We start from the raw sequence: 51,810 nt of genomic DNA on the forward strand, positions 1-51,810 counted from the left end.
GGGGCGAAGCAATTGTGGGAGCTGTCGAGCCTTGGCGAGGCTGCGATGCAGGCGCTGCGGTCTGGCCGGTACAGCGCGGTGATCCCATCGCAGCCTCGCCGGGGCTCGACAGCTCCCACCTTGATCTGCTTTGTTTGGACGCCGGCGCTCTTTAACTGAACAGTATTAAGGTCAGCCCTGCCTTACCGGCAGGGCTGAATACTGTATGGGGGGGCGAAGCAATTGTGGGAGCTGTCGAGCCTTGGCGAGGCTGCGATGCAGGCGCTGCGGTCTGGCAGGTACAGCGCGGTGATCCCATCGCGGCCTCGTCGGGGCTCGACAGCTCCCACCTTGATCTGCTTTGTTTGGACGCCCGCATTCTTTAACTGAACAGGCAGCCCTGCCTTACCGGCAGGGCTGAACCCGTTTGGCTCAGGCGGTTTTTTCCGTGCCGAGCCATCGATAGGCCAAGCCGCCTACCACTGCACCCAGGATCGGCGCCAGCCAGAACATCCACAACTGCTGCAGCGCCCAACCGCCGACAATCAGCGCCGGGCCGGTACTGCGGGCCGGGTTGACCGAGGTGTTGGTGACCGGGATCGAGATCAGGTGGATCAGCGTCAGCGCCAGGCCAATGGCAATGGGCGCGAAGCCCGCCGGCACACGGCGGTCGGTGGCGCCGAGGATGATCAACACGAACATCGCCGTCATCACCAGCTCGCACACAAACCCCGCTGCCATCGAATAACCACCAGGCGAATGCTCGCCGTAGCCGTTGCTGGCCAGGCCCGAAGCCAGTTCGAACCCCGGCTTGCCGCTGGCTATGAAGTACAACAATGCAGCGGCAACGACGCCGCCGATTACCTGGGACACGATGTACGCCGGTAACTCCCTGGCCGGAAATCTTCCGCCCACTACCAGCCCCACCGACACTGCAGGGTTCAGGTGACAACCGCTGATGTGCCCGATGGCAAATGCCATGGTCAGCACCGTGAGCCCGAACGCCAGGGCCACACCGAGCACACCGATCCCGACCGGGGACGATGCGGCCAGTACCGCACTGCCGCAGCCACCCAACACCAGCCAAAACGTACCCAGTCCTTCCGTAACGGAACGTTTGAACAGTGACATGAACACATCCTTAATAGATTGCTCTATCTGATTAACGGGTCTGTGATGCATCCCTGCTGCCTTAAATCAGGGCCCTCCTGGGGCCTGATTGGAGTACAGCAGGATTGTGTCGCAAGACCAGCGGGATAGAGAAAACTGTCAGAATTGTTCGGAATTGAGGTTGCAGTTAACCAACGGAATCAGTCTATTCCGACGAAGCCACCGGTCTGGTGTTGCCACAATCGCGCATACAAACCGCCGTGTGCGAGCAACTCGGCATGGCTGCCGGTCTCGGCGATCTGGCCTTTTTCCAGCACCACCAGCCTGTCCATTCTGGCAATGGTGGAAAGCCGGTGGGCGATGGCGATCACTGTCTTGCCCTGCATCAGGGTTTCCAGGCTTTCCTGGATCGCCGCTTCGACTTCCGAATCCAGCGCGGAGGTGGCTTCGTCCATGATCAGGATCGGCGCGTCCTTGAGCAGTACCCGGGCGATGGCGATGCGCTGGCGTTGCCCGCCGGAGAGTTTCACCCCGCGTTCGCCTACGTGGGCGTCGAGGCCGGTGCGGCCCTCGGCGTCCGACAGCAATGGGATGAACTCGTCGGCGCGGGCCTTGTGCACGGCGGCCCAAAGCTCTTCGTCGGTGGCGTCCGGCTTGCCATACAGCAAGTTGTCGCGGATCGAGCGGTGCAGCAGCGAGGTGTCCTGGGTGATCATGCCGATCTGTTCGCGCAGGGTTTCCTGGGCGACGTCGGCGATGTTCTGGCCGTCGATCAGGATACGGCCGCCTTGCAGGTCGTACAGGCGCAACAGCAGGTTGACCAGGGTGGATTTGCCCGCGCCGGACGGACCGATCAGGCCGATCTTTTCACCCGGTTTAATCGCCAGGTTCAAGCCGCTGATGATCCCGCTCTTCTTGCCGTAGTGGAAATCCACCTGATCGAACCGCACCTCGCCATGGGGCACTTCCAGGCGCGGGGCATTTTCCCGGTCGGTCACTGCCAGCGGCTGGGCGATGGTTTTCAGGCCGTCCTGGACCATGCCGATGTTTTCGAAAATGCCGTTGACCACCCACATGATCCAGCCGGACATGTTGACGATACGAATCACCAGGCCGGTGGCCAGGGCGATGGCGCCCACCGAAATCAGGGATTGGGTCCACAGCCACAGGGCAAGGCCGGTGGTGGTGACAATCAGCAGGCCGTTCATGGTGGTAATCACGATGTCCATGCTGGTCACGACGCGGCTGGCCAGCTGGGTTTTCTCGGTCTGCTCGACAATGGCTTCCCTGGCGTAGTTCTGCTCGAAATTCGTATGAGCGAACAGCTTCAAGGTGGTGATGTTGGTGTAGCCGTCGACGATCCGCCCCATCAGTTTTGAGCGTGCCTCGGAGGAGATGACCGAGCGCTCCTTGACCCGTGGCACGAAGTACCGCAGGGCCAGGCTGTAGGCGACGATCCAGGTGATCAGCGGGATCATCAGGCGCCAGTCGGCTTCGGCGAACAGCACCAGGGCGCTGATGGCGTAGATCGCCACGTGCCAGATCGCGTCCACGGCGGCCACTGCGGAGTCGCGCAGGGAGTTGCCGGTTTGCATGATGCGCTGGGCAATGCGCCCGGCGAAATCGTTCTGGAAGAAGTTCAGGCTCTGTTTGAGCACATAGCTGTGGTTTTGCCAGCGGATCAGGCTGGTCATGCCGGGGCTGATGGTCTGGTGCACCAGCAGGTCATGCAGGGCGCCGAAGATCGGGCGCAACAGCAGGGCGACCACGGCCATCCAGATCAGCTCGGTGGCGTGGATCTGGAAGAAGTTGGCGGGCGGCGTGCCCTGGGCCAGGTCGATGATGCGGCTCAGGTAGCTGAACAGCGCCACTTCGATCAGCGCGCCGATCAGGCCCACCACCAGCAAGGCGGCAAAGCTTGGCCATACCTGGCGCAGGTAATAGACGTAGAAGGGTAGGACTTTGTCTGGAGGGGCCGCGCTGGGAGGTTCGCGGAAGATGTCGATCAGTTGTTCAAAACGACGATAGAGCATTGGGTCTGACGCCCGCGCGGCGGGCTCTCCTGTTCAAATGCGCGCGACGCCTTGCGGGCCCCGCGCGAAACTCCCTGTAGCCTTCAGTCGATGCGCTTGGCCGACTTGATCAGGACAGGATCGATTGGCACGTTCTGCATGCCCTGTTTGGTGGTGGTCTGCGAGTTGACGATGATGTCGACTACGTCCATGCCCTTGACCACTTTGGCGAACACCGCGTAACCGGCATCACGGCCCGGGTCGAGGAAGGCATTGTCCGCAACGTTGATGAAGAATTGGCTGGTGGCGGAGTTCGGGTCGTTGGTACGCGCCATCGACAGGGTGCCGCGCACGTTATGCAGGCCGTTGCTGGCTTCGTTCTTGATCGGTGCTTCGGTCGGCTTTTGCGACATTTGCTGGGTAACACCACCGCCCTGCACCATGAAGCCCGGGATTACCCGGTGAAAAATGGTGTTGGTGTAGAAGCCCTTGTCGACATAGGCCAGGAAGTTCTTGGTACTGATCGGGGCCTTGACCGGGTCCAGTTCGATCTCGATGTCGCCATTGGTGGTGGTGATCAAGACGTGGGGTGCCTTGGCGGGTTCGGCCGCCATCAGGTTGGCAGCGAACAGTACGGAACCGGCAAAGAAGGCGATTTTTTTCAGCATGGGTCAGTGATCCTGGGTTGTGGTTTCGACTGTCTTGAGAAAATCGAGCAGGGTGTTGTTGAAGCGTTCGGGTTGGTCCAGCGGCGTGGCATGGCGGGAATCCTCGATCACCACCAGCCGCGCATCGGGCAGCAGTTTTACATAGATTTCTTTTTGCGCCACGGGGGTGTAGTCGTGGTCGGCGCTGATGACCAGGGTTGGACAGGATATTTTCGAAAGTTGTTCCTGTACGCCCCAGCCAACAATCGCATCGAAGCTGGCGAGGTAAGCACGTTTGTCGTTTTTTGCCCAGCGTTCGGCCATCTTGCGCCGCAGTTCGGCCTGTTCGGGCTTGGGAAACAGCAGGCTGCCCAGGGCCTTGCCGATAGTGTTCAGGCTGAGGATGCGCGCCAGGCTCCAGCGCTTGGCCCACTGCCAATAGTCGCTGGCGCTGCGAACCTTGACCTGGGGCGCACTGTTGACGATGCACAGGCTCTTGAGCATTTGCGGCTCATCCACTGCCAGTTGAAAGGCGATCATGCCGCCCATGGACAGGCCGACCACGTGGGCCGGCGGCAAATGCAGGTGTTCGATCAAGGCCACCAGGTCGGCGGTGAAGCCGGCGATGCTGTAGCGCTCACGGGGTTTGTCGGAGCGGCCGTGACCGCGCACATCCACCACCACCAGGCGATAGTGTTGGGACAGCACGGGCACTTGCAGTTCCCAGTCCAGGCAACTGGAGCCCAGGCCGTGGATCAGGATCAGCGGCGCGCCGTGGCCATATTCCTCGTAATGCAGGGTGCAACCTTCATGTTCGAAATAGGCCACGTGAACTCCTTGTTCAGGCTTGCTGCGGTGCGGCGAATGGCGCGTCCAGTGGTGCAGTGTCGAAGGTGCGCAGCAACTCGACGAGAATCTGCGTGGCCGGGCCCAGGGGTTTGTCCTTGTTCGAGTAAAGATAGAAGGTCGGGTTGCGGCTGCCACCCCGTTCCAGGGGCAGTAGCTTGAGCAGGCCTTCCTTGAGTTCGCGTTCGATCAGGTGTCGCGGCAGCCAGGCGAAGCCCAGGCCGCTGCTGACGAAGGTGGCGGCGGTGGGCAGGCTGCCGACGGTCCAGCGCTGCTCGGCGCCGAGCCAGCCGACGTCCCGTGGCTGCTGGCGGCCGGAGTCGCGGATCACCACCTGCATGTGGCTTTCCAGATCCTGGAAGCTCAGTTCGCGGTGCAATTGATGCAGCGGATGTTCGGGGTGGGCCACGGCGACAAATTCGACGTCGCTCATTTCCGTACCGAGGTAACCGGGAATGATGAACCCGCTGATGGCGAGGTCGGCCATGCCGTCCATCAACAGCTCTTCGACACCGGACAACACCTCTTCGCGCAAGCGCACCCGGCAGCCACGGCTTTGCGGCATAAAGGCAGTGAGGGCGCGCACCAGGCGGGCGTTGGGGTAGGCCGCGTCGACCACCAGCCGCACCTCGGCTTCCCAGCCTTGTTCCATATGGTGGGCCAGGTCTTCCAGTTGGCTGGCGTTTTTCACCAGTTGCCGGGAGCGGCGCAGCAGCACTTCACCGGCTTCGGTGAGCACGGCTTTGCGCCCGTCAATGCGCAGCAGCGGCACGCCGAGCTGATCCTGCATGCGGGCCACGGTGTAGCTCACCGAGGATTGCGAGCGGTGCAGCGCTTCGGCCGCCTGGGCGAAGCCGCCATGGTCGACCACGGCTTGCAAGGTGCGCCATTGATCAAGGGTAACGCGGGGCGCTTTCAAGATGAGCTCCTCTTGTCCTAAGCTGGCGGTCCTTATTGGAGACTGCCGAATGAGAAAATTCTGTTGTGTGCTGCTGGCGTTGCTGCCGTTGAGTGCGTTTGCATTCAGTACCGATGTGACGAAAGACATTCAGGGCGTGAAGATCGATTACAGCGCGTCAGACGTCGACAGCACTATCAGTTCGATCCAACTCACCAACTACGGCCCCAATGACGCGGAGTGCAAGGTACGCTTTACCAATGGTCCGGAAGCCCCGCGTACGCGCAAGGTCACGGTCGCGGCAGGGAAAACCACCAACACCACGGCCAATTTCAGCCGTGCCATCATCAAGATGCGTATCCAGCTGACCTGCGCACCGAAATAAGGCAAAAGCGGAGCTTGCGTACAGCAATACTCCGCTTATAAACAAATTTCTAGATGGGTTATAGCAGTTTTTTACGCTTTTTAATCGAACGGACCCTGTCTAACCTTCACTCCATCGCCTTACAGCATTCACCGATGGAGCTTACATAATCATGGCCCGTGTTCTGATCATCGAAAGCAGTGCCCGTCAGCAGGATTCAATCTCCCGGCAGCTGACCCAACAATTCATCAGCCAATGGAAAGTCGCCCATCCGGCTGATCAGATCACCGTACGAGACCTCGCCATCAACCCGGTTCCGCACCTGGATGCCAATCTGTTGGGCGGCTGGATGAAACCTGCCGAGCAGCGCAGCACGGTTGAACAGGCCTCCCTGGACCGCTCCAACGAACTGACCGATGAGTTGCTGGCCGCCGATGTGTTGGTGATGGCCGCGCCGATGTACAACTTCGCGATTCCCAGCACCCTCAAAGCCTGGCTCGACCATGTGCTGCGTGCCGGTGTGACCTTCAAGTACACCGCCACCGGCCCCCAGGGCCTGCTGACCGACAAGCGCGCCTTTGTGCTGACCGCCCGCGGCGGCATTCACGCCGGTGGCAGCACCGACCACCAGGAACCGTACCTGCGTCAGGTCATGGGCTTTATCGGCATCCATGACGTCACGTTCATTCATGCCGAAGGGGTGAACCTGGGCGGTGATTTCCAGGAGAAGGGTTTGAACCAGGCCAAGGCGTTGTTGGCCCAAGTGGCGTGAGATGTTAATCGTCAGATAATCGCCCGCTGTTTAGATAGCTCCACGCAACCCTTCAAGTACGCGTATCGAACCTCCCTTTGCACTTTTTGCTCCTGAGTGCTCCCGCCCGACTGACGCTTTTAGCGAGGTCGGGTTTTTTTTGCCTTGAGTTTCGTAACGCGCGGAAAACCGCTAATGTCGCGCCCATTCAAAATGAGGCGAGCATGGGCTATCTACTTGTTGTGACGCTGATCCAGGCGTTTTCCTTCAGCTTGATCGGCGAATACCTGGCCGGTCACGTCGACAGTTATTTCGCGGTGCTGGTGCGTGTACTGTTGGCCGGGCTGGTGTTTATCCCGCTGACCCGCTGGCGTTCGGTGGAGCCGGCGTTCATGCGCGGCATGCTGTTGATCGGCGCACTGCAGTTCGGCGTGACCTACGTGTGCCTGTACCTGAGCTTTCGCGTACTGACGGTGCCGGAGGTGTTGCTGTTCACCATCCTGACACCGTTGCACGTGACCCTGATCGAAGACGCCCTGAACCGCCGCTTCAACCCGTGGGCGCTGGTGGCCGCACTGGTGGCGGTGGCGGGGGCAGCGGTGATTCGCTTCGACCAGATCACCCCGAACTTCTTCATGGGCTTCCTGCTGCTGCAACTGGCCAACTTCACCTACGCCGCCGGGCAGGTGCTTTATAAGCATCTGGTGGCCCGTCATCCGAGCGATCTGCCGCATTACCGGCGCTTTGGCTACTTCTACCTCGGCGCGTTGGCGGTGGCGTTGCCGGCGTTCCTGATGTTCGGCAAGGCCAACTACCTGCCGGAAGCGCCGTTGCAGTGGGGCGTGCTGGTATTCCTCGGGCTGGTCAGCACGGCACTGGGCATGTACTGGTGGAACAAGGGCGCTTGCCTGGTCAACGGTGGCACATTGGCGGTGATGAACAACCTGCATGTGCCGGTGGGGTTGTTGCTGAACTTGCTGATCTGGAATCAGCATGAACCGTTAGGCAGGTTGCTGCTGGGCGGGTTGGTGATTCTCGGGGCGGTGTGGATCAGCCGGCTGGGCCTGCGGTCGTCGGCGCCAATTGCGTCAGCAAAAAATCAATGAATGCGCGGGTCTTTTGCGGCACGCGTCGCGCTGACGAATAAACCGCATTGATGGTGATTGCTGGCGCCTGCCATTCGCAGAGCACCGGCACCAGGCGCCCGGCGCTCAGGGCGTCTTCGACGATAAAGTCCGGCAACAGCGCGATGCCCATCCCGGCCTCTGCCGCCTGGGCCAGCAGGTCGCCGTTGTTGGCGTGCAGAGGGCCGGTAACGTTGACCCGCTGGGTTTCCTGGCCCTTGCTCAGTTGCAGGCTGACGCCGCTTTGCAGATACCCATAATTGAGGCATTGGTGGTGGCGCAGGTCTTGCGGGGTCTGCGGTGTGCCCGCGCGTGCCAGGTAGGCTGGCGCAGCCACCATGATCCGTGGCGCAGGTGCCAACTGGCGGGCGATCATCGTTGAGTCGGGCATGCTGGCGATGCGGATAGTCACGTCGAAACCACCGCGTACCGGGTCGACCTGTTGGTCGCTGAGCACCAGTTGCAGTTCGATATGTGGATGCTGTTCATGGAACAGCGGAATCAATCTTCCCAGGCGATGCAGTCCGAACGACATCGGCGCATTGACCCGCAACACTCCCCGTAACTCCCCGATGCCGTCTCTAGCCCGCTGTTCGGCCTCGTCCAGGGCGGCCAGTACTTCACGCGCCGCTTCAAAATACTCGGCCCCAGCCTCCGTCAAATGCAGGCTGCGGGTGGTGCGCTGAAGCAGTTGCACGCCTATGGCTTCTTCCAGCGCCTGAATCTGTTTGCTGACTTTTGAGCGCGGTACGTCCATGGCTCGCGCGGCGGCCGCGAAGCCGTTCTCGCCGACCGTGACGACAAACGCCCGCATGCATTCGATACGATCCATGATTGTCCCTTTTTTAGAATCAATTATTCTCGATTTTAGGTAATTGTCTCGATTTTATCCATCCCATAAAGTTACTTCCAAGCCGCCAGCAAAGCTTCACAGCGGCGCTGAACGCACCCCTTACCGAATCGAAACCATTAAAAGGAAGTCACCATGTCTATTCGCGAATTGCTCAACCCAGCCAACTCCACCCTGATCCTGATCGACCACCAGCCACAAATGGCCTTTGGCGTGCAGTCGATCGATCGCCAGACCCTGAAGAACAACACGGTGGCGCTGGCCAAGGCCGCCAGGATCTTCAACGTACCGACCATCCTGACCTCGGTTGAGACCAAGAGCTTCAGCGGCTATATCTGGCCGGAGCTGCTGGACGTGTTCCCGGACCAGCAGCCAATTGAGCGCACTTCGATGAACTCCTGGGAAGACAAGGCGCTGGTGGCCGCGGTGAAGGCCACCGGGCGCAAGAAGCTGATCATGGCGGCCCTGTGGACCGAGGTGTGCCTGAACTTCCCGGCCCTGGAAGCCCTGGCTGAAGGCTACGAGGTGTACATCGTCACCGACGCCTCCGGCGGCACCAGCAAAGAAGCGCATGACATGTCGGTGCAACGGATGATTCAGGCGGGCGCGGTACCGGTCACCTGGCAGCAAGTGCTGTTGGAATACCAGCGTGACTGGGCTCACAAGGAAACCTACGACGCGGTGATGGGCCTGGTACAGGAGCACAGCGGCGCTTACGGCATGGGCGTGGATTACGCCTACACCATGGTTCACGGCGCGCCGCAGCGTCAGGTCAAGTAAGGTCCAACGCAAAAAAAACGGCACAACTCGGGTTGTGCCGTTTTTTGTTGTTACATCACTGCCTTTTCCGCCGGGGGCAGGTGACTGGCCCCCAGCACCGCCGGCAACATCCCCGCCCGCAAGTCACCGCCGCTCGGCTGCTGGTACAGGCTCAAACCAAATTCCGGCAGCACCGCCAGCAGGTAGTCGAAGATATCGCCCTGGATCCGCTCGTAGTCGGCCCACGCGGTGGTGCGGGTGAAGCAGTAGATCTCCAGCGGAATGCCCTGGGCGGTGGTCTGCATCTGCCGCACCATGCAGGTCATGTTCGGCTGGATCTCCGGATGGCTTTTCAGATAGGCCAGGGCATACGCGCGGAAGGTGCCGATATTGGTCATGCGTCGGCGGTTGGCGGACATCGCCGCGACATTGCCCTGGGCTTCGTTCCAGGCCTTGAGCTCGGCCTTCTTGCGGCTCATGTAGTCGGTCAGCAGGTGTACCTGGGTGAGCTTCAGCTCTTCGTCGTCGCGGATGAAACGCACGCCGCTGGCGTCGATATACAGGCTGCGCTTGATCCGCCGGCCACCGGAGGCCTGCATGCCGCGCCAGTTCTTGAACGACTCGGACATCAGGCGCCAGGTGGGAATCGAGACGATGGTCTTGTCGAAGTTCTGCACTTTGACGGTGTGCAGGGTGATGTCGACCACGTCACCGTCGGCGCCGACCTGGGGCATTTCGATCCAGTCGCCGACCCGCAGCATGTCGTTGCTGGTCAGTTGCACACTGGCGACGAACGACAGCAGGGTGTCCTTGTAGACCAACAGAATCACCGCCGACATTGCACCCAGACCGGAAAGCAGCAGCAGTGGCGAGCGGTCGATCAACGTGGCGACGATGATGATTGCGCCAAACACGAACAGCACCATCTTCGCCAACTGCACATAGCCCTTGATCGAGCGGGTGCGGGCGTGTTCGGTGCGGGCATAGATGTCCAGCAGGGCGTTGAGCAGTGCACTGATCGCCAGCACCATGAACAGAATGGTGAACGCCAGGGCGACATTGCCGATGAACAGGGTGGCGGTCTTGCTCAGGTCCGGCACCAGGTACAGGCCGAACTGGATCACCAGTGACGGCGTCATCTGTGCCAGGCGATGGAAGACTTTGTTGTGCCGCAGGTCATTGAGCCAGTGCAGCGCGGGTTGCCGGCCCAGCAGCTTGACGGCGTGCAGGATGAGGTAGCGGGCCACTCGTCCGAGCAGCAATGCCACTACCAGCAACACCATCAGCGCGAGGCTGGAATGCAGCAGCGGGTGTTCGTCGAGGGTGCCCCAAAGGTCTTTGACGTTGAGCCAGAGCTGTTTGATATCCATGGGTAAACGCGATTCTTCTGTAAGACGTGACGGGCCGATTAGAGCATTTAAGTACGTCAAAGTTGTGGTTGTGGACAAATCCCCTGACAAAAAAGCGCCTGATTAACCCCGTTCGCGTAAAGAAACTCGGCCTCGGCGCCCGAAACCGTTACCCTATGCAGCTGTTTTTTTGTAATTCTTCGAGGTAGCACCCGTGTTTTCCCAATTCGCCCTGCACGAACGCCTGCTCAAAGCCGTGGCCGAGCTTAAATTTGTCGAGCCAACGCCTGTGCAAGCAGCGGCCATCCCGCTCGCGCTCGAAGGGCGTGACCTGCGGGTGACGGCTCAAACCGGGAGTGGCAAGACTGCCGCTTTCGTCCTGCCGATCCTTAACCGTCTGATCGGCCCGGCGAAAGTCCGTGTCAGCATCAAGACCCTGATCCTGCTGCCGACCCGCGAACTGGCCCAGCAGACCTTGAAGGAAGTGGAGCGCTTCTCGCAGTTCACTTTCATCAAGTCCGGCCTGATCACCGGCGGCGAAGACTTCAAGGTCCAGGCTGCCATGCTGCGCAAGGTGCCGGACATCCTGATCGGCACCCCGGGCCGGATGATCGAACAACTGAACGCCGGCAACCTGGACCTCAAGGAAGTTGAAGTCCTGGTGCTCGACGAAGCCGACCGCATGCTCGACATGGGCTTTGCCGACGACGTGCAGCGCCTGGTGCAAGAGTGCGTCAACCGCCAGCAGACCATGCTGTTCTCGGCCACCACCGGTGGTTCGACCCTGCGCGACATGGTCGCCAAGGTCCTGAACAACCCTGAGCACCTGCAGGTCAACAACGTCAGCGACCTGAACTCGACCACCCGTCAGCAGATCATCACTGCTGACCACAACGTGCACAAAGAGCAGATCCTCAACTGGTTGCTTGCCAACGAGACCTATCAGAAGGCTATCGTGTTCACCAACACCCGGGCCATGGCCGACCGCATCTACGGTCGCCTGGTGGCTCAGGAGTACAAGGCGTTCGTCCTGCACGGTGAGAAAGACCAGAAGGACCGCAAGCTGGCCATCGACCGCCTCAAGCAAGGCGGCGTGAAGATCCTGGTCGCCACCGACGTTGCCGCCCGCGGCCTGGACGTGGATGGCCTGGACATGGTGATCAACTTTGATATGCCCCGCAGCGGCGACGAATACGTGCACCGTATCGGTCGTACCGGGCGTGCCGGCAACGATGGCCTGGCGATCTCGCTGATCTGCCATGGCGACTGGAACCTGATGTCGAGCATCGAGCGCTACTTGAAGCAGTCGTTCGAGCGCCGCACCATCAAGGAAGTCAAAGGCACCTACGGCGGGCCGAAGAAGGTCAAGGCATCGGGCAAGGCTGTTGGCGTGAAGAAGAAAAAGGTCGACGCCAAGGGCGACAAGAAGAAGGCCGGTGCCAAGTCGCCGACCAAGCGCAAGATTGCCAACCGTCCAAAGACCGACAACCTGTCGTTGGTCAGCAAGGACGGCATGGCGCCTCTGAAGCGCCGCAAGCCGGAAGCACCGGCTGCCGAGTAAGGCTTGAGCCATAAAAAAACCGGACAATGTCCGGTTTTTTTTGCCTCAGTTTTTGGCCTTGGCCGCTGCTTCGTCCATTTCCTTGAGGCGCTGGTCGATCAGTTGGCACTTGTCGGGCAGGTCCGCGCTGGCGGTTTCCAACTTCATGTTCTGCAATTCTTCGTTGATCTCCTTGGCCTTCTCCGGGTTCTGTTGGGTGAGCTTGGTCACTTCCTTGGCCAGTTGTTCACGTTTGGCGGTGGCTTCTTCGAGCGTGCAGGCCCAGGCGGGCAGGGCGGCAAGCAGCGTGGCGGCGACGGCCATATTCAGCAGGGTTTTCATGATTCGGACCTCCATGGCGGTAATGAACGGTTGAGGGCCGTGAGCACTGAAAAGTTCAGCGAAATCGCGTCCGTCCGCTAGGCTGAACGGACGACGGGTCCGGCATGTCACACCTTTGAAGGGCCTATTTCGTGTGCCTTCAGGAGGAATCAGGATGACGACTTACGATTGGGATTTGATCGAACGACTGTTGCATGAGGTACAGAACGGTGGCGCCAGCTTCGCCCCACGCAAATACGCCGAGGAAGAAGCGACTAAAAGGGCCGCCGCCGGAGAGCCCATCGGTAATCTCGATGAGTTTAAAAAGCTCGCGGCGGATTACGAGGCGTTGTTGTTCAAGCACGGCTTTATTGAGTCGCGGTCAGAGGAAGAGTGCGGCAATGGTGAGAACTTCAAATTGACCCAGCGCGGCTCACAGTTGCTGAGCCTGATCGACAGCTGTATCCCCGGTGATAATCACCCGCGTCAGGTGCTGGACGAGCAGGCGGATGCGCTGGATCCGGCGACGTTTGATGAACTGGCTTCCAAACCACAGATTGCCTGATGACTATGGGGTGCCAGCCTTCAGGCATTTAAGTGCCTTGAAGTCGCTGCGCACCTTGTCGATCTTTTGTGTCAGCTTCTGGCGTTGTTGCACGGTGCTTTCCGCCATCAGGTCGACGATCAGGCTGCGGGCAGCGGCTTCGGTCTGGGCGTAGGCCTGGCGATATTCTGGCGTCCACAGGCTTTCGCGGTTCACCAGCAGTTGCTCGATCTTCTGTGGGAAATCGCTGCTGTGGCGGTCTTTGACCGCTGCGATAAATAGTGTTTGCCAGTGGGCGCGGTTGCCAATCCATTGTTGGTTCTGCTCACCCAAGGCGATCGACCAGGCGGTGACGCGATTCTGCTGGCTGGCACTTAACGGCCCGAGCCACGCATCGAGGCGCTTGTTCATGCGCTCGGCGCGTTCCTTGATCTGCTGCTCGAGGGGCGGTTTCAGGTATTCGTCCTGACGCTTGCGCAGGTCCTTGGCGAACGCTTGCTCCATATCCTGTACTTGCTGGTCGTCCAGCCCCTGCAGTAGCTCGACGGCGGACGGCGTGATCGCCCGGGCGCTCTCGGCAATAGCTTGTTTGGCTTCGGCGGTACGGGTTTGCAGGGCGGCGTCGGTCACCTGGTTGGTGTCGACCATCTGTTGCAGGCGATCGAGCCAGTCCAGGTAGCCCGGCAACTGGGTGGTGCAATGCCAGGCCAGGTGTTCCTTGAGTGTGTCGTTGAACCAGCTCTTCTGCCCGGCGTTCATTTCCAGGTAGTCGCTGAGGGTCCAGGGGATGATCACATCCAGATTGCGATAGGCCAGGCCCACCCGATTGCAGCCGGCAAGCACCAGGCTGAGGGTCAGCAAGATCACCAGAAATTTTAACCGACGCAGCATGAGCGAGTCCTTGCGCAGACGAGAGTATTGCATCTGAACCCGTCAGGGCAGCGACAGTTCAGCCCATCAATAAAACGCCCGCTCGGCCTTCAGGGTCAACAGCCCGTCGCATTGCGAGTTGTGTCCGGAGTAGGCCGAGCAATCGCCGCCGCTGAGGCTGGAGTCGCTGTAGATCAGGTTCAGGTCGACGCCCATCCATGGCCTGGAAAATTGTACCGACCAGTCGCTGAAGCTGCGGATCGAGCTGCCATCGGCCACCGAGACCGGGGTGCCGAGCTGGTGGGTGGTGTATTTCATGCTGACGCCGATGCCGAACGGCTTGGTGCCGCCGAGGTCGGCGAACAGGGTGCTGTCCTGCCGGTCCGGGTCGTTGCTGAAGGAGGCGCCGAAGCGATTGCCCAGCAAGGTCAGGCCGCCGTAGAACTCCTGGCTGTCGAGGGGGCTCAGCTTGGGATAGCTGTAGTGAATCATCCCCAGTTCATAACCCAGGGTCTGGTCGAAGGGGCGTTTGAAACCCAGGTAGGAGTCGACTTCCAGGTTGCTGGTCGGGGAAATGCCCATGCTCGGTGAGAATTGGCCGAGGTACAGGCCGCTGCCGTGGCTCAGGTCCAGGCCGCCATGGAACGAGTCGCTCCCGGGTGCCGTGGGCTTTACCAGGCCTTGAGCCATGCTTCGGCTGGGTGTCGTGCCCAATTTCAGGTCGAAATCACCCAATTCACGCTGGAAAACCTGCGCTTCGGCGAGGGGGCTGGCCAACAGGGCACCGGCCAGGAATATGCAGGATTTGAGCATGCTTCACTCCATGAAAAGCGAGGAGCAGTAACGGGAAATATCAGGCAAATGCCCGATCTAGACGTGTGCAAGCATACCGGCGATGGTTCGCAGATGAGGCCCGTTCGTCGATTGGCGTAATAAAGGGGTGTATCAGGGGGTAGTGCGGGCTCTAGTCCTAGCGCCTTGAAAGGCAAAGCGCATAGGGACCAGGTGTAATGCGCGAGTCTTACTTTTTACCCAGGGTGATCTGCTTGGACGGGCCGAAAGTCTGGCCGCTTACGCCTTTGGCAATCTGCTGGATTTCGCCGCCCTGCTTGAGGAATGCAGCAATTTGGCTGTTGATCGATTCGCTGGTTTCAACGGCGGGAGCTGGCTTTGCTTTGCTGTTGGATGCTTTTACGCGCATGGCGGCCACTAACCTGTAGAGAATTAACTTGGCCATGCATCGTACATGAAATGCTTGACAATTGCTTGGCAAATATCCCCCTGAAATATACGCAGGGTTTATGATTCGCCTGGATTATTAAGTGAAATACTCACCTAACTTGCTGTTTTAACTCGAATCCCTCGAGGAAATCCGGCCGTGGGTACTGGCCGGATTCAGCCCGATGACCTGACGAGCGGGGCGCTTCTCGGCAAACCCATGATTTTTCAGGCCTGTACGCCGGTACGCGGGACCGCCGTCGTCAACTCGGGTAGAATGCCGCCCACGCAATGAGGGTATTTGAGATGGCTTTAGTCGGGCGCTACAACAGCTTGCAAGTGGTTAAACACACTAACTTTGGTTTGTACCTGGATGGTGATCAAGAGGGCGAAATCCTCTTGCCCAACCGATATATCCCCAAAGATATTCCCAGTGAAGATGAAGACTGGCTCAACGTTTTCATTTATCTGGACAGCGATGACAAACTTATCGCGACCACCGAAAAACCAAAAGTACAGGTGGGTGAATTTGCCAGTCTGAAAGTGGTTGAAGTCAACAGTATCGGTGTATTCCTCGATTGGGGCCTGCCCAAGGACCTGCTGCTGCCTTACTCCGAAGAAAAGCGCCAGCTGACCGCCGGTGAGTATTGCGTGGTACACGTCTACCTCGACAAACACACCAAGCGCATCACCGCCACCGCACGCCTTGACCGCTACCTGGACAAGACCCCGGCCACCTACAAGGTCGGCCAGGAAGTTGACTTGCTGGTGGCCGAAGCCACCGACATGGGCTTCAAGGCCATCATCAACAACAAGCACTGGGGCCTGATCCACAAGAACGAAGTGTTCAAGTTCCTGCGCCCGGGCAAGGAAGAGAAAGGCTTCATCAAGGAAATTCGCGCCGACGGCAATATCAGCCTGAGTCTGCAGCCTGTGGGTGAAGAAGCGGCCTCCAGCCTGAACTCCAAGATCCTCGCCAAGTTGCGCGACAACAACGGCACCTTGCCGGTCAGCGATAAAAGCGACCCGGCACTGATCAGCAGTTTGTTCGGTGTCAGCAAAGGCAACTTCAAGAAGGCCATCGGCGCCCTCTACAAGCAGGGTCACATCGTGATCCACGCGGATCGCATTGAACTAAGCTGATCGCGGTTTGCTCTTCTGTAGGAGCACGCTTGCTCCTGCAGAAGGCCGCCTCAATGTCCAGAAAAACGCTTTTCGCCTACCTCGGTACGTTGCTTGCCTTTCTGATGCTTGATGGCCTGTGGCTCGGTGTCCTCATGGGCCCGACCTACAAAGCGCTGCTCGGCCCGTTGATGCTTGATCAGCCGCGCCTGTTCCCTGCCGTGGCGTTCTATCTCCTCTATGTATTCGGTTGTGTGGTGCTTGTCGTCCTGCCTGCGTTGGCGAGCGGCGGCTGGCAGCGTGCCGCGCGGCTTGGTGCACTCCTGGGATTGGTAGCCTACGGCACCTATGACCTGAGCAATTGGGCAACCCTGCAGGGCTGGTCGGCCGGTTTGGCCTTCATGGACATCGCCTGGGGCACCTTCCTGACTGCCGTTTGCTGCACCGTGGGCTATCAATGTGCGCGCAGGGTGCACAATTGATTGTGTACAGGATTGCCCTGCACCATCCCTGAGCGAATCACCACCGTTCAATCGTCTCTACGCCTCCTGAAGAGCCAAGCTCCACGGGGGATTGTGCCGAGTTTTATTGCATTGGCACGCATTCTGCTCAACAACTCGTATACAAACCATGCCGCCTCCCGTACGCACTCCCGTCGCGGGTGGCAGGCCGGTATTTATGAGGAGCCCTGCGATGACCGAACAATTGCCAAAAGGCTACAGCCCGCGCCTGTACAACCAGGACCTGGGACCGCTGCCGCAAAAATGGAACTGGTACAACATCTTCGCCTTCTGGATGAGCGACGTGCACAGCGTCGGCGGCTACGTATTCGCCGCCAGCCTGTTCGCCCTGGGGCTGGCCAGTTGGCAGGTATTGATCGCCTTGCTCGCCGGGATTTGTATTGTGCAATTGATCGCCAACCTAGTGGCCAAGCCGAGCCAGCAGGCGGCAGTGCCGTACCCGGTAATCTGCCGGTTGGCCTTTGGGGTATTCGGGGCGAATATCCCGGCGGTGATTCGTGGGTTGATCGCAGTGGCCTGGTACGGGATCCAGACATACCTGGCGTCCAGTGCATTGATCATCGTGGTGCTGCGCTTTTTCCCACAGATGGCGGTATACGCAGAGCCGCACTTTGCCGGCCTGTCGTACCTGGGCTGGTTCGGTTTCCTCAGCCTGTGGACGCTCCAGGCGCTGGTGTTCTGGGCGGGCATGGAGTCCATCCGTCGTTTCATCGACTGGGCGGGGCCTGTGGTCTATGCGGTGATGTTTGCCCTGGCAGGCTGGATCGTCTGGAAGGCTGGCTGGGCCAATATCAGCTTCACCCTGGCGGAAAAATCCCTCTCAGGCTGGCAGGCGTTTGGCCAAATCATCGTGGCAACCGCGTTGGTGGTGTCGTACTTTTCCGGGCCGACCTTGAACTTCGGTGATTTCAGCCGCTACTGCCGCACGATGAAAGACGTGCGTCGCGGAAATTTCTGGGGCTTGCCAGTAAATTTCCTGGCGTTCTCCCTGGTCACCGTGGTGATCGTCTCGGGCACCTTGCCGGTGTTCGGCGAAATGCTCCACGACCCGATTGCCACCGTTTCGCGCATCGACAATGACATGGCTGTGTTGCTGGGGGCGTTCGCCTTTGTCACCGCGACTATCGGCATCAACATCGTGGCCAACTTCGTCTCGCCGGCCTTTGACTTCGCCAACGTGGCACCGAGCAAAATCAGCTGGCGTGCCGGTGGAATGATTGCGGCGGTGGCCTCGATCTTCATCACCCCATGGAACCTGTTCAACAACCCGCTGATGATCCACTACACCCTCGATATCCTCGCCGCGTTTATCGGGCCGTTGTTCGGGATTCTGCTGGTGGATTTCTACCTGATCAAAAAACAGAAGATCGACGTGGATGCGCTGTTCGATGACAGCTCGAGCGGGCGCTACTACTTTGACGGCGGCGTGAACTGGACGGCGGTCAAGGCGCTGGTGCCCGCGACGCTGGTGGGCGTCGCGATTACCTTCACCCCGGTGCTGCAGGGCATGGCCAATTTCGCCTGGTTTACCGGCTGCTTCCTGGGTGGGCTGTTTTTCCTGGTGTTGGCGCGGCGTGAACAGGTTCGCGCGCCTGTGTCGATGGTTGCCGGCTGACCAGTACCGATCCGGCCACCAACAAACCGGCGCCTGCTACCACCAGCGCCGGTTGCAGGCCGCCGCTGAGGTGGCTGCTCACCGACGCCAGCAACGGACCGCTCAATTGGCCGATCGCAAAGCTGGCGGTCAGCAACCCGGTGCTGCGCTGGTAGCCGTGGGGGGCGACCTCACGCAAGCGCGCCATCACCAGTTGCATGCACGCCAGGAATGGCCCACCGCACAGCAACACCCCCAGCGCCAGCCCCCAACCGTTGCCCAGCAGGCAGGCAAACACGCCGGCCGCTTGCAGCCAAAGGGTTGTCATCAGCCAGCGACGGGTAGTGTCCGGGTCCTTGCGGCGCAAACTTGCCGCCACCACGCCAATCGCGGCAGCCAGGCCAAAGCAGGGCCAGAACAGGTCTGCTTGCCATGCGCCCTTGAATTGCGCGCTGGCCATCTGTGACAGGAATGTCGCCGGGATGATGTAGCCAAGGCCATACAACACGTAGATCCAGCACAGGTGTGTGATGCTGCCGTTGCTGGCCACGTCGGTGTGGCTGGCAACGGGCGAGTCGGCAGCGGAAGGCTTGGGCAGGAACGGCAGGATTGCCAGCAGCATGACCAGGGCGACTACCCCATACACCAGCCACAAGGTTGCAGAGTCTTGCCCCAACAAGTTGGAGCCCAGCGCCAGCAACCCGGTCAACAGAATCCCCAGCCCCGGCCCGGCAAATACCAGCGCACCCAGGCGTGGGCGCCCGGCCGCAATGGCCAGCGGCTGGCTCAGGCTGGTAATCATCACCAGCGCCCATGCACTGGCTACACCGGTACCAAAGCGCAACAACAGATGCGGCCAGAACCCGTGGGCCCAGTACGACGCCAGGGTCAGCAACACACACAGCCACAGCCCACCGTACAAACGCCCGCGTACATGATGATGGCTGCGGGCAAAGATCGAATCCACCGCACCGACGAAATAACCCAGGTAGTTGGCCGCCGCAATCAGGCCGGCGCCGGTCAGGTCGATCTGCCCTTCACTGAGCAAATGCGGCATTTGCGGGGTGAGCGCGAATCGACCTATGCCCATGGCCATCATCAGGGCGATAAAGCTGGCGAGTAAGCGGATCAGCGGTGACATGGTGGTTTTTCCTGGGAGCAGCGAGTGACCATCAGGCTAAAGCGGATTGACTTTCTTTAAAAATGAATAATAGTGAGTAACTTGTTCAGTTTTGGAGAATGGTGATGGAGTTCAGTCAATTGCGGATTTTCCAGGCCGTGGCCGAGGAAGGCTCCATCACCCGTGCCGCTGAGCGCTTGCACCGGGTGCCGTCCAACCTGTCGACCCGGCTTAAACAGATGGAAGAACAGCTGGGCGTCGAACTGTTCGTGCGCGAGCGCCAGCGCTTGCAGCTTTCTCCTGCAGGCAAAGTGCTGCTGGACTACAGTGCGCGCCTGCTGGCCCTGCATGACGAAGCCCATGGCGCGGTGCAAGGCGGGCAACCGGCTGGAGACTTTGTGCTCGGCAGCATGTACAGCACGGCGGCGATTCATTTGCCCAAGCTGCTGGCGCGTTACCACAAGGCGTATCCGATGGTGAACCTGCAGGTGCAGTCAGCTCCCAGCGGTGAACTGCTGGAAGGCTTGATCACCGGGCGCCTGGACGCCGCATTGGTGGATGGGCCGTTGACCCTGGCCACCCTCGACGGCGTGCCGCTGTGCGAAGAGCGCCTGCTGCTGATCTGCGAGGCGGATCACCCTCCGGTGCGTGGGCCGCAGGATGTTGCCGGCCGTTCGGTGTTCACTTTCCGACGTAGTTGTTCTTATCGGGCGCGCCTGGAAGCCTGGTTTTCCCACGATCGCGTGGCCATGGGCCGGGCCATCGAGATCGAGTCCTACCAGGGCATGCTGGCCTGTGTAATCGCCGGTTCCGGCGTGGCGTTGATGTCGGAATCGATGCTCGACAGCCTGCCGGGCAAGGACAGCGTGTCCATTCATCCGCTGGCCGAGCCTTTTGCCAGCGCCACCACCTGGTTGATGTGGCGCAAGGGCATGCTCGGCGCTAACCTCAACGCGTGGATTGACCTGCAGCAGGAGGGCAAGGTGCTACCGGAAACCGAAACCCGAGCGATTGCTTGAACGATCCGTCAGGATTTTGATCAATTCAGTAATAGTTCGTTGTGGTTTCGTTCAAGCAATACGTAAGACTTAAGACTACTATCTGTAGGAAGCGGCCACAGAATTCCAGCCGCTCGGCATTACCCCAAGGGGGCACCATGAAAGAGAAACTGCAAAACTGGCTGCACGACCTCGGCGTCGCACTCGGCTTGATCGAGCCACCGCTGCAACCGGTGCCAATCCGCACCGATGACGAGCAGCGTCGCCCGCGTCGCAGGTAAGTCCTGGAAAGCGCTCAAGCATGTTTGTTTGGGCGCGGCTAGGTGGTTTGCCTATGTATTGGAGTCATGATTGATCATGACCCGTTGCTGTGTACTTCAATTCTTCGTCTGGCTTTGGCCGGACGTTTTCATTTCCGGGGTTTGGTGATTTTCTCAAGACACCTGCTTTCGGAATAATCCTTCAAATATTTAATTTAACAATGCCACGGTCATACCGATTGGTAGTCCGGACGTGTGCGCGTCAGTCGAGTTTTGCCATTAAGTATCGGAATTGGACTACCTGTTTGTCAGAGTCGACGGGCTTATTTGATTAATAGGATAGGCGTAGGTTGAGTTTCATCACGAAAAGATTTGTAGCGTTTGCAGTTCTTGCAAGCCCCCAACTTCATTGAGTTGCGCTCTCCGGAGTAGGAGCCAGTCAGAACTGTTGGAGACAAAACCATGATGTTCTCTTCCGTTCCGCCAGTCGCCGCGTCACTTATTGCCACCACCGAAAACATCTTGCATATCGCCCCTGCATCGCGTGGCTGGAAAGCTGATGCACCCGGCAACGTGGTGTTTTTCCCGCCGACGTTAACCAAGCAGGCTCTGCTTATACAGATTGCACTGCTGCGCCCATCAACGCTCGTTGTCGCAGACCAGGTTATTGATGCCGACGTCATCAACCAATGGCGTATATCCCACCCATTTGGCGAACTCTATTTGGTCCGCAGAGGTACAAGTCTGGATAAGATCCGATTGGATCTGTGCGAGCGCAACAATGTTCGAGTGATTAACACGCCAGGGGTCAATGCGCCGCATGTTGCTGCCTATATTGCGCACTGGCTGACGCTGGCCGATGGCTCCTTGCCCCATGACATCTGTGTACTGGGATACGGCAATGTAGGGAAAGAGCTTGTTAAGTTGTTGCTTGCTCGAGATCCGGATGTTCGGATTAAGGTGTTGGATCGACGCGATCGAGTGTCGGACAGTTTCGGGAAAGCCTCTTCCGATTGTAGGGTTTCATTGGTTGACGACTGGCTTGAGGCGCTCGAGGGGGCCAATGCAGTCGCCCTATGCTTATCCCTGAATGATGAATCCATTTATCGCATTGATCGGACCCTCATTCAGTGCCTGCACAGAAAGGCTCGCCTTGTCTGTGTCGCCAAGCCGGATGTCTTTAGCGACGATGCGTTGCAGACCCTGGCAGTCTCCGAAGATATCCAGCTCATATTGGACTACGGCCCCAGGACACTGGATGCGTTTCGGGTGCGCACACAAGCGCTCGGCTGCAGTGTCTCCACGTGGTACAAGCCGGCGACGCTGACCACACAGGCGGCCACCACCGAAGCCTGCCATTGCGACCTCGACTATGCGGTCTCGGTGCAACTGAGCTTGATGGCCTTGCGCGGCCTTGTCCGGCGCAAGCTTGCACACTCATTGGCGATCCCCTCTCGGCAAGCCGATGCCGGTGCGCCGCGTGTGTCGATCATCGACAGAGGTATCAACGGGCTGCTCCAAGCCGTGATGTTCCGCCTGGCAAATTATCAGGTCACGGTTTACGGAGGAAATCAGCAGCGCGATGGTGCCAGTCACAAGCAGGTGAACATGCGTCATCTGTCGGCAACGGAGACGACTGCAAAACCGCTGCCTAACGATTACCTGACTCCCGCAAATCAGTACCTGGCCATTGAGTGCAATCGCGCAGGCATCGAGCTGTTTGAAAAATTCCTGGCCGACAACCCATCGCTGGCACGATTTGCACGATCGCGAATTGTACGAGCCTATGTGGACGACTCCAGTGGCACGGAGGCCGCGATCCGCGAGCAACGGGATATTGAAAACAGGCCTTGGCCGAGTGGCAAGCCAGGGCGAGAGCTTGCAGAGATCAGTCAGCTGCAATTTCAGGCAATGTATGGAGTTCCCGAGGTCGGGCGGGCGATTGAGGTGTCGGGCTACGATCTGGAATTTATCCATTTAATGGATGAGATGGTGACGCTTTTGCAGCGCTCAGGGGTTGAGTTCCTGCCACGGCACCTGAGTCCGGTCCAAATTGCCGATCTGAGTAGAGAGCACTTTGTCGTCACAGCCATGGGGGTGGACGAGCCAGAGGTCATCCCGATCATTGGCTGGTTTTTCAAGCTGCGCGCCGTTGATGATGAAGGTGTCGACATGCGCGGACTCAAGCTGCAGTACGACCTGCCAATCGGCGTCATGAATTGCCGCCTGGACGGGAACTGCATCCTTGTCTCCGCCGGGCAGGTGCCGCCCGATTCGACGCCGCAGTACAAGGAACAGATACGGGCGGCGTGCCTGGCTGCCGTTTCTCGACACTTTCCAAAGTCCTGCAGCCGCGCAATCGAACGTGGCGACTTGCAACAAATCGAATGTGCCAGGCCCGGCACCGCAGATGGACTTTCAATCGTGCATTGGTCCGCCTACAACCGCATTGTCGCGGGGGCAACTTATGCCGGGGGCACCACGCAGGGATTGGTATGGGCGTCTTTGGTCCAGGAAGTCATCCAGGCCAGAGCGCCGGCGGTTTCGGCAATGTGGGAATAAAAAAAACGGGTGCGACATCCGACGTCGCACCCGCTGAAGAAAGCTTCTTTCAACTGTTTTTTCAGATCGCCCGAGCCGCAACAGCCTCCGGACGACGGGACAGCAAACTCACCAGCACAAAACTCACCAGGCCCACGCCCAGGCTGTAGTAGATCGGTGTATTGGCGTCCAAACCATCCTTGATCATGAACACCAACGCGGTCACAAAGCCCAGGGTCATGGAGGTGATCGCCCCGGAAGTTGTCGCACGCTTCCAGAAAATCGCCCCGATCAGCGGGATCAACATGCCGCCCACCAACAGGTTATACGCCAGGGTCAGTGCGCTGATCACATCACTCACCACCAGCGCGATACCCAACACAGCGATACCGGTCAGCAAGGTAAACAGACGGTTGATCTTCAAGCTCGACTGCTTGCCACCACGCAGGCGCGGCAGCAGGTCTTCGGTCAATACGGTGGAAGCGGCGAGCAAGCCGGCGCTGGCGGTGGACATCATCGCAGCCAGTGCAGCGGCGATCACCAGGCCGCGGATACCGTCGGGCAGCGAGACTTTGACGATGGCGGCGAACGCATTGTTGACGTTGTCCAGGTCCGGGATCAGTACGTGGGCGGCCATGCCGATCAGCGCACAGGCCAGGCCGTAGAGGATGCAGTAGAAACCGGCGAAGGTGCCTGCGTACTGGGCGACCTTTTCGTCGCGGGCGGTGAACACCCGTTGCCAGATGTCCTGGCCGATCAGGATGCCGAAGAAGTAGATCATGAAGTAGGTGATGATGGTGTCCCAGCCGATTTCAGTGAAGCTGAAATTCGACGCGGGCAGCTTGGCCACCAATTCATCCCAACCGCCGACGCGGTACAGGCAGATTGGCAGCAGGATAAACATCAGGCCGACCGTCTTGATCACGAACTGCACGATGTCGGTCAGGGTCAGCGACCACATGCCGCCAATGGTCGAGTACACCACCACCACGCCACCGCCTACCAATACCGACATCCAGAACGGCAGGTCGAACAACACTTGCAGCACGGTGCCGATGGCCAGGATCGAGGTCACGCCGATCATCAGCGCGTAGGCCAGCATGATCACCGCACTGGCCTGGCGGGCCATGGGGTTGTAGCGTTTCTCCAGGACCTGGGTCACGGTGAAGATTTTCAGTTTCAGCAGCGGCTTGGCCAGGAACAGGTTCAGCGCAATGATCCCCGCGCCCAGCGCGGCGCACAGCCAGAAACCGGAAATACCATGTACATAGCCCAGGCGCACGGTGCCGACGGTGGACGCACCGCCCAGCACCGTGGCGGCCATGGTGCCCATGTACAGCGTCGGGCCGAGGTTGCGGCCGGCCACCAGGTAGTCTTCATGGGTCTTGGCGCGGCGCATGCCGTAGTAGCCGAGCACCAGCATGCCGGCGGCGTAGATGAGGACGACGAATAGATCTAAGGCCATGACGGCGAGTCTCCGATTATCTTTTTTATGTGGGGCTAAAGGGGGCTGTGTGGCGAGGGAGCGTGCTCCCGCTGGGCTGCGCGGCAGCCCCAATCCATTCCATGCAATTCATCAGGCGGCCTCGCGACTGCTGCGCAGTCGAACGGGAGCAGGCTCCCTCGCCACAGTCGGCCCGTAGACGGCAGCCGGTTCAGGGAACACGCGAAGCAGTGTCAGGTACACCAGCGAGGCCAGGCCCAGGGTCACCGGCAAGCTGATGTCGATGCCATCGGCGAGGTTGCCCAGCGGCCCGACAAACTGCCCCGGCAGGTTGACGAAGCACAGGCCCACCAGCGCACTCGGGATCCAGGCCCCCAGGCCGCGCCAGTTCCAGCCATGGCTGAACCAGTAGCGCCCGCCGGTTTCGCCGCGAGTGAACACTTGCAGGTCATCCGGGCAGTAGTAACCCCGGCGCACGATCAGGCCGATGATCATCATCACCATCCACGGCGTGGTGCAGGTGATGATCAGCACGGCGAAGGTCGACACGCTCTGCACCAGGTTGGCGGCGAAACGTCCGATAAAGATGAAGGCAATCGACATCACCCCGATCAGCAGCGTCGCCTTGACCCGGGACAGCAGGCGCGGGAACACGCTGGACATGTCCAGGCCGGTGCCATACAGCGAGGTGGTGCCGGTGGACATGCCGCCGATCACCGCGATCAGGCACACCGGCAGGAAGAACCAGCTCGGTGCCACCGCCAGCAGGCCGCCGACATAGTTGTTGGCCGCGATATAGTCCGGTGCCTTGACTGCCACGATGGTCGCGGTGGCCAGGCCGAACAGGAACGGGATCAACGTGGCGATCTGCGCAAACACCACCGCCAGCATGATCCGCATCTTCGAGGTTTCCCGCGGGATGTAGCGCGACCAGTCACCGAGGAACGCGCCGAAGGAAATCGGGTTGCTCATGGCCACCAGTGCTGCACCGATAAACGCCGCCCAGAAGCCGGTCTGGCCGAGGGCAACGGTGCCGGCGAAGTGGCTGTCGAAGGCCGGCGCGAAGGCGAAGATCCCCAGCAGGAACAGCAGGCTCGCCGCCCACACTGCGATGCGGTTGACCCACAGCATGAAGCGAAAGCCGTAGATGCACACCGTCAGCACGAGAATGGCGAAGACGCCGTAGGCCAGGCCCAGGGTCAGGTCGGTTTCCGGCAAGCCCACCAGACGTTTCGCACCGCCCACCAGCGCATCGCCTGAACTCCACACCGACAGTGAGAAGAACGCAATAGCGGTCAGCAGCGACAGGAACGAGCCGACAATCCGCCCGTGCACACCAAAGTGCGCACCGGAAGACACGGCGTTGTTGGTGCCATTGATCGGACCGAACAGACCCATGGGGGCGAGGATCACCGCACCCACCAGCACGCCCAGCACAATCGCCCAGACGCCGGCCTGGAACGACAAGCCAAACAGCACCGGAAAGCTCCCCAGCACCGCGGTGGCGAAGGTGTTGGCACCGCCGAAAATCAGGCGAAACAAATCCTTCGGCCCGGCGGTACGTTCGTGGTCCGGGATCTGTTCGACGCCGTTGGTTTCTATGTTGCGAATACTGTTTTCGTTGTTTTTATTATTCATGATCTGCTCCGATCACATTGGCTAATGGGGCGGCAGCCCTTCCGGCATAGCGGACAAATGTTCGTGACAGGCCAGCCACAGGCCTTCTTTTTGTTGTGTGCGATCCCCTTGCCGCTTGAAGACAATGGTCTCGCGTTCCTGGCTAAAGAATTGCTCCCCGTTCATGCGCAGCTCGGTGGCCACGTCATGCACAAATACCGCGACGTCACCGTGCAGGCTGACGAAAGCGTTGCTTGAGGTGCAGGACAGCACCTCAAATCCCTCGTCCCGGCGCCAGCTGTCCCACAACACCTGGTAGGCATCGCGACTCAGCAGCGGCTGGGGGAGGGTGTAGAACACGAAGCTGGCGTCGGCACTGAACGCACCGAAGTAGGCGTCGCGATCATTGCGGGCGAAGGCCGACACCAGGTCGGCCGCGGCTTTTAATACCTCGGCCTGGGCGCTCATCAGCGGTGCGCCACGCCCGGCAATACGCAGAGCATTTCGTACAGCAGGTTGGCGCCCAGCAGCGAGGTGTTGCCGGTGGTGTCGTACGGCGGCGAAACTTCTACCAGGTCGCAACCAATCAGATCCAGGCCTTGGCAGCCGCGGATGATTTCAATCGCCTGGATCGTGGTCAAGCCACCGATTTCCGGGGTGCCGGTGCCGGGCGCCCATGCTGGGTCGATGCCGTCGATATCGAAGCTCAAGTACACCGGGCCACCGCCGACTTTCTCGCGCACTTCAGCCATCAGAGGCGCCAGGGAGTGATGCCAGCATTCTTCGGCCTGGACCACACGGAAGCCCTGTTTGCGGCTCCAGTTGAAGTCTTCGGCGGTGTAGCCCTGGGCGCGCAGGCCGATTTGCACCACGCGGTCGCAATCCAGCAAGCCTTCTTCCACCGCGCGGCGGAAGGTGGTGCCGTGGGCGATTTTCTCGCCGAACATGTGGTCGTTGACGTCGGCGTGGGCATCGATGTGCACCAGCCCGACCTTGCCGTGTTTCTTGTGGATCGCCCGCAGGATCGGCAGGGTGATGGTGTGGTCACCGCCCAGGGTCATCGGGATCACGTTGTGTTCGAGGATCTCGTCGTAGGCTTCTTCGATGATGCGCACGGCGTCCAGCAGGTTGAAGGTGTTGATCGCCACGTCGCCGATGTCGGCAACCGACAGCGAGTCAAACGGCGCGGCTCCGGTGGCCATGTTGTAAGGGCGGATCATCACCGATTCGGCGCGAATTTCCCGCGGCCCGAAACGGGTGCCGGCACGCAGGGAGGTGCCGATGTCCAGGGGCACGCCGACGAAGGCGGCATCCAGGCCCTTGGCCGATTGCAGATGGGGAAGACGCATCATGGTGGCGATGCCGGCGAAGCGCGGCATTTCGTTGCCGCCCAGTGGTTGGTGGAAAATCTTGTCCACGGGATTGCCTCATCGTTTTGTTTATTAGAAGCCGATTCTGCGAAATGCATGGGAAGGGAAGAATCGGCAGGGGCAAATACTTAGTTCAGATTTTTCTAAACTAATGCCTGAGGTAAACTCGGTTCAAATGTGGGAGCGGGCTTGCTCGCGAATACGGTGTGTCAGTCACGGAGGGTTCGATTGATCCACCGCATTCGCGAGCAAGCCCGCTCCCACAGGTTTTATGTTCGCCTCTGGAGAGCCCATGGCCAACGCCTTGCCCGACCTGAAACTCCTGCGCATCTTCGTCAGCGTCGTGCGGCACCAGGGTTTCGCCAATGCCCAGCACGAACTCAACCTGTCGACCTCGGCCATCAGCACTTACATGAGCCAGCTGGAAGCCGCGTTGGGCCTGGTGCTGTGCCATCGCGGGCGGGGCGGGTTCAGCCTCACCAGCAAGGGCGAGTTGTTCCATCAGGAAACCCTGCGCCTGCTGGGCGAGCTGGAAGGCTTCGAGCAATACGCCGCCGCGCTCAAAGGCGAACTGCGCGGCACCCTGAAACTCGGCGTACTCGACTCCACCGTCAGCGACAAGGCCTTGCCGTTTGCCGAAGTGATCGGCGCCTACAGTCAGGAACACCCGGCGGTGCATTTGCACCTGTCGGTGATGAGTCCTTACGAGTTGCAACTCGGCGTCCAGGATAATCGCCTGGACCTGGCCATCGGTGCGTTTTCCAACCGGATGAGCGGGCTGATCTATATGCCGCTGTACCGCGAACAGCACTGGCTGTATTGCAGCACCCGTCACCCATTGTTCAACGAGCGGCGCATTCCCGAACAAGTCATCACCCAGCAACGCATGGTCGGTCGTGGTTACTGGAGCCAGGCCGAACTGGCGCGTCACGGCTTCAAGCACAGCGCCGCCACGGTGGAAAGTATGGAGGCGCAATTGATCCTGGTGCTGTCCGGCGCCTATATCGGCTACCTCCCGGAGCACTACGCCCAGGCCTGGGCCGACAAAGGGGATTTGCGGGTACTGCTGCCGGCAACCTTTGGTTACCAGGCGCCGTTCTCGATGATCATGCGCCGGGGCCGCAGCCGCGAACCCCTGATCCAGACCTTCCGCGATTTACTCAAAGCCCAGCTCAACCAGGCCTGAAAACCCATGTCCAGACCCCAATGCTCCCGCTGCCTGCGGCCCACCACTCACTGCCTGTGCGCGCTGATTCCCCGGCTGGATAGCCGAACCCGGGTGTTGCTGTTGCAGCATCCGAGTGAGGTCAATCACGCCTTGAATACCGCGCGGTTGGCGGCGCTGGGCTTGGTGAATGCGCAGTTGGTGGTGGGGGAGGTGTTTGAGGATTTGCAGGCGTTGTTGAATCCGCCGGGTTATCAGGCGCGTCTGTTGTTTCCGGACGAAAATGCCCAACCCTTGCAGGCCTATACGCCATCCGACGAACCGTTGCTGTTGGTGGTGCCGGACGGTACCTGGCGCAAGGCGCGCAAGTTGCTGCACCTCAATCCTTTATTGGCGGCGCTGCCTCGGGTGACGCTGGCGGAAGGCGCCGTGTCCCGTTATCGGCTGCGCAAGGCACCGGGGCCCGGGGCGTTGTCGACGGTGGAGGCCATCGTGCAGGCGTTGCAGGTGCTTGAAGCGCCCACCTCATTTGAGACGCTGCTGAAACCGTTCGAGGCATTGATCGAAGGACAGATTGCCGCGATGGGCGATGAAGTGTTCCAGAGAAACCACGGCCCCGCCTGAGTTATTCCATTAAGCGATAAGCACCACACTTTGCGTGATATGGCCCGCCAGCCTTTCCCGGTATGATAGTCGCCCCCGCAGTCTGGATTGCGAATACGCCATGACCTTGCAGTACCCCACCATCGCCGATTGCGTCGGCAACACCCCGCTGGTCCGCTTGCAGCGCCTGCCGGGCAACACCAGCAATACCTTGTTGCTCAAGCTCGAAGGGAACAACCCGGCCGGCTCGGTCAAGGACCGCCCGGCGTTGTCGATGATCACCCGCGCCGAGTTGCGTGGGCAGATCAAGCCCGGCGACACCCTGATCGAAGCCACCTCCGGTAACACCGGGATTGCCCTGGCCATGGCCGCGGCGATCAAGGGCTACAAGATGGTCCTGATCATGCCCGACAACGGCAGCGCCGAGCGCAAGGCGGCGATGACCGCCTACGGCGCCGAGTTGATCCTGGTCACCCAGGAAGAAGGCATGGAAGGTGCCCGCGACCTCGCCGAGCGTATGGCTGCCGAAGGCCGTGGCCTGGTGCTGGACCAGTTCGCCAACGGCGACAACCCCGAGGCGCACTACACCACCACTGGCCCGGAAATCTGGCGCCAGACCCAGGGCACCATCACTCACTTCGTGAGTTCGATGGGCACCACCGGCACCATCATGGGCAATTCGCGCTACCTCAAGGAGCAGAATCCCGAGATCCAGATCGTCGGCCTGCAACCGATGGAAGGCGCAGCGATCCCGGGGATCCGTCGTTGGCCCGAAGAGTACTTGCCGAAGATCTACAACGCGGCTCGCGTCGATCGCATCATCGACATGGCCCAGCGTGAGGCCGAAGACACCACCCGCCGCCTGGCCCGTGAAGAAGGCATCTTCTGCGGCGTGTCGTCCGGTGGCGCCGTGGCCGGGATGTTGCGCTTGTCCCAGGAGTTGGAAAACGCGGTGATCGTCGCGATCATCTGTGACCGTGGCGACCGTTACCTGTCGACCGGCATTTTCGACGCGCCCAACTGATGGCCAAGCACGAGAGAGGCCTGCGCTTCCAACCGACGGGCGGTAGCCGGGCCCCACAGATTCCCGTAGGCAAGAAGCAGCGCCTGACCATCGAGCGCCTGGCCAACGACGGCCGTGGCATTGTGTTCTTTGAAGGCCGCACCTGGTTTGTCGTGGGTGCGCTGGCCGGTGAAGAGGTGGAAGCGCGGGTGTTGGGCGCCCACGGCAAAGTGGTCGAGGCGCGCACCGAGCGCGTATTTACCGCCAGCGAACTGCGCCGTCCGGCACCCTGTGTCCACGCCGGCCGTTGCGGCGGTTGCAGCCTGCAACACTTGCCCCATGACGAACAACTCGCCCTGAAACAGCGCATGCTCGCCGAGCAATTATCCCGTGTGGCCGGTGTCGAACCCCAGGAGTGGGCCGCGCCTTTGAGCGGGCCGGAATTCGGCTATCGTCGCCGCGCCCGCGTGGCCGTGCGCTGGGATGCCAAGGCGAAGAAACTTGAAGTCGGGTTTCGTGCCGTGGCCAGCCAGGACATCGTCGCCATCGACGATTGCCCGGTGCTGGTACAGGCCTTGCAACCGATCATGCAGCGTTTGCCCAACATGCTGCGGCGCTTGAGCAAGCCTCAGGCATTGGGGCATGTGGAATTATTCAGTGGTTCGTCGATTGCCGTGTTGTTGCGACACATGGCGCCCTTGTCCGAAGCGGACCTGACGATCCTGCAGGAATTTTGCACGTTCCATGAAGCCCAACTGTGGCTGCATGGCGAGGGCCAGCCGCAACCGGTCGAACCAGACCAGGCCTTGGGCTATCGTCTGGAACCGTGGGATTTGCAGTTGGCGTACCGCCCGGGAGACTTTGTGCAGGTCAACGCCGGGGTCAACCAGGCGATGGTCGCCCAGGCGCTGGATTGGCTGGCGCCGGAGCCCGACGAGCGGGTGCTGGATTTGTTTTGTGGCTTGGGCAACTTCGCCTTGCCGCTGGCCCGCCAAGTGCGGGAAGTGGTGGCGGTGGAAGGCGTGCAGGCCATGGTGGACCGGGCGGCACAGAATGCCGTCAGCAATAATTTGCATAATGTTCAGTTTTTTCAGGCCGATTTGTCCCAGCCTTTGACCGACGCGGAATGGGCCAAACAGGGCTTTTCTGCGGTACTCTTGGACCCACCCCGCGATGGTGCCCTGGAGGTTGTGCGCAAGCTCGCTACCCTGGGGGCTGATCGCCTGGTGTATGTGTCCTGCAATCCGGCAACGCTGGCGCGGGACACGGTCGAGTTGGTCAAGCAAGGCTACCGGCTAAAACGTGCCGGGATCCTCGACATGTTTCCCCAGACGGCCCATGTCGAGGCCATGGCGTTATTTGAAGCGGGCTAGGATGCCCGTTTAATCCGACTGGCCTGCATCTCCTGGGCCTGTGACCTGCCAGGGAGCGTGCACAAGCTTTTTTTGTAAAGCAGGTCAGCGATGATTTTGACGCACTAAAAGGTGCGTCGTAGGGAAGGTAAGCAAGATGGTACAGGTGAGAGCACACCAGCCGATCAACACCGACGGCAGTATCAATCTCGAGGCATGGCTGGATCATGCCATCAGTGTCGACCCGGCACTGGACCGTGAAGCCTTGAAAGCAGCCTGCGAGTTCGCTCGTGAGTCTGAACAGCAAGACAATGCGGCGAAGAACCTGTGGGCCGAAGGCACTTCAAGCTTTCGCACCGGGTTGGAAATCGCCGAGATCCTCGCCGATCTCAAGCTCGATCAGGATTCGCTGATCGCGGCGGTGCTGTATCGCGGCGTGCGTGAAGGGCATATTCAACTGCCCACCGTCAGCCAGCGTTTCGGCACCGTGGTGGCCAAGCTGATCGACGGCGTGCTGCGCATGGCGGCGATCAGTGCCAGCCTCAGCCCGCGCCAGTCGATGGTGCTGGGCACCCAGGGCCAGGTGGAAAACCTGCGCAAGATGCTGGTGGCGATGGTCGACGACGTGCGCGTCGCCTTGATCAAGCTGGCCGAGCGTACCTGCGCGATTCGGGCGGTGAAAACCGCCGACGACGAAAAGCGCAACCGCGTCGCCCGCGAGGTGTTCGACATCTACGCGCCGCTCGCCCACCGCCTGGGCATCGGCCATATCAAGTGGGAACTGGAGGACTTGTCCTTCCGTTACCTCGAACCCGATCAATACAAACAGATTGCCACGCTGCTCCATGAGCGGCGGCTGGACCGTGAGCGCTTTATCGCCGACGTGATGAGCCAGTTACGCACGGAATTGCAGGCCACCGGCGTTGAAGCCGACATCAGCGGCCGGGCCAAACACATCTATTCCATCTGGCGCAAAATGCAGCGCAAGGGCCTGGCCTTCAGCCAGATCTACGACGTGCGCGCCGTGCGTGTGCTGGTGCCGGAAATGCGCGACTGCTACACCGCGCTGGGTATCGTGCACACGCTGTGGCGGCACATCCCCAAGGAATTCGACGACTACATCGCCAATCCCAAGGAAAACGGTTACCGCTCATTGCACACGGCAGTGATCGGCCCCGAGGGCAAGGTGCTGGAAGTACAGATCCGCACCCACGCGATGCACGAAGAGGCGGAGCTGGGCGTATGCGCTCACTGGCGCTACAAGGGCACCGACGTCAAGGCCGGGTCGAACCAGTACGAAGAGAAAATCTCCTGGTTGCGCCAGGTGCTGGAGTGGCACGAAGAGCTGGGCGACATCGGCGGTTTGGCCGACCAGCTGCGGGTAGATATCGAACCTGACCGGGTCTACATCTTCACCCCCGACGGCCACGCGATCGACCTGCCCAAGGGCGCCACACCGCTGGATTTTGCGTACCGGGTGCACACCGAGATCGGCCACAACTGCCGTGGCGCCAAGATCAACGGGCGCATCGTGCCGCTCAACTACAGCCTGCAGACCGGTGAACAGGTCGAGATCATTACCAGCAAGCACGGTACGCCGAGCCGCGACTGGCTGAACCCGAACCTGGGCTACATCACCACGTCCAGGGCGCGGGCGAAGATCGTCCATTGGTTCAAGTTGCAGGCGCGCGACCAGAACGTCGCCGCCGGCAAGACCTTGCTCGAGCGCGAATTGGCACGCCTGGGCCTGCCGCAGGTGGACTTCGACAAGCTGGCCGAAAAGGCCAACATGAAGATCGCCGAAGACATGTTCGCCGCCCTCGGTGCCGGCGATCTGCGCCTGGCGCAGTTGGTCAACCTGGCCCAGCAACTGGTTGAGCCGGAGCGGGGCAGCGAGCAGCTGGAACTGATTCCACGCAAGGCCACCGGCTACAAGCCGGGCAAGCGCGGCGATATCCAGATCCAGGGCGTCGGCAACCTGATGACGCAAATGGCCGGCTGCTGCCAGCCATTGCCGGGCGACGCCATCGTCGGTTACATCACTCAGGGCCGCGGGGTGAGCATTCACCGCCAGGACTGTGCCTCGGTGTTGCAACTGGGCGGGCGCGAGCCGGAGCGGATCATCCAGGTCAGTTGGGGCCCGGTGCCGGTGTTGACCTATCCGGTGGACATCATCATTCGTGCCTACGACCGTTCCGGGCTGCTGCGTGATGTGTCGCAGGTGCTGCTCAATGAGCGGATCAACGTGCTGGCGGTCAACACCCGCTCGAACAAAGAGGACAACACGGCGCTGATGTCCCTGACCATCGAGATTCCGGGGCTGGACGCGTTGGGTCGGTTGCTGGGGCGTATTTCCCAGTTGCCGAACATTATTGAGACCCGGCGTAATCGCACGCCATGAGTAGCTGGACGAGCGCGGACTGAAATGTGGGAGCGGGCTTGCTCGCGAAGGCGATGTGTCTGTCAAATATCAGGCAACTGACACGACGCCTTCGCGAGCAAGCCCGCTCCCACATTTGATCCTCAGCGTTCCCACTTCTGCGGAAAGAGACTGATGTATTCACTTGAAGACCTGTTGCACCTGATGAACCGCCTGCGCGACCCGCAATACGGTTGCCCGTGGGACATCAAGCAAACCTACGCCACCATCGTCCCCCACACCCTGGAAGAAGCCTACGAAGTCGCCGATGCGATCGAGCGCGGGGATTTTGATCACCTGCAAGGTGAGCTGGGCGACCTGTTGTTCCAGGTGGTGTATTACAGCCAGCTGGCGCGGGAAGAAGGGCGCTTCGAATTCGCCGGGGTGATCGACAGCATTACCCGCAAGTTGATTCGCCGTCACCCGCATGTGTTTCCCACGGGAGACTTGTACGCGCCGCTGGATATTCCGCAGCTGAGCGAAGAGCAGGTCAAGCAGCGTTGGGAAGAAATAAAGGCCGAGGAGCGTGCGGAAAAGTCCGACGTCCCACAGCAGTTATCCCTGCTGGATGATGTGCCCACAGCCTTGCCGGCGCTTTCCCGCGCCGCCAAATTGCAAAAGCGTGCCGGGCAGGTGGGTTTCGACTGGCCGGCCGCGTTGCCCGTGGTGGATAACGTGCGCGAAGAGCTGGATGAAGTGCTCGAAGCCATGGCCGATAACGACCCGGCAGCCATCGCCGATGAAGTAGGTGACCTGCTGTTTGCGGCGGTCAACCTGGCCCGTCACCTCCAGGTCGACCCGGAAGCAGCCTTGCGTTTAGCCAACGCTAAATTCGAACGACGTTTCCGATTTATCGAACAGGCATTGCGCGAGACCCACCGTCCCATAGAAGATTGCACCCTCGAAGAGTTGGACGCCCTGTGGGGCGAAGCCAAACGCCAGGAAAAGAATCTGTCCAGCTGCGGCTGAGCCGTTGCCCAAGTGAGTAAGCACCATGAGCATTTCCCTTCGCGACCAGTTGCTCAAAGCAGGCCTGGTCAACCAAAAGCAGGCCAAGCAGGTCGGCAAAGAGAAACAGAAACAGCAGCGCCTGGTGCATAAAGGCCAGGCCGAAGCGGACGACAGCCAGGCGCGCCTGGCCATCCAGGCGCATGCCGAAAAGGTCAAGCGCGACCAGGAGCTGAACCGTCAGCAGCAGGAAAAAGCCGAGGCCAAGGCCCGCGTTGCGCAGGTCAAGCAATTGATCGAAACCTCGCGCCTGCCCAAGCTGACCACCGAGGACTACTACAACTTCGTGGATGACAAGAAGGTCAAGCGCCTGTCGGTCAACACGCTGATGCGTAACAAGCTGAGCAACGGCTCCCTGGCGATCGTGCATCACGGTGGCGGTTACGAGGTGATCCCGCGCGAAGCCGCGCTGAAGATCCAGGAGCGGGCGCCAGAGCGCATCGTCCAGATGAACGTCCTGACCGAAAGCCAGGTGCCGGATGAGGATGATCCGTACGCCGCCTACCAGATCCCTGATGACCTGATGTGGTAATGCGTTAGAAACTCCATTGTGGCAAGGGAGCTTATTGTGGTGAGTGAGCTTGTTGTGGCGAGGCAGCTCGCTGTGGCGAGGGAGCTTGCTCCCGCTGGGGCGCGAAGCGCCCCCAAAATCCCAAACCCAAACCCAAATAAACACAAACCCCGCTCAAAAGGCGGGGTTTGTGTTTATAGACACTCCAGCTGCGTGGGGCTGGTTATCTACAGGATTTCAGAGTTTCAGGAGCTTTGCGCCTGGCGTTTCATCTCAAGGGTCTCGAGCTCGTTTTTATAATTATGAGCTTCGGCCTCGTCGTGAAACATGCCGACCAGCAGGTCTTGCTGGTGTACATCCCAGATGTGAATCCCGTGGGCTACTGCTTCATGGGACATATGTTCATCGTCGCGTTCAGTTACTTTTACAGTCATCTGCTTGCTCCAATCTCTGGTTGATCTGCGGCAAGGCGTCGCAGGCCTTTGTTATATGATTTGTTAGCTTGCTAAGTAAATAACCAGGAATTGCAACACACCTTTACAGAAACTGGAGTAATCCCGCGAGCCCACGGAAACCGCGACATTGCGTCGCAGGGCGCTGAGTTTTATGACAAAAGTTTCATGTTGGCGTCAGGCGACAGGCGAAAAAAAGCCCCGCGTACGCGAGGCTCTTTCATTGCGCAGAGGATCAGCTGCCTTTGACAGCCTTGCCGTCAACGGTACCGTCTTGCAGCATGATGTTGTATTCCTTGCCGTCAGTCTCGACCTGGCGCAGGGCAACCAGGATGCCGCCCCAGTCCTTGGCAAACCACATTTGGGTAATGCGCTTGCTTTGAGTCGGGTCACGCACGCGCTCGACCTTGATCGCATCGATGGAGCCGGCTTTGGTCTGGACCTTTTCCGGGCCGATCACGCGGAAGTCGTAGGTATCGACATCAGTGCCTTCGACGACGTTGTAGCTCATGCTTTTCTTGCCGGCTGCCACATCGCGCTGCAATGCCAACTGGTAGGTCGACTTGTCGAGCATGCCGCTTTGAAGGGCCACGTTGACCGGGTCCTTGTTTTCAAAGCCGGTGACTTTCTTGGCCGTCTGATCGAAGTCGAGGTTGATCTTCTTCGTCTTGCCCAGGCCACCGCGTTCGAAGGTGTAGCTCACCGGTTGCAGGGCGTCTTTGTCGAAGCGGATCACGCTGGTTTCAGTCAGGCTGGCGATCATCATGGAAGCCTTGAAATTCAAGGTCCAGCTGCCGTTGTCATTCTTGGTCAGGCTGCGTTCTGCCGAACCACTCATGGGCAACTGTTTCCAGTCGGCGGTGTAGCTGGCGGAGAAAGGGTGAAGGTCTGCCGCTTGCACGGCAGGCAAGGCGAACAGCGCAAAAGCGAAGAGCAGGGCGCGACGCATAAAGTCTCCTAGGTTCGAATCAAGTGGCCGCTGGCCGCAAGTAACTGACCGTCCAATAATGCACCGTGGTCGCCAAGAATCAACCGTCCCTCAGCGAACCAGCGAACAGCCAGCGGGTAAATCCTGTGTTCCTGGGCGTGAACCCGTTGCGCAAGCGTCTGCGCAGAGTCCGCAGACTCTACCGGAACTACTGCCTGTACGACCAGAGGCCCGCCATCGAGTTCCTCGGTGACAAAGTGCACGCTGCAGCCGTGCTCGGTGTCGCCGGCCTCCAGGGCACGCTGGTGGGTGTGTAACCCTTTGTATTTTGGCAGCAGGGACGGGTGGATATTCAGCAGACGCCCGTTGTAGTGACGCACGAAGTCAGCGCTGAGAATGCGCATGAAGCCGGCCAGTACCACGAGTTTGGGGTTGAAGGCGTCGATCAGTTCGATCAAGGCGCTGTCGAAGGCCTCGCGGCCTTCGAAAGCCTTGTGATCCAGGGAGCGGGTGTCGATACCTGCGTCCCTGGCGCGTTGCAGGCCGTAGGCGTCGCTGCGGTTGGAAATCACCGCAGCGATGCGCACCGGGCTGTCGCCGGCGCGCGTGCTGTCGATCAGGGCCTGCAAGTTACTGCCGGTGCCGGAGAGCAGCACCACGACATCACAGGTTGCAGGCATCAGTGCGCCTTAAGGTTCTTCAGTTCAACCTGAGCCGCGCCTTCAGGGGCGGTAGCGATCTGGCCGATGACCCAAGGCTGTTCGCCGGCTTCACGCAATACGTTCAGCGCGCTTTCAACGTGCTCTTGAGCCACGCAGATGACCATGCCCACGCCGCAGTTCAGCACGCGGTGCATCTCGGTTTCGTTGACGTTGCCTTTCTCTTGCAGCCAGTCGAAGACTGCCGGGCGCTGCCAGCTGGCCACGTCGACAATCGCCTGGGCGCCTTTAGGCAGTACGCGCGGGATGTTGTCCAGCAGGCCGCCACCGGTGATGTGGGCCATGGCCTTGACCGCGCCGGTGTCCTTGATCAGCTTGAGCAACGGCTTCACGTAGATGCGGGTCGGGGCCATCAGCAGGTCGGTCAAGGGCTTGCCGTCGAGCTGGATGGTTTCGATGTCGGCGCCGGACACTTCGATGATCTTGCGGATCAGCGAGTAGCCGTTGGAGTGCGGGCCGGACGATGGCAGGGCCAGCAGGGCGTCACCGGCAGCCACCTTGGAACCGTCGATGATTTCGGATTTTTCGACAACACCGACGCAGAAACCGGCCAGGTCGTAGTCTTCGCCTTCGTACATGCCTGGCATTTCAGCGGTTTCGCCGCCGACCAGGGAGCAGCCGGACAGTTCGCAGCCAGCGCCAATGCCGGTGACCACCTGGGTAGCGGTCTCGACGTTGAGCTTGCCGGTGGCGTAGTAGTCAAGGAAGAACAGCGGCTCGGCGCCGCACACCACCAGGTCGTTCACGCACATGGCAACCAGGTCGATGCCGATGCTGTCGTGCTTGTTCAGGTTCAGTGCCAGGCGCAGCTTGGTGCCTACACCGTCGGTGCCGGAGACCAATACAGGCTGCTTGTAGCCGGCCGGGATCTCGCAGAGGGCGCCAAAACCGCCCAGGCCGCCCATGACTTCGGGGCGCGCAGTGCGCTTGGCGACGCTCTTGATGCGTTCGACCAATGCTTCACCGGCGTCGATGTCTACACCGGCGTCCTTGTAGCTCAGGGAGGGTTGCTTGCTCATGATCCAGGCCTTTAGGGGGGATTCAGGGGTAACGACCGAATGCGGCGGGTGTACCGAAACCTGAAGTTTCAGCACGGCCTGCCATTGACGGTCTGCGAAGGCGCGCGATTTTATCAGGCTTGAGGGGCAGCGGCCATCCTCGGGCCGACGGGCAGGGGCAATAGCTGTTAAAAAAATCGCTAATCGAGTCGGTCACAGGCCCTATTAAGGTATAGCCTTTAACTCGCTATCGTTATGACAGTACAAAAACTTGCCGAGACCCTGTGAATGTTTTGCCGGTCGCTGTGGTCACAGCCTTGCTCAACAGTGTTCACGCGGTCTGTTCCAACCGCTTATTTGCCGTTCGGGAATCTTCTTTCATGGGTCTGAGTAAATATTTTTTTGTGGGCTGCTTGTCGTTGGTCAGCCTGGCGAGTCATGCCGAAACCCTCAATGGTCTCTATCAAGTGCTGGAGCCGGTCAGCAGTCAGTCTCCCCAGGAGCGCGACCAGGCGACCCAGCGTGCCCTGCAAACCCTGGTGATCCGCCTGACCGGCGACGCCAAGGCCGCCGATGGCCCGGGCCTGGCGGCGATCCGCAAAGACCCGCAACAAATCATCAGTCAGTATGGCTACGACGCCGGCCCGCCGGAAAGCCTGCAGGTGGATTTCGACCCGGTCAGCACCGACCGCGCGTTGCGTGGCGCGGGCCTGGCGCTGTGGGGCAGCAATCGGCCATCGATCCTCGGTTGGTGGCTGAACGACTCCGTGGAAGGCAGCAGCCTGGTCGGTGATGGCCAGGCCGTCGCCCAGCCGCTGCGCCGCGCGGCCCAGCACCGTGGTTTGCCGCTGCGTCTGCCATTGGGTGACCTGGACGAACAGATCGTCGCCACCGCCCCGAATCTTGAAAGCCCTGACGCCACACCGCTGCGCGCCGCGTCCGAGCGTTATGGTGCCGATGCCTTGCTGGCGGTGCATGCTCGCGAAGACGGCGGCCAATGGTCGGCCAAATGGCGCCTGTGGCTGGGGGATAAAAGCGAGCAGGGCACCGCCACCGGCACTGATACTGCCGCATTGGCTGACGCCGTGCTGCTGGCCGTCAGCGAACGCCTGGCACCACGCTTTGCGGTCAAGGCGGGCGCTGCCACCAGTGATCAGTTGCTGGAAGTGCAGGGCATGAATCTCGAGCATTACGCCGCCCTCGGCCATCTGCTGGAACCGTTCGGTGCCCAGCCAGTGCGCGTGGACGGCACTCGCATCGTTTATCGGGTGAATGGCAGCGCCGAGCAGCTGCGCACCCAGTTGAGCCTGGCCAAGTTGCAGGAAATCCCGGCAGGTGAAGCTCCGGCTCCGCAGCCGGTGGTAGAAGGCGCGCAACCGGCACCGGTCGAGCCGACGCCGCAGCTACGTTTTCATTGGTAAGTGTTCTTCCTTCTTATATAGAAGCAGGAAGCAAATAACAGAGGGAGTGGTTTATGGCGGATACGCGTCGTTGGGTGTGGCTTGGCGGGATTGTCCTGCTGTGCGTTTTTGTGTTCCTGCTGCATTCGATCCTGACGCCGTTCCTGGTCGCGTTACTGCTGGCCTACCTGTTCGATCCGGTGGTGGATCGCCTGGAAAAGATCGGCCTGTCACGTACCTGGGGCGTGGTGGCGGTGTTTGCGTTGTTCACCTTGATCATCACGGCGCTGGTCCTGGTGCTGGTGCCGATGTTGGCCAAGCAGTTGTTCAAGCTCTATGAGCTGGCGCCGCAGATGCTCGACTGGCTGCAACACACGGCCATGCCGTGGGCGCAGGCCAAGCTGGGGTTGGCAGACGGCTTCTGGAAGTTCGACAAGGTCAAGGCGGCCATCAGCGAGCACATGGGCCAGACCACCGACATTGTCGGCGTGGTGCTGAGCCAGGCGACGGCGTCGAGCCTGGCGCTGATTGGCTGGCTGACCAACCTGGTGCTGATCCCGGTCGTGGCGTTCTACCTGCTGCGGGACTGGGACATCATGATGGCCAAGATCCGCGGCCTGCTGCCGCGCGACCGTGAGGAGCGCATTGTCTCCCTGGCCGAGGAGTGTCATGAGGTGCTCGGCGCCTTCGTCCGTGGCCAGTTGCTGGTGATGCTGGCGCTGGGGATCATCTACGCGGCGGGGTTGATGGCGATCGGCCTGGAACTGGGGCTGTTGATCGGCCTGATCGCCGGCCTGGCAGCCATCGTGCCTTATATGGGCTTCGTGATTGGTATCGGTGCGGCGCTGGTGGCCGGGTTGTTCCAGTTCCACGGCGACCTGTACCCGATGCTCGGGATCGTCGCGGTGTTCATGGTCGGCCAGGCCCTGGAAGGCATGGTGCTGACGCCGTTGCTGGTGGGCGACCGGATCGGCCTGCATCCGGTGGCGGTGATCTTTGCGATCCTGGCGGGCGGCGAGCTGTTCGGCTTTACCGGCATCCTGCTGGCGCTGCCGGTGGCGGCGGTGATCATGGTGCTGGTGCGCCATGTGCACGACTTGTACAAGGACTCGGACATGTACGCCGGAACCGACGAACCGGAGTTATAACCGCAGCATCACAAACCCGGCTCAAGGCCGGGTTTGTCATTTATCGGCTCTGGCGTTTCGCCATTGCGTCAAACATTCCTCACCAAATCCAACAAGTTAACGCAAACCTTTGATTTTGCTTGTGGTCTGCTGCATTGTGCGCCCGGCGTCACGGGTATAAACTTTGCAAACTTTACACAGAGGTCACTAACGGTTCGATTGGAACCGTTCAGTCAGCATGAAACCGATTCAGCTGCCCCTAGGTGTGCGTCTGCGTGACGACGCCACCTTTATCAATTACTACCCAGGCGCCAATGCCGCTGCACTCGGCTATGTCGAGCGGCTCTGCGAAGCCGACGCCGGGTGGACCGAAAGCTTGATCTACCTCTGGGGCAAGCACGGCGTGGGGCGTACCCACTTGTTACAGGCCGCTTGCCTGCGCTTCGAACAGATGGGTGAACCGGCGGTGTACCTGCCGCTGGCGGAGCTGCTGGACCGCGGTATCGAGATCCTCGACAACCTTGAACAATACGAACTGGTCTGCCTGGACGATTTGCAGGCAGTGGCGGGGCGGGCAGATTGGGAAGAGGCACTGTTCCATCTGTTCAACCGCTTGCGTGACAGCGGCCGGCGCTTGTTGATTGCCGCCTCCACCTCGCCACGTGAGCTGCCGGTGAAGCTGGCGGACTTGAAGTCGCGGCTGACCCTGGCGCTGATTTTCCAGATGCGCCCGTTGTCCGACGAAGACAAACTGCGGGCCCTGCAACTGCGTGCTTCGCGCCGCGGGTTGCACCTGACCGATGAAGTCGGGCATTTTATTCTCACCCGCGGTACACGCAGCATGAGCGCACTGTTCGACTTGCTCGAACAGCTCGACCAGGCTTCCTTGCAAGCCCAGCGCAAGCTGACTATTCCCTTCCTCAAAGAAACCCTGGGCTGGTAGCCAGCCCTTTAAAACCGGGGCTTTCGGCAAATTACAGGCGCCAGAAAACTTGCGTTTGGGCCGTTTTGGCCACGCAAATGGCTGGCATAGGGTGTTAAGGGCTTAGATGTCATAGTCCAAACAAGAAGTCACATAGATCACGATTGAATTTGCAAATCGATGTGATAGAAGGCATAGTCTCGGCTTCTTTACACATCAGCCACGGTCGTGCCCATGCTAAATCGCTTCGCACCCCTCGTGCCTCTCGCACTCGTTACCCTGTTGTTTGGTTGCGCCACCCACACTCAAAACGTGGCTGAGCAGCAAAAACCAGTACAGCAGTCCCAGGCAAAATTCGTTGCGTCGCAGTCTTCCACTGTTTATCAGGAAGAGATCGCAACTGAAAAAGAACTCGCCGACTTCGCCGGCGCCAAGCCTTACCAGCTTCCCGTTCTGGCCGACAGCATTCTCGAACGCGGCATGTCCCTGATCGGTACCCGTTACCGTTTCGGCGGTACCTCTGAAGCCGGTTTCGACTGCAGCGGTTTCATCGGCTACCTGTTCCGCGAAGAAGCCGGCATGAACCTGCCGCGTTCCACCCGCGAAATGATCAACGTGGATGCACCGTTGGTCGCGCGGAACAACCTCAAGCCCGGTGATCTGCTTTTCTTTAGTACGGCTGGCCGTGGTCGTGTCAGCCACGCCGGTATCTACCTGGGCGACAACCAGTTTATCCACTCCAGCAGCCGCCGCAGCGGTGGTGTGCGAGTCGACAACCTGGGTGACAGCTACTGGAGCAAAACCTTCATCGAAGCCAAGCGCGCCCTGGCGATGGCCCCGACTACCGTTACCGCCAGCAAGTAAAGTTAAAGTGATACTTGAAGTTTGACGTGTAAGCGCTAGAATCCCTGGACATTGTTGTAAATTGATCGCGCGAGCTTTGCTTGCGCGTTCTGTTTTTCAACGTTCGGCAGCGAAAGCCGCATCCAGATCAGGATTGTTCTGCCCATGTCGACCTCGGCCCGCCTAATTCTTCTCGTTTGCGCCGCGCTGCTCAGCGCCTGCGCAAGCCGTCCACCGCCTGCTCCCGTGGCCGTCAAGCCCAAGCCGGTGTTCAACACCTATGCCACCCAAAGTTTCTCGCCTGCGGCCGAAGACGTGCTTTTTCGTGCACTGGGCCTGGTCGGCACGCCTTATCGTTGGGGCGGCAACACGCCGGACTCGGGGTTTGATTGCAGTGGCTTGATCGGTTTCGTCTACCGTGACGCGGCGGGCATCTCCTTGCCACGTACCACTCGCGAGCTGATCGTGATGCGCGCCCAGGACGTGAGCGAAAACAACCTGCAGACCGGTGACCTGATCTTCTTCGCCACGGGTGGCGGCTCGCAGGTCAGCCACGCCGGGATCTACGTGGGAGAAGGGCGCTTTGTGCATGCGCCGCAAACCGGCGGTACGGTGAAGCTGGACACGCTGTCCAAAGCCTACTGGCAAAACGCCTACCTGAGCGCCAAGCGTGTGTTGCCAGCCGAGCACCTGGCACGAAACCCCTAGGAAAACACGAAACCAAATGTGGGAGCGGGCTTGCTCGCGAATGCGGTGGATCAGTCGATAACAAGCTGACTGACACACTGCATTCGCGAGCAAGCCCGCTCCCACATTTGTTTTGCGGTGTTTGCGAAGCTGGCTATTTAGCCGCCGACACTCGCCACACCTTGTTCCCCACGTCATCCGCCACCAGCAAATCCCCCTGCTTGTCGATCACCACGCCGACCGGGCGGCCCATGGCTTTCTCATCGCTATTGAGGAACCCGGTCAGCACATCCACCGGCTGGCCTTTGGGTTTGCCGCCTTCAAACGGCACGAAGATCACCTTGTAGCCACTGTGGGGCTTGCGGTTCCAAGAACCATGCTGGCCGATAAACGCGCCATTGCTGAATTGCGCCGGTAGCTTGCTGCCGTCGGCAAAGGTCAGTCCCAAGGAGGCTGTGTGCGGGCCCACCGCGTAGTCCGGGGCAATCGCCTTGGCTACCAGTTCCGGGTTCTGCGGACTCACCCGCACATCCACGTGCTGGCCGTAATAACTGAAGGGCCAGCCATAGAACGCGCCATCCTTGACCGAGGTGATGTAGTCCGGCACCAGGTCGCTGCCGATTTCATCGCGCTCATTGACCGCCGTCCACAGCTTGCCGCTTTGCGGTTCCCAAGCCATGCCGTTGGGGTTGCGCAGGCCGGAGGCGAAGATGCGGTGCTGGCCGGTAGCACGGTCCACTTCCCAGATCGCGGCGCGGCCTTGTTCGGCTTCCAGGCCGTTTTCCGCGACGTTGCTGTTGGAGCCCACGCTGACGTACAACTTGCTGCCGTCCTGGCTGGCGACCACGTTCTTGGTCCAGTGATGGTTGATGCTGCCGCCCGGCAAGTCGGTCACCGTGGTGCCGGCTTCCTTGATCGAGGTTTCGCCTGGCTGATAGGGGAAGCGCAGCAGCTTGTCCGAATCGGCCACATACAGGTCGCTGCCCACCAGTGTCATGCCGAACGGCGAGTTCAGGTTCTCCAGGAACACCGTGCGGGTTTCGGCTATGCCGTCGTGGTCGGCGTCCCGCAGCAGGGTGATGCGGTTGGGGCTCGGCACGGCGGCCCCGGCGCGGCCCATGACTTTCTCCATCACCCAGCCACGAATACCCTTGGAATCGTCCGGTTTGGGCGGCGCATTGGTTTCTGCCACCAGCACATCGCCATTGGGCAGCACATACAGCCAGCGCGGATGGTCCAGGCCTTCGGCAAACGCCGCTACTTGAGTGCCTGCCGCCGCCGTTGGCTTGGTGCCTTCGGGCCAGCCGATGGCCGGGGCGATATTCACCGTGGGGATCAGGGTTTTATTCGGTTCCGGCAGTTTGGGCGAGGGCCCGGTGCCGTCGGACACTTGCAGGGTAGAGCTTTCGCCGCAGGCGGCGAGGGTGCCGGCGAGCATGATCAGTAGGGCAAGTCGGGTCTTGTGCATGGTTTTCTCCTTAATACCTGTAGCGGTAGAGGCACGCAGCGGCCCGATGGTTCACGCGCATGTCCGGCTTTAATTGACGCTCCACCCCCAACCCACTAACCTTCGCGGCTTGTTTCAGGTGCTCTGTGGCGTACGCGCCGACTGAGTGAAACAGGGAAGCCGGTGAGTGAGCGCATTTTTCTACAGTGCTGCCACGATCCCGGCGCTGCCCCCGCAACGGTAAATGAGTCAAGACGGTGCCTTAAGCCACTGTATCGCCCGCGATATGGGAAGGCGCACCTTCGGCATCCAATGCCACTCATGAGCCCGGAGACCGGCCTGATCCATCCAACAGCATCACGGTGGGCGATGCTTGGCTGTCTGTATGTGTCTTTTTTCCTGCCCGCCGTTTTTGTCCAGCCCCAACGGAGAGCTGCCATGACTGAATCCCCCGATCGTGACGAACGCCACCTGGCGCGCATGCTGCGCAAAAAAGCCGTGATTGACGAGCGCATTGCCAATTCACCGAACGAGTGCGGGTTGCTGCTGGTGCTTACCGGCAATGGCAAAGGCAAGAGCAGCTCGGCCTTTGGCATGCTCGCCCGGGCCATGGGCCACGGCATGCAGTGTGGCGTGGTGCAGTTCATCAAGGGCCGCAACAGCACTGGCGAAGAACTGTTCTTCCGCCGTTTCCCCGAGCAGGTGCGCTTCCACGTGATGGGCGAAGGTTTTACCTGGGAAACCCAGGACCGTGCCCGCGACATCGTGGCCGCCGAAGCCGCCTGGGCGGTCTCCCGGGAAATGCTGCAGAACCCGGCCATCGGCCTGGTGGTGCTGGATGAACTGAACATCGCCCTCAAGCACGGCTACCTCGACCTGGACCAGGTACTCAGCGACCTGCAGGCCCGCCCGCCGATGCAACACGTGCTGGTCACCGGCCGTGGCGCGAAACCCGAATTGATCGAAATGGCCGACACCGTGACTGAAATGGGCATGCTCAAGCATGCGTTCCAGGCGGGTATCAAGGCGCAGAAAGGCATCGAACTTTGAATCAGCCCCGTCACTGTCCTGCTGTGCTGATCGCCGCACCGGCGTCCGGCCAGGGCAAAACCACCGTCACCGCCGCGCTCGCCCGTTTGCACCGCAACCTGGGGCGCAAGGTGCGAGTGTTCAAATGCGGCCCGGACTTTCTCGACCCGATGATCCACGAGCGCGCCAGTGGTGCGCCGGTCTATCAATTGGACATGTGGATGGTCGGCGAGCAGGAAAGTCGCCGATTGCTGTGGGAAGCGGCGGGGGAAGCCGACCTGATCCTGATCGAAGGCGTGATGGGCCTGTTCGACGGCACGCCGTCCAGCGCCGACCTGGCGCGGCATTTTGGCGTGCCGGTACTGGCGGTCATCGATGGCACGGCCATGGCCCAGACCTTCGGTGCCCTGGCATTGGGCCTGGCGCGTTACCAGCCGGACCTGCCGTTTGCCGGCGTGCTGGCCAACCGCGTCGGCACGCTGCGCCATGCGCAACTGCTTGAAGGCAGCCTGACCGAAGGCCTGCGCTGGTACGGCGCACTGTCCCGGGAAACCGGGATCGAATTGCCCAGCCGCCACCTTGGCCTGGTGCAGGCCAGCGAATTGAACGACCTCGACCTGCGCCTCGACGCCGCCGCCCAGGCCCTGGGCAGCAGCTGTGAGGTAGCGCTGCCACCGCCGGTGGAATTCGCTGCGCCCGAGGTGATCGAGGCCCAACCGTTGCTGGCCGGCGTGCGCATCGCCGTGGCCCGCGACGAAGCCTTCGCGTTTACCTACGGCGCCAGCCTCGATCTGTTGCGAGCGATGGGCGCCGAGCTGCGCTTCTTTTCGCCGATTCGTGACCGTGCATTGCCCGAAGCTGACAGCCTCTACCTGCCCGGCGGTTATCCGGAATTGCATCACCAGGCGCTGTCGGAAAATACCGCGATGCTCGACGCCATCCGCGCCCACCACGCTGCTGGCAAGCCACTGCTGGCCGAATGCGGCGGCATGCTCTATCTGCTGGACTCGCTCACTGATGTCGACGGCACCCGTGCCGAACTGGTCGGCCTGCTCCAGGGCGACGCCGTGATGCAAAAGCGTCTGGCGGCACTGGCCCTGCAAAACGTCGAACTGCCCGAAGGCCTCTTGCGCGGTCACACCTACCATCACTCGCTGACCAGCACCGAGTGGCAGCCGATTGCCCGGGGCCTGAGCCCGAATGGCGGGCGCGGTGCCGAGGCGGTTTATCGTCAGGGCCGGATGACGGCTTCCTACGTGCACTTTTACTTCCCGTCCAACCCGATGGCGGTGGCTGCCTTGTTTGCGCCAAGCCTTGAGACCGCCATCGCAGGCAAGCCCGCTCCCACAGTTGACCGAGTTGAAACGCAATCTACTGTGGGAGCGGGCTTGCCCGCGATGAGGCCATGACTGACAACGCCTTTCCGGAAGCCGACCGCGAAGCCGTCTACCGCGCTATCGCCGAACGCCGCGACATGCGGCACTTCAGCGGTGGCAGCGTGGCGCCGCAATTGCTCCATCGCCTGCTGCAAGCCGCGCACCAGGCGCCGAGCGTCGGCTTGATGCAGCCCTGGCGTTTTATCCGCATCAGCGACCGCAACCTGCGCGGCCAGATCCAGCAGCTAGTGGAAGAAGAACGCGTACGCACCGCCGAGGCTCTCGGCGAGCGCTCCGACCAGTTCATGAAGCTCAAGGTCGAAGGCATCAACGACTGCGCCGAAGTGCTGGTGGCTGCCTTGATGGACGACCGCGAGCGGCATATCTTCGGGCGCCGCACCTTGCCGGAAATGGACATGGCATCGTTGTCCTGCGCGATTCAGAATCTATGGCTGGCGGCTCGTGTCGAAGGGCTGGGCATGGGCTGGGTCTCGCTGTTCGAGCCCCAGGCCCTGGCCGATCTGCTGGGCCTGCCGCCCGGTGCCAAGCCGTTGGCCGTGTTGTGCCTGGGCCCGGTGGCCGAGTTCTACCCGGCACCGATGTTGCAGCTCGAAGGCTGGACCGAACCACGGCCGCTGAGTGACATGTTGTACGAGAATGTTTGGGGAGTGAGTCAATGAGTGTGGCCTTGCTGAGTGTCGCTGCCGTGGCGCTGGATGCGCTGCTGGGCGAGCCCAGGCGCTGGCATCCGCTGGTGGCGTTCGGCAATTTTGCCGGGCGCATCGAGCAGCGTTTCAACTCCGGTGGCCGTGGCTGGCGCAGCCATGGCGTTACCGCCTGGGTGATCGCGGTGGTGCCGCTGACCCTGCTGGCCACGGCGCTGTCGTGGGCGCCCTACATCGGCTGGGTCCTGGAAATCCTCGCATTGTATTGCGCCCTCGGCATGCGTAGCCTCGGCGAGCACGTGCTGCCGGTGGCGCAAGCGTTACGCAGTGATGATCTGGACGAGGCCCGCAAGCGTGTCAGCTATCTGGTGAGCCGCCAGACCAGCGAGCTGGATCGCACCGAAGTCGCCCGTGCAGCCACCGAATCGGTGCTGGAAAACGGCAGCGACGCGGTATTTGCCGCCTTGTTCTGGTTTGTGGTCGCTGGCGTGCCCGGCGTGGTGCTCTATCGCCTGAGCAACACCCTGGATGCCATGTGGGGCTATCGCAATGAACGCTTTGAGCGTTTCGGCTGGGCCGCAGCAAAGATCGATGACGTGCTCAACTACATTCCGGCGCGCCTGGTGGCGTTGACCTACGCGCTGCTGGGCAAAACCCGCCTGGCTCTCAAATGCTGGCGCACCCAGGGCCCGACCTGGGACAGCCCCAACGCCGGCCCGGTGATGGCTGCGGGTGCCGGTGCCCTTGGCGTGGAGTTGGGCGGTGCAGCGATTTATCACGGTGAGCTGCACCAGCGCCCGCCACTGGGCGAAGGCCCGCCGGCGGATGCGGATTCCATCGAGCGTGGCTGGCAACTGGTGCAACGCGGCGTGTGGCTGTGGTTGCTGATCCTGTGTGTGGGGGCTGAGTTTTATGCTTGAGCACGGTGGCCGCTTGCGCAAGGCGGCGATGCAGTACGGCATTCCAGAAGCAGAATGGCTGGACCTGTCCAGCGGCCTGGCGCCATGGCCGTTTCCGATTCCGGAAATCCCGCTGCGGGCCTGGGCGCGCCTGCCTGAAAACGACGACGGCCTGGAGCAGGCTGCCTGTGAATATTACGGCACGCCCCATGTATTGCCGGTGGCCGGCTCCCAGGCCGCGATCCAGTTATTGCCGCGCCTGCGCCGGGCCGGCAAGGTCGGTGTGCTGTCGCCGTGTTACGCCGAACACGCTGAAGCCTGGCGTCGCGCCGGCTACATCGTGCGCGAAGTGCTGGAGCAGGAAGTCGACTTCTTCCTCGACAGCCTTGACGTGCTGGTGGTGGTCAACCCCAACAACCCCACCGGCCTTAGCCTGACGCCGCAACGCCTGCTGGACTGGCATGCTCGCCTGGCCCAACGCGGCGGCTGGCTGGTGGTGGATGAAGCCTTCATGGACATCACCCCGCAACTGAGCCTGGCGGGCCAGGCCCATCAAGTCGGCCTGATCGTGCTGCGCTCGTTCGGCAAATTCTTCGGCCTGGCCGGAGTGCGGCTGGGGTTCGTGCTGGCCGAGCGCAAGCTGCTCAAGCTGCTCGCCGAACAGGTGGGGCCGTGGGCCGTCAGCGGGCCGACGCGGGTGCTTGGGCAAGTATGCCTGCGCGATACGGCCGGCCATGCGCAACAGCGGCTGCGTTGCGAATCGGCCAGCCAGCGCCTGTTTGATGTGCTTGAACGCCACGACTTGCGGCCCCAGGGCGGCTGCGCGTTGTTCCAGTGGATGATCACGGACCGGGCTGAGCAGCTGCATGAATTCATGGCCCAGCGCGGCATTCTGCTGCGCTTGTTTGTCGACAACAGCAGCCTGCGTTTCGGCCTGCCGGATACCGAGGCCGACTGGTTGCGGCTGGAACAGGCACTGAAGGCCTACAAGGAAGCCTCATGAGTACCTTGATGGTGCAGGGCACCACCTCTGACGCCGGCAAAAGCACGCTGGTGACCGCACTCTGCCGCTGGCTGGTGCGCCAGGGCATCCCGGTGGTGCCCTTCAAGCCGCAGAACATGGCGCTCAACAGCGCCGTGACTGCCGAAGGCGGCGAGATCGGCCGGGCCCAGGCGGTGCAGGCCCAGGCCGCGAACCTGGCGCCCCATACCGACATGAACCCGGTATTGCTCAAGCCCAACAGTGACACGGGCTCCCAGGTGATTATCCATGGGCGCGCCGTGACCACCATGAATGCCGTGGCTTATCACGATTACAAAGCCATCGCGATGCAAGCGGTGCTGGCCTCTCATGCGCGGTTGAGTGCGGCTTACCCGGTGGTGATGGTCGAGGGTGCGGGTTCGCCGGCCGAGATCAATCTGCGGGCGAACGACATTGCCAACATGGGCTTTGCCGAAGCGGTGGACTGCCCGGTGCTGCTGATTGCCGACATCAATCGCGGCGGGGTGTTTGCGCACCTTGTGGGCACTCTGGAATTGTTGTCACCCACCGAACAGGCGCGGGTCAAAGGCTTCATCATCAATCGCTTTCGCGGCGATATCGCGCTATTGCAGCCGGGGCTGGATTGGCTGGAAGCGCGCACGGGCAAGCCGGTGGTGGGGGTGTTGCCGTATGTGATGGATCTGCATCTGGAGGCTGAGGACGGTATCGACCAGCGCCAGATCGACAAGGCGGCGCAAGTGCTCAAGGTGGTGGTGCCGGTATTGCCGCGGATCAGTAATCACACGGATTTTGATCCGTTGCGGTTGCATCCGCAGGTGGATTTGCAGTTTGTGGGGCCGGGGCAGGCGATTCCTGCGGCGGACCTGATTATTTTGCCGGGCTCGAAGAGTGTGCGCAGTGATTTGGCGTATTTGCGGGCCAACGGGTGGGATACGGCGGTGGCGCGGCACCTGCGTTATGGCGGGAAGGTGCTGGGGATTTGTGGTGGGTTGCAGATGCTCGGCGAGCAGGTGCACGACCCGCTGGGGTTGGAAGGGCCTTGTGGTTCTAGCGCTGGGCTGGGGTTGTTGGCGTTCAGTACGACCCTGGAGGAGGAGAAGCAGCTGCGTAACGTGCGGGGGCGGTTGTTGCTGGAGGAGGCCGAGGTGAGTGGGTATGAGATCCACGCGGGTGTAACCAGTGGCGCTGGCTTGGTGCGGGCTGCGGTGCAGTTGGACGATGGGCGCCTGGATGGGGCTCAGAGTGAGGATGGGCAGATCCTTGGGACCTATTTGCATGGATTGTTTGAGGCTCCGGCGGCCTGTAGTGCTTTGTTGCGTTGGGCCGGGTTGGAAGATGTGCAAGAGGTGGATTATCACGGGTTGCGGGAGCGGGATATTGAGCGGTTGGCGGATCTGGTAGAGCGGCATTTGGATACTGGGTTACTGCGTTCGTTGTGTGGGGTTTGAGTTGTTTGTAATGGACCGTGTACATATCCGTTGCTGC

51 protein-coding genes and 1 riboswitch are annotated in these 51,810 nt (G+C 60.7%); of the genes, 30 read left to right on the top strand and 21 right to left on the bottom strand.

Going from position 1 to position 51,810, the window contains the following annotated elements:
• Positions 1 to 411: 411 nt before the first annotated feature.
• The 5 genes from aqpZ to HX869_RS19685 all read right to left on the bottom strand — a co-directional run bounded on the left by aqpZ (position 412) and on the right by HX869_RS19685 (position 5,513).
• Positions 412 to 1,110 carry an aquaporin Z gene (aqpZ, locus tag HX869_RS19665; protein WP_178903545.1) on the bottom strand — a complete coding sequence of 233 codons (699 nt, stop codon included), beginning with the start codon at positions 1,108 to 1,110 and terminating at the stop codon, positions 412 to 414.
• A 179-nt stretch (positions 1,111 to 1,289) separates the two neighbouring features.
• Entirely contained in the window at positions 1,290 to 3,122 is a 1,833-nt protein-coding gene (locus HX869_RS19670; protein ID WP_003210707.1) for an ABC transporter ATP-binding protein, read from the bottom strand.
• A gap of 83 nt (positions 3,123 to 3,205) precedes the next feature.
• Positions 3,206 to 3,769, bottom strand: coding sequence for a peptidylprolyl isomerase (locus HX869_RS19675; protein WP_178903546.1), 564 nt, complete (start codon positions 3,767 to 3,769; stop codon positions 3,206 to 3,208).
• A gap of 3 nt (positions 3,770 to 3,772) precedes the next feature.
• A complete protein-coding gene (locus HX869_RS19680) occupies positions 3,773 to 4,576 on the bottom strand; it encodes an alpha/beta fold hydrolase (RefSeq protein ID WP_087692557.1) in 804 nt (267 codons plus the stop codon).
• A gap of 13 nt (positions 4,577 to 4,589) precedes the next feature.
• On the bottom strand, positions 4,590 to 5,513 hold the full coding sequence (locus tag HX869_RS19685; protein WP_003210710.1) for a LysR family transcriptional regulator: 924 nt from the start codon (positions 5,511 to 5,513) through the stop codon (positions 4,590 to 4,592).
• 49 nt (positions 5,514 to 5,562) lie between these two features.
• Between HX869_RS19685 and HX869_RS19690 the strand changes: the two genes are divergently transcribed.
• The 3 genes from HX869_RS19690 (at position 5,563) to HX869_RS19700 (ending at position 7,713) form a co-directional block, all read left to right on the top strand.
• Positions 5,563 to 5,877, top strand: coding sequence for a 3-phosphoglycerate kinase (locus tag HX869_RS19690; protein WP_177035903.1), 315 nt, complete (start codon positions 5,563 to 5,565; stop codon positions 5,875 to 5,877).
• A gap of 151 nt (positions 5,878 to 6,028) precedes the next feature.
• Entirely contained in the window at positions 6,029 to 6,628 is a 600-nt protein-coding gene (locus HX869_RS19695) for an FMN-dependent NADH-azoreductase (protein ID WP_003210712.1), read from the top strand.
• A 203-nt stretch (positions 6,629 to 6,831) separates the two neighbouring features.
• Positions 6,832 to 7,713 carry a carboxylate/amino acid/amine transporter gene (locus HX869_RS19700; protein ID WP_087692555.1) on the top strand — a complete coding sequence of 294 codons (882 nt, stop codon included), beginning with the start codon at positions 6,832 to 6,834 and terminating at the stop codon, positions 7,711 to 7,713.
• Here the strand turns inward: HX869_RS19700 and HX869_RS19705 are convergent.
• Positions 7,658 to 8,563 carry a LysR family transcriptional regulator gene (locus HX869_RS19705; RefSeq protein ID WP_177040345.1) on the bottom strand — a complete coding sequence of 302 codons (906 nt, stop codon included), beginning with the start codon at positions 8,561 to 8,563 and terminating at the stop codon, positions 7,658 to 7,660. The two genes, HX869_RS19700 and HX869_RS19705, sit on opposite strands and share 56 nt — an antisense overlap.
• Before the next feature lie 153 nt (positions 8,564 to 8,716).
• On the opposite strand from HX869_RS19705, the gene HX869_RS19710 reads away from it, so the two are divergent.
• Positions 8,717 to 9,361, top strand: a complete 645-nt coding sequence (locus HX869_RS19710; RefSeq protein ID WP_003210715.1) for a hydrolase — start codon at positions 8,717 to 8,719, stop codon at positions 9,359 to 9,361.
• Between the two features lie 50 nt (positions 9,362 to 9,411).
• Here HX869_RS19710 and HX869_RS19715 read toward each other — a convergent pair whose 3' ends face one another.
• Positions 9,412 to 10,710: a mechanosensitive ion channel family protein gene (locus HX869_RS19715; RefSeq protein ID WP_003210716.1), complete on the bottom strand. Its 1,299-nt coding sequence runs from the start codon at positions 10,708 to 10,710 to the stop codon at positions 9,412 to 9,414.
• 193 nt (positions 10,711 to 10,903) lie between these two features.
• Here HX869_RS19715 and HX869_RS19720 point away from each other — a divergent pair, with 193 nt between their 5' ends.
• The gene (locus tag HX869_RS19720; protein ID WP_063034035.1) at positions 10,904 to 12,250 is read left to right on the top strand and encodes a DEAD/DEAH box helicase; all 1,347 of its coding nucleotides are present in this window, start codon (positions 10,904 to 10,906) and stop codon (positions 12,248 to 12,250) included.
• Between the two features lie 45 nt (positions 12,251 to 12,295).
• Here HX869_RS19720 and HX869_RS19725 read toward each other — a convergent pair whose 3' ends face one another.
• Positions 12,296 to 12,571 carry a hypothetical protein gene (locus tag HX869_RS19725; RefSeq protein ID WP_063032478.1) on the bottom strand — a complete coding sequence of 92 codons (276 nt, stop codon included), beginning with the start codon at positions 12,569 to 12,571 and terminating at the stop codon, positions 12,296 to 12,298.
• Between the two features lie 154 nt (positions 12,572 to 12,725).
• On the opposite strand from HX869_RS19725, the gene HX869_RS19730 reads away from it, so the two are divergent.
• Positions 12,726 to 13,115, top strand: a complete 390-nt coding sequence (locus tag HX869_RS19730) for a hypothetical protein (RefSeq protein ID WP_003210719.1) — start codon at positions 12,726 to 12,728, stop codon at positions 13,113 to 13,115.
• A 3-nt stretch (positions 13,116 to 13,118) separates the two neighbouring features.
• Here HX869_RS19730 and HX869_RS19735 read toward each other — a convergent pair whose 3' ends face one another.
• The 3 genes from HX869_RS19735 to HX869_RS19745 form a co-directional block, all read right to left on the bottom strand.
• Positions 13,119 to 13,985, bottom strand: coding sequence for a DUF6279 family lipoprotein (locus tag HX869_RS19735; protein ID WP_178903547.1), 867 nt, complete (start codon positions 13,983 to 13,985; stop codon positions 13,119 to 13,121).
• 66 nt (positions 13,986 to 14,051) lie between these two features.
• Positions 14,052 to 14,777 carry a TorF family putative porin gene (locus HX869_RS19740; RefSeq protein ID WP_003210721.1) on the bottom strand — a complete coding sequence of 242 codons (726 nt, stop codon included), beginning with the start codon at positions 14,775 to 14,777 and terminating at the stop codon, positions 14,052 to 14,054.
• Between the two features lie 208 nt (positions 14,778 to 14,985).
• Positions 14,986 to 15,165, bottom strand: coding sequence for a hypothetical protein (locus HX869_RS19745; protein WP_003210722.1), 180 nt, complete (start codon positions 15,163 to 15,165; stop codon positions 14,986 to 14,988).
• 323 nt (positions 15,166 to 15,488) lie between these two features.
• Here HX869_RS19745 and HX869_RS19750 point away from each other — a divergent pair, with 323 nt between their 5' ends.
• The 3 genes from HX869_RS19750 to HX869_RS19760 all read left to right on the top strand — a co-directional run bounded on the left by HX869_RS19750 (position 15,489) and on the right by HX869_RS19760 (position 18,440).
• Positions 15,489 to 16,325 (top strand): S1 RNA-binding domain-containing protein, encoded by an 837-nt coding sequence (locus tag HX869_RS19750; protein ID WP_076014775.1) that lies wholly within the window; start codon positions 15,489 to 15,491, stop codon positions 16,323 to 16,325.
• A gap of 53 nt (positions 16,326 to 16,378) precedes the next feature.
• Positions 16,379 to 16,786, top strand: a complete 408-nt coding sequence (locus HX869_RS19755) for a DUF2177 family protein (protein ID WP_008438163.1) — start codon at positions 16,379 to 16,381, stop codon at positions 16,784 to 16,786.
• A gap of 211 nt (positions 16,787 to 16,997) precedes the next feature.
• Entirely contained in the window at positions 16,998 to 18,440 is a 1,443-nt protein-coding gene (locus HX869_RS19760) for an NCS1 family nucleobase:cation symporter-1 (RefSeq protein ID WP_177028534.1), read from the top strand.
• Here HX869_RS19760 and HX869_RS19765 read toward each other — a convergent pair.
• A complete protein-coding gene (locus HX869_RS19765; protein WP_178903548.1) occupies positions 18,352 to 19,560 on the bottom strand; it encodes an MFS transporter in 1,209 nt (402 codons plus the stop codon). The two genes, HX869_RS19760 and HX869_RS19765, sit on opposite strands and share 89 nt — an antisense overlap.
• A gap of 104 nt (positions 19,561 to 19,664) precedes the next feature.
• On the opposite strand from HX869_RS19765, the gene HX869_RS19770 reads away from it, so the two are divergent.
• The 3 genes from HX869_RS19770 (at position 19,665) to HX869_RS19775 (ending at position 23,359) form a co-directional block, all read left to right on the top strand.
• Positions 19,665 to 20,558 (top strand): LysR family transcriptional regulator, encoded by an 894-nt coding sequence (locus HX869_RS19770; RefSeq protein ID WP_003210727.1) that lies wholly within the window; start codon positions 19,665 to 19,667, stop codon positions 20,556 to 20,558.
• A gap of 137 nt (positions 20,559 to 20,695) precedes the next feature.
• A complete protein-coding gene (locus HX869_RS31610; protein ID WP_003210728.1) occupies positions 20,696 to 20,818 on the top strand; it encodes a PA1414 family protein in 123 nt (40 codons plus the stop codon).
• A 441-nt stretch (positions 20,819 to 21,259) separates the two neighbouring features.
• On the top strand, positions 21,260 to 23,359 hold the full coding sequence (locus HX869_RS19775) for an NAD(P)-dependent oxidoreductase (RefSeq protein ID WP_178903549.1): 2,100 nt from the start codon (positions 21,260 to 21,262) through the stop codon (positions 23,357 to 23,359).
• A gap of 61 nt (positions 23,360 to 23,420) precedes the next feature.
• Here the strand turns inward: HX869_RS19775 and HX869_RS19780 are convergent, their stop codons facing one another.
• The 4 genes from HX869_RS19780 to speB all read right to left on the bottom strand — a co-directional run bounded on the left by HX869_RS19780 (position 23,421) and on the right by speB (position 27,817).
• Positions 23,421 to 24,803 carry a sodium:solute symporter gene (locus HX869_RS19780; protein WP_003210730.1) on the bottom strand — a complete coding sequence of 461 codons (1,383 nt, stop codon included), beginning with the start codon at positions 24,801 to 24,803 and terminating at the stop codon, positions 23,421 to 23,423.
• 111 nt (positions 24,804 to 24,914) lie between these two features.
• Entirely contained in the window at positions 24,915 to 26,420 is a 1,506-nt protein-coding gene (locus HX869_RS19785; RefSeq protein ID WP_003210731.1) for a cytosine permease, read from the bottom strand.
• A 21-nt stretch (positions 26,421 to 26,441) separates the two neighbouring features.
• On the bottom strand, positions 26,442 to 26,867 hold the full coding sequence (locus HX869_RS19790) for a nuclear transport factor 2 family protein (protein WP_003210732.1): 426 nt from the start codon (positions 26,865 to 26,867) through the stop codon (positions 26,442 to 26,444).
• A complete protein-coding gene (gene speB / locus HX869_RS19795; protein ID WP_003210733.1) occupies positions 26,867 to 27,817 on the bottom strand; it encodes an agmatinase in 951 nt (316 codons plus the stop codon). The genes HX869_RS19790 and speB overlap by 1 nt, the downstream gene beginning before the upstream one ends.
• A gap of 244 nt (positions 27,818 to 28,061) precedes the next feature.
• Here speB and HX869_RS19800 point away from each other — a divergent pair, with 244 nt between their 5' ends.
• From HX869_RS19800 to HX869_RS19830, 7 genes are all read left to right on the top strand, one after another.
• On the top strand, positions 28,062 to 28,955 hold the full coding sequence (locus tag HX869_RS19800) for a LysR family transcriptional regulator (protein WP_003210734.1): 894 nt from the start codon (positions 28,062 to 28,064) through the stop codon (positions 28,953 to 28,955).
• A 6-nt stretch (positions 28,956 to 28,961) separates the two neighbouring features.
• Positions 28,962 to 29,558 carry a tRNA-uridine aminocarboxypropyltransferase gene (locus HX869_RS19805; protein WP_178903550.1) on the top strand — a complete coding sequence of 199 codons (597 nt, stop codon included), beginning with the start codon at positions 28,962 to 28,964 and terminating at the stop codon, positions 29,556 to 29,558.
• 100 nt (positions 29,559 to 29,658) lie between these two features.
• A complete protein-coding gene (gene cysM / locus HX869_RS19810; RefSeq protein WP_003210736.1) occupies positions 29,659 to 30,561 on the top strand; it encodes a cysteine synthase CysM in 903 nt (300 codons plus the stop codon).
• Positions 30,561 to 31,913 (top strand): 23S rRNA (uracil(1939)-C(5))-methyltransferase RlmD, encoded by a 1,353-nt coding sequence (gene rlmD, locus HX869_RS19815; protein ID WP_087694818.1) that lies wholly within the window; start codon positions 30,561 to 30,563, stop codon positions 31,911 to 31,913. The genes cysM and rlmD overlap by 1 nt, the downstream gene beginning before the upstream one ends.
• Before the next feature lie 136 nt (positions 31,914 to 32,049).
• Positions 32,050 to 34,293 (top strand): GTP diphosphokinase, encoded by a 2,244-nt coding sequence (gene relA, locus HX869_RS19820; protein ID WP_003210738.1) that lies wholly within the window; start codon positions 32,050 to 32,052, stop codon positions 34,291 to 34,293.
• Between the two features lie 153 nt (positions 34,294 to 34,446).
• Positions 34,447 to 35,280: a nucleoside triphosphate pyrophosphohydrolase gene (mazG, locus tag HX869_RS19825; protein ID WP_008438185.1), complete on the top strand. Its 834-nt coding sequence runs from the start codon at positions 34,447 to 34,449 to the stop codon at positions 35,278 to 35,280.
• 25 nt (positions 35,281 to 35,305) lie between these two features.
• The gene (locus HX869_RS19830) at positions 35,306 to 35,851 is read left to right on the top strand and encodes a DUF2058 domain-containing protein (protein ID WP_003210740.1); all 546 of its coding nucleotides are present in this window, start codon (positions 35,306 to 35,308) and stop codon (positions 35,849 to 35,851) included.
• A gap of 224 nt (positions 35,852 to 36,075) precedes the next feature.
• On the opposite strand, the gene HX869_RS19835 is transcribed toward HX869_RS19830, so the two are convergent.
• The 4 genes from HX869_RS19835 to purM all read right to left on the bottom strand — a co-directional run bounded on the left by HX869_RS19835 (position 36,076) and on the right by purM (position 38,948).
• Positions 36,076 to 36,264: a hypothetical protein gene (locus HX869_RS19835; RefSeq protein ID WP_003210741.1), complete on the bottom strand. Its 189-nt coding sequence runs from the start codon at positions 36,262 to 36,264 to the stop codon at positions 36,076 to 36,078.
• 253 nt (positions 36,265 to 36,517) lie between these two features.
• Entirely contained in the window at positions 36,518 to 37,231 is a 714-nt protein-coding gene (locus tag HX869_RS19840; RefSeq protein ID WP_003210742.1) for a DUF3108 domain-containing protein, read from the bottom strand.
• A gap of 8 nt (positions 37,232 to 37,239) precedes the next feature.
• On the bottom strand, positions 37,240 to 37,890 hold the full coding sequence (gene purN / locus HX869_RS19845; protein WP_087694819.1) for a phosphoribosylglycinamide formyltransferase: 651 nt from the start codon (positions 37,888 to 37,890) through the stop codon (positions 37,240 to 37,242).
• A complete protein-coding gene (gene purM / locus HX869_RS19850; protein ID WP_008438191.1) occupies positions 37,890 to 38,948 on the bottom strand; it encodes a phosphoribosylformylglycinamidine cyclo-ligase in 1,059 nt (352 codons plus the stop codon). Before purM ends, purN begins: the two co-directional genes overlap by 1 nt.
• A gap of 359 nt (positions 38,949 to 39,307) precedes the next feature.
• On the opposite strand from purM, the gene HX869_RS19855 reads away from it, so the two are divergent.
• The 5 genes from HX869_RS19855 to HX869_RS19875 all read left to right on the top strand — a co-directional run bounded on the left by HX869_RS19855 (position 39,308) and on the right by HX869_RS19875 (position 43,927).
• Complete coding sequence (locus HX869_RS19855; RefSeq protein WP_003210745.1) at positions 39,308 to 40,348, top strand: DUF2066 domain-containing protein; 1,041 nt, start codon at positions 39,308 to 39,310, stop codon at positions 40,346 to 40,348.
• 53 nt (positions 40,349 to 40,401) lie between these two features.
• Positions 40,402 to 41,475 carry an AI-2E family transporter gene (locus HX869_RS19860; protein ID WP_003210746.1) on the top strand — a complete coding sequence of 358 codons (1,074 nt, stop codon included), beginning with the start codon at positions 40,402 to 40,404 and terminating at the stop codon, positions 41,473 to 41,475.
• Positions 41,476 to 41,692: 217 nt separating this feature from the next.
• Positions 41,693 to 42,397, top strand: coding sequence for a DnaA regulatory inactivator Hda (hda, locus tag HX869_RS19865; protein WP_003210747.1), 705 nt, complete (start codon positions 41,693 to 41,695; stop codon positions 42,395 to 42,397).
• A gap of 213 nt (positions 42,398 to 42,610) precedes the next feature.
• Positions 42,611 to 43,240 (top strand): C40 family peptidase, encoded by a 630-nt coding sequence (locus HX869_RS19870; protein ID WP_003210748.1) that lies wholly within the window; start codon positions 42,611 to 42,613, stop codon positions 43,238 to 43,240.
• 144 nt (positions 43,241 to 43,384) lie between these two features.
• On the top strand, positions 43,385 to 43,927 hold the full coding sequence (locus HX869_RS19875) for a C40 family peptidase (protein ID WP_003210749.1): 543 nt from the start codon (positions 43,385 to 43,387) through the stop codon (positions 43,925 to 43,927).
• A gap of 133 nt (positions 43,928 to 44,060) precedes the next feature.
• On the opposite strand, the gene HX869_RS19880 is transcribed toward HX869_RS19875, so the two are convergent.
• Positions 44,061 to 45,374 (bottom strand): sorbosone dehydrogenase family protein, encoded by a 1,314-nt coding sequence (locus HX869_RS19880; RefSeq protein WP_177122838.1) that lies wholly within the window; start codon positions 45,372 to 45,374, stop codon positions 44,061 to 44,063.
• A 99-nt stretch (positions 45,375 to 45,473) separates the two neighbouring features.
• Positions 45,474 to 45,711: riboswitch (cobalamin riboswitch) on the top strand.
• An 80-nt stretch (positions 45,712 to 45,791) separates the two neighbouring features.
• On the opposite strand from HX869_RS19880, the gene cobO reads away from it, so the two are divergent.
• Genes cobO through HX869_RS19910 form a run of 6 tightly spaced genes read left to right on the top strand, consistent with a single transcriptional unit; the run spans position 45,792 to position 51,773 of the window.
• Positions 45,792 to 46,403, top strand: coding sequence for a cob(I)yrinic acid a,c-diamide adenosyltransferase (gene cobO, locus HX869_RS19885; RefSeq protein WP_003210751.1), 612 nt, complete (start codon positions 45,792 to 45,794; stop codon positions 46,401 to 46,403).
• Positions 46,400 to 47,791, top strand: a complete 1,392-nt coding sequence (locus HX869_RS19890) for a cobyrinate a,c-diamide synthase (RefSeq protein ID WP_177050374.1) — start codon at positions 46,400 to 46,402, stop codon at positions 47,789 to 47,791. Before cobO ends, HX869_RS19890 begins: the two co-directional genes overlap by 4 nt.
• Positions 47,788 to 48,438 (top strand): 5,6-dimethylbenzimidazole synthase, encoded by a 651-nt coding sequence (gene bluB / locus HX869_RS19895; RefSeq protein ID WP_003210753.1) that lies wholly within the window; start codon positions 47,788 to 47,790, stop codon positions 48,436 to 48,438. Before HX869_RS19890 ends, bluB begins: the two co-directional genes overlap by 4 nt.
• On the top strand, positions 48,435 to 49,343 hold the full coding sequence (gene cbiB / locus HX869_RS19900) for an adenosylcobinamide-phosphate synthase CbiB (RefSeq protein ID WP_087694822.1): 909 nt from the start codon (positions 48,435 to 48,437) through the stop codon (positions 49,341 to 49,343). The genes bluB and cbiB overlap by 4 nt, the downstream gene beginning before the upstream one ends.
• Positions 49,336 to 50,325 carry a threonine-phosphate decarboxylase CobD gene (gene cobD / locus HX869_RS19905; RefSeq protein ID WP_177050361.1) on the top strand — a complete coding sequence of 330 codons (990 nt, stop codon included), beginning with the start codon at positions 49,336 to 49,338 and terminating at the stop codon, positions 50,323 to 50,325. The genes cbiB and cobD overlap by 8 nt, the downstream gene beginning before the upstream one ends.
• Positions 50,322 to 51,773 carry a cobyric acid synthase gene (locus HX869_RS19910; RefSeq protein ID WP_178903551.1) on the top strand — a complete coding sequence of 484 codons (1,452 nt, stop codon included), beginning with the start codon at positions 50,322 to 50,324 and terminating at the stop codon, positions 51,771 to 51,773. Before cobD ends, HX869_RS19910 begins: the two co-directional genes overlap by 4 nt.
• The last annotated feature ends 37 nt before the right edge of the window (positions 51,774 to 51,810 follow it).

Origin of the sequence: Pseudomonas sp. P7779 (genome assembly GCF_013386315.1) — a bacterium.
Lineage (GTDB): Bacteria > Pseudomonadota > Gammaproteobacteria > Pseudomonadales > Pseudomonadaceae > Aquipseudomonas.

Excerpts from the sequence above, each read along its gene's own strand:
- HX869_RS19775 (WP_178903549.1), top strand. The coding sequence starts at position 21,260 with ATGATGTTCTCTTCCGTTCCGCCAGTCGCCGCGTCACTTATTGCCACC.
- purM (WP_008438191.1), bottom strand. The coding sequence starts at position 38,948 with ATGAGCAAGCAACCCTCCCTGAGCTACAAGGACGCCGGTGTAGACATC.
- relA (WP_003210738.1), top strand. The coding sequence starts at position 32,050 with ATGGTACAGGTGAGAGCACACCAGCCGATCAACACCGACGGCAGTATC.
- HX869_RS19870 (WP_003210748.1), top strand. The coding sequence starts at position 42,611 with ATGCTAAATCGCTTCGCACCCCTCGTGCCTCTCGCACTCGTTACCCTG.
- HX869_RS19695 (WP_003210712.1), top strand. The coding sequence starts at position 6,029 with ATGGCCCGTGTTCTGATCATCGAAAGCAGTGCCCGTCAGCAGGATTCA.
- HX869_RS19725 (WP_063032478.1), bottom strand. The coding sequence starts at position 12,571 with ATGAAAACCCTGCTGAATATGGCCGTCGCCGCCACGCTGCTTGCCGCC.
- HX869_RS19675 (WP_178903546.1), bottom strand. The coding sequence starts at position 3,769 with ATGCTGAAAAAAATCGCCTTCTTTGCCGGTTCCGTACTGTTCGCTGCC.
- HX869_RS19855 (WP_003210745.1), top strand. The coding sequence starts at position 39,308 with ATGGGTCTGAGTAAATATTTTTTTGTGGGCTGCTTGTCGTTGGTCAGC.
- HX869_RS19715 (WP_003210716.1), bottom strand. The coding sequence starts at position 10,710 with ATGGATATCAAACAGCTCTGGCTCAACGTCAAAGACCTTTGGGGCACC.
- HX869_RS19835 (WP_003210741.1), bottom strand. The coding sequence starts at position 36,264 with ATGACTGTAAAAGTAACTGAACGCGACGATGAACATATGTCCCATGAA.
- HX869_RS19785 (WP_003210731.1), bottom strand. The coding sequence starts at position 26,420 with ATGAATAATAAAAACAACGAAAACAGTATTCGCAACATAGAAACCAAC.
- HX869_RS19875 (WP_003210749.1), top strand. The coding sequence starts at position 43,385 with ATGTCGACCTCGGCCCGCCTAATTCTTCTCGTTTGCGCCGCGCTGCTC.
- HX869_RS19670 (WP_003210707.1), bottom strand. The coding sequence starts at position 3,122 with ATGCTCTATCGTCGTTTTGAACAACTGATCGACATCTTCCGCGAACCT.
- HX869_RS19705 (WP_177040345.1), bottom strand. The coding sequence starts at position 8,563 with ATGGATCGTATCGAATGCATGCGGGCGTTTGTCGTCACGGTCGGCGAG.
- HX869_RS19780 (WP_003210730.1), bottom strand. The coding sequence starts at position 24,803 with ATGGCCTTAGATCTATTCGTCGTCCTCATCTACGCCGCCGGCATGCTG.
- HX869_RS19805 (WP_178903550.1), top strand. The coding sequence starts at position 28,962 with ATGTCCAGACCCCAATGCTCCCGCTGCCTGCGGCCCACCACTCACTGC.
- mazG (WP_008438185.1), top strand. The coding sequence starts at position 34,447 with ATGTATTCACTTGAAGACCTGTTGCACCTGATGAACCGCCTGCGCGAC.
- HX869_RS19735 (WP_178903547.1), bottom strand. The coding sequence starts at position 13,985 with ATGCTGCGTCGGTTAAAATTTCTGGTGATCTTGCTGACCCTCAGCCTG.
- HX869_RS19760 (WP_177028534.1), top strand. The coding sequence starts at position 16,998 with ATGACCGAACAATTGCCAAAAGGCTACAGCCCGCGCCTGTACAACCAG.
- HX869_RS19690 (WP_177035903.1), top strand. The coding sequence starts at position 5,563 with ATGAGAAAATTCTGTTGTGTGCTGCTGGCGTTGCTGCCGTTGAGTGCG.
- hda (WP_003210747.1), top strand. The coding sequence starts at position 41,693 with ATGAAACCGATTCAGCTGCCCCTAGGTGTGCGTCTGCGTGACGACGCC.
- cobD (WP_177050361.1), top strand. The coding sequence starts at position 49,336 with ATGCTTGAGCACGGTGGCCGCTTGCGCAAGGCGGCGATGCAGTACGGC.
- HX869_RS31610 (WP_003210728.1), top strand. The coding sequence starts at position 20,696 with ATGAAAGAGAAACTGCAAAACTGGCTGCACGACCTCGGCGTCGCACTC.
- aqpZ (WP_178903545.1), bottom strand. The coding sequence starts at position 1,110 with ATGTCACTGTTCAAACGTTCCGTTACGGAAGGACTGGGTACGTTTTGG.
- cobO (WP_003210751.1), top strand. The coding sequence starts at position 45,792 with ATGACTGAATCCCCCGATCGTGACGAACGCCACCTGGCGCGCATGCTG.
- HX869_RS19910 (WP_178903551.1), top strand. The coding sequence starts at position 50,322 with ATGAGTACCTTGATGGTGCAGGGCACCACCTCTGACGCCGGCAAAAGC.
- HX869_RS19860 (WP_003210746.1), top strand. The coding sequence starts at position 40,402 with ATGGCGGATACGCGTCGTTGGGTGTGGCTTGGCGGGATTGTCCTGCTG.
- HX869_RS19750 (WP_076014775.1), top strand. The coding sequence starts at position 15,489 with ATGGCTTTAGTCGGGCGCTACAACAGCTTGCAAGTGGTTAAACACACT.
- HX869_RS19745 (WP_003210722.1), bottom strand. The coding sequence starts at position 15,165 with ATGCGCGTAAAAGCATCCAACAGCAAAGCAAAGCCAGCTCCCGCCGTT.
- HX869_RS19830 (WP_003210740.1), top strand. The coding sequence starts at position 35,306 with ATGAGCATTTCCCTTCGCGACCAGTTGCTCAAAGCAGGCCTGGTCAAC.
- HX869_RS19765 (WP_178903548.1), bottom strand. The coding sequence starts at position 19,560 with ATGTCACCGCTGATCCGCTTACTCGCCAGCTTTATCGCCCTGATGATG.
- HX869_RS19755 (WP_008438163.1), top strand. The coding sequence starts at position 16,379 with ATGTCCAGAAAAACGCTTTTCGCCTACCTCGGTACGTTGCTTGCCTTT.
- cysM (WP_003210736.1), top strand. The coding sequence starts at position 29,659 with ATGACCTTGCAGTACCCCACCATCGCCGATTGCGTCGGCAACACCCCG.
- HX869_RS19740 (WP_003210721.1), bottom strand. The coding sequence starts at position 14,777 with ATGCTCAAATCCTGCATATTCCTGGCCGGTGCCCTGTTGGCCAGCCCC.
- HX869_RS19730 (WP_003210719.1), top strand. The coding sequence starts at position 12,726 with ATGACGACTTACGATTGGGATTTGATCGAACGACTGTTGCATGAGGTA.
- HX869_RS19770 (WP_003210727.1), top strand. The coding sequence starts at position 19,665 with ATGGAGTTCAGTCAATTGCGGATTTTCCAGGCCGTGGCCGAGGAAGGC.
- HX869_RS19790 (WP_003210732.1), bottom strand. The coding sequence starts at position 26,867 with ATGAGCGCCCAGGCCGAGGTATTAAAAGCCGCGGCCGACCTGGTGTCG.
- HX869_RS19800 (WP_003210734.1), top strand. The coding sequence starts at position 28,062 with ATGGCCAACGCCTTGCCCGACCTGAAACTCCTGCGCATCTTCGTCAGC.
- purN (WP_087694819.1), bottom strand. The coding sequence starts at position 37,890 with ATGCCTGCAACCTGTGATGTCGTGGTGCTGCTCTCCGGCACCGGCAGT.
- cbiB (WP_087694822.1), top strand. The coding sequence starts at position 48,435 with ATGAGTGTGGCCTTGCTGAGTGTCGCTGCCGTGGCGCTGGATGCGCTG.
- rlmD (WP_087694818.1), top strand. The coding sequence starts at position 30,561 with ATGGCCAAGCACGAGAGAGGCCTGCGCTTCCAACCGACGGGCGGTAGC.
- HX869_RS19880 (WP_177122838.1), bottom strand. The coding sequence starts at position 45,374 with ATGCACAAGACCCGACTTGCCCTACTGATCATGCTCGCCGGCACCCTC.
- HX869_RS19710 (WP_003210715.1), top strand. The coding sequence starts at position 8,717 with ATGTCTATTCGCGAATTGCTCAACCCAGCCAACTCCACCCTGATCCTG.
- HX869_RS19700 (WP_087692555.1), top strand. The coding sequence starts at position 6,832 with ATGGGCTATCTACTTGTTGTGACGCTGATCCAGGCGTTTTCCTTCAGC.
- HX869_RS19840 (WP_003210742.1), bottom strand. The coding sequence starts at position 37,231 with ATGCGTCGCGCCCTGCTCTTCGCTTTTGCGCTGTTCGCCTTGCCTGCC.
- bluB (WP_003210753.1), top strand. The coding sequence starts at position 47,788 with ATGACTGACAACGCCTTTCCGGAAGCCGACCGCGAAGCCGTCTACCGC.